The sequence below is a fragment of the Pseudovibrio sp. SCP20 genome, assembly GCF_057774105.1.
The window spans coordinates 572690-630360 of sequence record NZ_JBYMDH010000001.1; the positions used below are offsets into that span (position 1 = coordinate 572690).

At 53.6% G+C, this 57671-nt stretch carries 55 protein-coding genes and 1 pseudogene (2 of these 56 running past the window's edge); 48 read left to right on the forward strand and 8 right to left on the reverse strand.

What is annotated here, in order from left to right; genetic code table 11:
• The 8 genes from AC3CB2_RS02645 to AC3CB2_RS02680 all read left to right on the forward strand — a co-directional run.
• Positions 1-7 carry the 3' portion of a Na+/H+ antiporter subunit C gene (locus AC3CB2_RS02645; protein ID WP_008549842.1) on the forward strand. It extends 371 nt beyond the left edge of the window, so only the last 7 of its 378 coding nucleotides appear in the window; its start codon lies off the left edge, out of view; it ends in the stop codon at positions 5-7.
• A gap of 4 nt (positions 8-11) precedes the next feature.
• A complete protein-coding gene (locus AC3CB2_RS02650) occupies positions 12-1598 on the forward strand; it encodes a Na+/H+ antiporter subunit D (RefSeq protein ID WP_352931061.1) in 1587 nt (528 codons plus the stop codon).
• Positions 1595-2074, forward strand: coding sequence for a Na+/H+ antiporter subunit E (locus AC3CB2_RS02655; RefSeq protein WP_014285096.1), 480 nt, complete (start codon positions 1595-1597; stop codon positions 2072-2074). The genes AC3CB2_RS02650 and AC3CB2_RS02655 overlap by 4 nt, the downstream gene beginning before the upstream one ends.
• Positions 2071-2424 carry a cation:proton antiporter gene (locus AC3CB2_RS02660; RefSeq protein WP_008549505.1) on the forward strand — a complete coding sequence of 118 codons (354 nt, stop codon included), beginning with the start codon at positions 2071-2073 and terminating at the stop codon, positions 2422-2424. The genes AC3CB2_RS02655 and AC3CB2_RS02660 overlap by 4 nt, the downstream gene beginning before the upstream one ends.
• On the forward strand, positions 2421-2783 hold the full coding sequence (gene mnhG, locus AC3CB2_RS02665) for a monovalent cation/H(+) antiporter subunit G (RefSeq protein WP_014285097.1): 363 nt from the start codon (positions 2421-2423) through the stop codon (positions 2781-2783). Before AC3CB2_RS02660 ends, mnhG begins: the two co-directional genes overlap by 4 nt.
• Positions 2784-3246: 463 nt before the next feature.
• Positions 3247-3663, forward strand: coding sequence for a Ros/MucR family transcriptional regulator (locus AC3CB2_RS02670; RefSeq protein ID WP_008549808.1), 417 nt, complete (start codon positions 3247-3249; stop codon positions 3661-3663).
• Between the two features lie 456 nt (positions 3664-4119).
• Positions 4120-4563: a helix-turn-helix domain-containing protein gene (locus AC3CB2_RS02675; RefSeq protein ID WP_014285098.1), complete on the forward strand. Its 444-nt coding sequence runs from the start codon at positions 4120-4122 to the stop codon at positions 4561-4563.
• Entirely contained in the window at positions 4547-5281 is a 735-nt protein-coding gene (locus AC3CB2_RS02680) for a DUF6456 domain-containing protein (protein WP_352931057.1), read from the forward strand. The genes AC3CB2_RS02675 and AC3CB2_RS02680 overlap by 17 nt, the downstream gene beginning before the upstream one ends.
• On the opposite strand, the gene AC3CB2_RS02685 is transcribed toward AC3CB2_RS02680, so the two are convergent.
• Entirely contained in the window at positions 5244-5675 is a 432-nt protein-coding gene (locus tag AC3CB2_RS02685; RefSeq protein ID WP_014285099.1) for a SufE family protein, read from the reverse strand. The two genes, AC3CB2_RS02680 and AC3CB2_RS02685, sit on opposite strands and share 38 nt — an antisense overlap.
• A gap of 146 nt (positions 5676-5821) precedes the next feature.
• Positions 5822-6406, reverse strand: coding sequence for a DUF5330 domain-containing protein (locus AC3CB2_RS02690; RefSeq protein WP_352931055.1), 585 nt, complete (start codon positions 6404-6406; stop codon positions 5822-5824).
• Between the two features lie 527 nt (positions 6407-6933).
• On the opposite strand from AC3CB2_RS02690, the gene AC3CB2_RS02695 reads away from it, so the two are divergent.
• The gene (locus AC3CB2_RS02695; RefSeq protein ID WP_352931053.1) at positions 6934-7812 is read left to right on the forward strand and encodes a peptidoglycan-binding domain-containing protein; all 879 of its coding nucleotides are present in this window, start codon (positions 6934-6936) and stop codon (positions 7810-7812) included.
• 29 nt (positions 7813-7841) lie between these two features.
• Entirely contained in the window at positions 7842-8213 is a 372-nt protein-coding gene (locus tag AC3CB2_RS02700; protein ID WP_352931051.1) for a DUF1491 family protein, read from the forward strand.
• Here AC3CB2_RS02700 and AC3CB2_RS02705 read toward each other — a convergent pair.
• The gene (locus AC3CB2_RS02705) at positions 8202-8858 is read right to left on the reverse strand and encodes a hypothetical protein (RefSeq protein WP_352931049.1); all 657 of its coding nucleotides are present in this window, start codon (positions 8856-8858) and stop codon (positions 8202-8204) included. The two genes, AC3CB2_RS02700 and AC3CB2_RS02705, sit on opposite strands and share 12 nt — an antisense overlap.
• 389 nt (positions 8859-9247) lie before the next feature.
• On the opposite strand from AC3CB2_RS02705, the gene AC3CB2_RS02710 reads away from it, so the two are divergent.
• Both AC3CB2_RS02710 and AC3CB2_RS02715 read left to right on the forward strand, forming a co-directional pair.
• A complete protein-coding gene (locus tag AC3CB2_RS02710; protein WP_128647346.1) occupies positions 9248-9448 on the forward strand; it encodes a hypothetical protein in 201 nt (66 codons plus the stop codon).
• Between the two features lie 54 nt (positions 9449-9502).
• Positions 9503-10405 carry a hypothetical protein gene (locus AC3CB2_RS02715; protein ID WP_352931047.1) on the forward strand — a complete coding sequence of 301 codons (903 nt, stop codon included), beginning with the start codon at positions 9503-9505 and terminating at the stop codon, positions 10403-10405.
• 8 nt (positions 10406-10413) lie between these two features.
• On the opposite strand, the gene AC3CB2_RS02720 is transcribed toward AC3CB2_RS02715, so the two are convergent.
• The 3 genes from AC3CB2_RS02720 to AC3CB2_RS02730 are packed head-to-tail and all read right to left on the reverse strand — an operon-like array spanning position 10414 to position 13936.
• Entirely contained in the window at positions 10414-11004 is a 591-nt protein-coding gene (locus tag AC3CB2_RS02720; RefSeq protein ID WP_352931045.1) for a DUF1254 domain-containing protein, read from the reverse strand.
• Positions 11001-11702, reverse strand: a complete 702-nt coding sequence (locus AC3CB2_RS02725; RefSeq protein ID WP_352931043.1) for a DUF1214 domain-containing protein — start codon at positions 11700-11702, stop codon at positions 11001-11003. Before AC3CB2_RS02725 ends, AC3CB2_RS02720 begins: the two co-directional genes overlap by 4 nt.
• Entirely contained in the window at positions 11699-13936 is a 2238-nt protein-coding gene (locus tag AC3CB2_RS02730) for a transglycosylase domain-containing protein (protein WP_352931041.1), read from the reverse strand. Before AC3CB2_RS02730 ends, AC3CB2_RS02725 begins: the two co-directional genes overlap by 4 nt.
• Before the next feature lie 165 nt (positions 13937-14101).
• Here AC3CB2_RS02730 and AC3CB2_RS02735 point away from each other — a divergent pair, with 165 nt between their 5' ends.
• The 33 genes and pseudogenes from AC3CB2_RS02735 to AC3CB2_RS02895 all read left to right on the forward strand — a co-directional run bounded on the left by AC3CB2_RS02735 (position 14102) and on the right by AC3CB2_RS02895 (position 47135).
• A complete protein-coding gene (locus tag AC3CB2_RS02735; protein WP_008549935.1) occupies positions 14102-14581 on the forward strand; it encodes a YcgN family cysteine cluster protein in 480 nt (159 codons plus the stop codon).
• A gap of 400 nt (positions 14582-14981) precedes the next feature.
• Positions 14982-15494, forward strand: a complete 513-nt coding sequence (locus AC3CB2_RS02740) for a hypothetical protein (RefSeq protein WP_352931040.1) — start codon at positions 14982-14984, stop codon at positions 15492-15494.
• The gene (locus tag AC3CB2_RS02745) at positions 15472-16758 is read left to right on the forward strand and encodes a DNA-packaging protein (RefSeq protein WP_352931761.1); all 1287 of its coding nucleotides are present in this window, start codon (positions 15472-15474) and stop codon (positions 16756-16758) included. The genes AC3CB2_RS02740 and AC3CB2_RS02745 overlap by 23 nt, the downstream gene beginning before the upstream one ends.
• A 219-nt stretch (positions 16759-16977) precedes the next feature.
• The gene (locus tag AC3CB2_RS02750) at positions 16978-18156 is read left to right on the forward strand and encodes a phage portal protein (RefSeq protein WP_352931038.1); all 1179 of its coding nucleotides are present in this window, start codon (positions 16978-16980) and stop codon (positions 18154-18156) included.
• A complete protein-coding gene (locus AC3CB2_RS02755; protein WP_352931036.1) occupies positions 18149-18337 on the forward strand; it encodes a hypothetical protein in 189 nt (62 codons plus the stop codon). The genes AC3CB2_RS02750 and AC3CB2_RS02755 overlap by 8 nt, the downstream gene beginning before the upstream one ends.
• 51 nt (positions 18338-18388) lie before the next feature.
• Complete coding sequence (locus tag AC3CB2_RS02760) at positions 18389-18571, forward strand: hypothetical protein (protein WP_352931035.1); 183 nt, start codon at positions 18389-18391, stop codon at positions 18569-18571.
• A gap of 25 nt (positions 18572-18596) precedes the next feature.
• On the forward strand, positions 18597-19022 hold the full coding sequence (locus AC3CB2_RS02765; protein ID WP_352931033.1) for an HK97 family phage prohead protease: 426 nt from the start codon (positions 18597-18599) through the stop codon (positions 19020-19022).
• A gap of 84 nt (positions 19023-19106) precedes the next feature.
• Entirely contained in the window at positions 19107-20438 is a 1332-nt protein-coding gene (locus AC3CB2_RS02770; RefSeq protein ID WP_352931031.1) for a phage major capsid protein, read from the forward strand.
• Positions 20439-20470: 32 nt separating this feature from the next.
• Positions 20471-21043 carry a head-tail connector protein gene (locus tag AC3CB2_RS02775; protein WP_352931029.1) on the forward strand — a complete coding sequence of 191 codons (573 nt, stop codon included), beginning with the start codon at positions 20471-20473 and terminating at the stop codon, positions 21041-21043.
• Complete coding sequence (locus tag AC3CB2_RS02780; protein WP_352931027.1) at positions 21040-21378, forward strand: phage head closure protein; 339 nt, start codon at positions 21040-21042, stop codon at positions 21376-21378. The genes AC3CB2_RS02775 and AC3CB2_RS02780 overlap by 4 nt, the downstream gene beginning before the upstream one ends.
• The gene (gene gp17, locus AC3CB2_RS02785) at positions 21362-21772 is read left to right on the forward strand and encodes a tail completion protein gp17 (protein ID WP_352931025.1); all 411 of its coding nucleotides are present in this window, start codon (positions 21362-21364) and stop codon (positions 21770-21772) included. The genes AC3CB2_RS02780 and gp17 overlap by 17 nt, the downstream gene beginning before the upstream one ends.
• A 24-nt stretch (positions 21773-21796) precedes the next feature.
• Positions 21797-22213 (forward strand): phage major tail protein, TP901-1 family, encoded by a 417-nt coding sequence (locus AC3CB2_RS02790; protein WP_352931023.1) that lies wholly within the window; start codon positions 21797-21799, stop codon positions 22211-22213.
• A gap of 8 nt (positions 22214-22221) precedes the next feature.
• Entirely contained in the window at positions 22222-22590 is a 369-nt protein-coding gene (locus tag AC3CB2_RS02795; protein ID WP_352931021.1) for a gene transfer agent family protein, read from the forward strand.
• Positions 22587-22817 carry a phage tail assembly chaperone gene (locus AC3CB2_RS02800; RefSeq protein WP_352931019.1) on the forward strand — a complete coding sequence of 77 codons (231 nt, stop codon included), beginning with the start codon at positions 22587-22589 and terminating at the stop codon, positions 22815-22817. The genes AC3CB2_RS02795 and AC3CB2_RS02800 overlap by 4 nt, the downstream gene beginning before the upstream one ends.
• Positions 22810-23346 (forward strand): phage tail tape measure protein, encoded by a 537-nt coding sequence (locus AC3CB2_RS02805; RefSeq protein WP_352931017.1) that lies wholly within the window; start codon positions 22810-22812, stop codon positions 23344-23346. Before AC3CB2_RS02800 ends, AC3CB2_RS02805 begins: the two co-directional genes overlap by 8 nt.
• Positions 23347-23556: 210 nt before the next feature.
• Complete coding sequence (locus tag AC3CB2_RS02810) at positions 23557-24201, forward strand: phage distal tail protein, Rcc01695 family (protein WP_352931016.1); 645 nt, start codon at positions 23557-23559, stop codon at positions 24199-24201.
• Between the two features lie 21 nt (positions 24202-24222).
• Entirely contained in the window at positions 24223-25110 is an 888-nt protein-coding gene (locus AC3CB2_RS02815) for a DUF2163 domain-containing protein (protein ID WP_352931014.1), read from the forward strand.
• 2 nt (positions 25111-25112) lie between these two features.
• Positions 25113-25553, forward strand: a complete 441-nt coding sequence (locus AC3CB2_RS02820; RefSeq protein WP_352931012.1) for an NlpC/P60 family protein — start codon at positions 25113-25115, stop codon at positions 25551-25553.
• A gap of 18 nt (positions 25554-25571) precedes the next feature.
• Complete coding sequence (locus AC3CB2_RS02825) at positions 25572-29456, forward strand: baseplate multidomain protein megatron (RefSeq protein ID WP_352931010.1); 3885 nt, start codon at positions 25572-25574, stop codon at positions 29454-29456.
• Positions 29457-29593: 137 nt separating this feature from the next.
• Positions 29594-29887 carry a PepSY domain-containing protein gene (locus AC3CB2_RS02830; protein WP_208608714.1) on the forward strand — a complete coding sequence of 98 codons (294 nt, stop codon included), beginning with the start codon at positions 29594-29596 and terminating at the stop codon, positions 29885-29887.
• A 97-nt stretch (positions 29888-29984) separates the two neighbouring features.
• Positions 29985-30650 (forward strand): response regulator transcription factor, encoded by a 666-nt coding sequence (locus tag AC3CB2_RS02835; RefSeq protein ID WP_037036840.1) that lies wholly within the window; start codon positions 29985-29987, stop codon positions 30648-30650.
• Entirely contained in the window at positions 30643-32064 is a 1422-nt protein-coding gene (locus AC3CB2_RS02840; RefSeq protein ID WP_352931008.1) for an ATP-binding protein, read from the forward strand. The genes AC3CB2_RS02835 and AC3CB2_RS02840 overlap by 8 nt, the downstream gene beginning before the upstream one ends.
• A 225-nt stretch (positions 32065-32289) precedes the next feature.
• Complete coding sequence (locus tag AC3CB2_RS02845; protein ID WP_352931006.1) at positions 32290-32721, forward strand: RT0821/Lpp0805 family surface protein; 432 nt, start codon at positions 32290-32292, stop codon at positions 32719-32721.
• Between the two features lie 294 nt (positions 32722-33015).
• Positions 33016-34482: a hypothetical protein gene (locus AC3CB2_RS02850; protein ID WP_352931004.1), complete on the forward strand. Its 1467-nt coding sequence runs from the start codon at positions 33016-33018 to the stop codon at positions 34480-34482.
• 138 nt (positions 34483-34620) lie between these two features.
• Entirely contained in the window at positions 34621-35781 is a 1161-nt protein-coding gene (gene ccmI, locus AC3CB2_RS02855) for a c-type cytochrome biogenesis protein CcmI (RefSeq protein ID WP_352931002.1), read from the forward strand.
• 208 nt (positions 35782-35989) lie between these two features.
• Positions 35990-36460 carry a cytochrome c maturation protein CcmE gene (gene ccmE, locus AC3CB2_RS02860; RefSeq protein WP_352931000.1) on the forward strand — a complete coding sequence of 157 codons (471 nt, stop codon included), beginning with the start codon at positions 35990-35992 and terminating at the stop codon, positions 36458-36460.
• Between the two features lie 70 nt (positions 36461-36530).
• On the forward strand, positions 36531-38543 hold the full coding sequence (locus AC3CB2_RS02865) for a heme lyase CcmF/NrfE family subunit (RefSeq protein WP_352930998.1): 2013 nt from the start codon (positions 36531-36533) through the stop codon (positions 38541-38543).
• 5 nt (positions 38544-38548) lie between these two features.
• Positions 38549-39031, forward strand: a complete 483-nt coding sequence (locus AC3CB2_RS02870; protein ID WP_373282339.1) for a cytochrome c-type biogenesis protein — start codon at positions 38549-38551, stop codon at positions 39029-39031.
• 168 nt (positions 39032-39199) lie between these two features.
• A pseudogene (locus AC3CB2_RS02875) lies at positions 39200-39958 on the forward strand (alpha/beta hydrolase family protein); the annotation flags it as partial.
• 173 nt (positions 39959-40131) lie between these two features.
• A complete protein-coding gene (locus AC3CB2_RS02880; protein ID WP_352930996.1) occupies positions 40132-41682 on the forward strand; it encodes a Do family serine endopeptidase in 1551 nt (516 codons plus the stop codon).
• A 299-nt stretch (positions 41683-41981) separates the two neighbouring features.
• Positions 41982-42662 carry a response regulator transcription factor gene (locus AC3CB2_RS02885; protein WP_050773914.1) on the forward strand — a complete coding sequence of 227 codons (681 nt, stop codon included), beginning with the start codon at positions 41982-41984 and terminating at the stop codon, positions 42660-42662.
• On the forward strand, positions 42646-44142 hold the full coding sequence (locus AC3CB2_RS02890) for a sensor histidine kinase (protein ID WP_352930993.1): 1497 nt from the start codon (positions 42646-42648) through the stop codon (positions 44140-44142). Before AC3CB2_RS02885 ends, AC3CB2_RS02890 begins: the two co-directional genes overlap by 17 nt.
• The gene (locus tag AC3CB2_RS02895) at positions 44106-47135 is read left to right on the forward strand and encodes a bifunctional [glutamine synthetase] adenylyltransferase/[glutamine synthetase]-adenylyl-L-tyrosine phosphorylase (protein WP_352930992.1); all 3030 of its coding nucleotides are present in this window, start codon (positions 44106-44108) and stop codon (positions 47133-47135) included. The genes AC3CB2_RS02890 and AC3CB2_RS02895 overlap by 37 nt, the downstream gene beginning before the upstream one ends.
• Positions 47136-47205: 70 nt before the next feature.
• On the opposite strand, the gene AC3CB2_RS02900 is transcribed toward AC3CB2_RS02895, so the two are convergent.
• Positions 47206-49581 (reverse strand): PAS domain-containing sensor histidine kinase, encoded by a 2376-nt coding sequence (locus tag AC3CB2_RS02900; RefSeq protein ID WP_352930990.1) that lies wholly within the window; start codon positions 49579-49581, stop codon positions 47206-47208.
• 192 nt (positions 49582-49773) lie between these two features.
• Positions 49774-52410, reverse strand: a complete 2637-nt coding sequence (pepN, locus tag AC3CB2_RS02905; RefSeq protein ID WP_352930988.1) for an aminopeptidase N — start codon at positions 52408-52410, stop codon at positions 49774-49776.
• A gap of 271 nt (positions 52411-52681) precedes the next feature.
• On the opposite strand from pepN, the gene AC3CB2_RS02910 reads away from it, so the two are divergent.
• The 3 genes from AC3CB2_RS02910 to AC3CB2_RS02920 all read left to right on the forward strand — a co-directional run.
• Entirely contained in the window at positions 52682-53857 is a 1176-nt protein-coding gene (locus tag AC3CB2_RS02910) for a CaiB/BaiF CoA transferase family protein (protein ID WP_352930986.1), read from the forward strand.
• Positions 53858-54016: 159 nt separating this feature from the next.
• Entirely contained in the window at positions 54017-55819 is a 1803-nt protein-coding gene (locus tag AC3CB2_RS02915; RefSeq protein ID WP_352930984.1) for an adenylate/guanylate cyclase domain-containing protein, read from the forward strand.
• Positions 55820-55956: 137 nt separating this feature from the next.
• Positions 55957-57671: the 5' portion of an ABC transporter ATP-binding protein gene (locus AC3CB2_RS02920; protein WP_352930983.1), read on the forward strand. 187 nt of this gene lie beyond the right edge of the window; the window shows 1715 of its 1902 coding nt (coding positions 1-1715); the start codon lies at positions 55957-55959; the stop codon falls past the right edge of the window.

Consider the following 57671-nt stretch of genomic DNA (forward strand, 5'->3'; position numbering starts at 1 on the left):
GTACTAAGTAGATGGCTGCAACGAAAACTACAGTTGATATTACAGCGGCGATGGTGACCGAGGCGGTGCCGCTTGCAGATTGGCTTCTGGTTGCACCAGTCCTGCTGACCATGGCAGGCGGTGCGATCTCCATCATCTTCCGCAAGAAACCTCAGACCCAGCCCTGGATCGCGATCTCGATCATTTCGCTGGTTATTCTCTCGAATATTGGCCTGCTGACTCACGTCCTTAACAATGGTGTTGTCACCATGGTCATGGGCAGCTGGTTGCCACCATTTGGCATCGCATTCACGGCTGACCCGCTCGGAGCGCTGCTTGCTCTGACGGCATCTATCGCAACGCTGTGTGTTGCCGTCTTCGCGATGAATTCCATTGCTGAGAGTGAGCGTCGATACGGTTTCTATCCGTTTTTGATGATGCTTCTGTGTGGTGTCACCGGTTCATTCCTGACAGGTGATATCTTCAACCTCTACGTCTGGTTTGAAGTGCTACTGATCTCATCTTTCGGTATGCAGATCCTCGGCAATGAAAAAGTCCAGATCGACGGTGCTGTTAAATATGCTGTCCTGAACCTGATCGCCACCACATTGTTCCTTGCTGCAACTGGCCTGCTGTATGGCCTGGTCGGCACGCTGAACATGGCGGACATTGCCGGCAAGTTGAAGGCCTTTGACGGCTCAGGACCCGTTCTTGGCCTTGCAGCTCTCTACTTCCTTGCATTCGCAATGAAGGCAGCAGCATTCCCGGTCAACTTCTGGCTTCCTGCGTCTTACCACACGCCACGTCTGGTCGTGGCAGCGATCTTCGCTGGCCTTCTCACAAAGGTCGGTGTTTACGCACTGCTCAGAGTGATGGTGCTCCTGATGCCAGAAGGCCGCGATTGGCTTGCAACCCTGATCGGTCTGGTCGCAATCGCAACCATGCTGACAGGCTCTCTTGGTGCACTGGCTCAGACAGATATCCGCCGCTTGATGGCATACCTCGTGATCGCAGGCATCGGCGCTATGCTGGCTGGTATCGCAGTTGGTAACGAAGTCGCTGTATCTGGTGCGATCTTCTATTCCATGCACTCCGTGCTGATCATGACTGCGCTGTATCTTCTGGTCGCATTTATGTTCCAGATGAGTGGTACGTTCTCCCTGCGCGAAATCGGAGGGCTCTATGTCCGCACGCCATTGGGGGCCGTTATTGGTCTGATCCTTCTGCTGGCTGTTGCAGGCCTGCCGCCGTTCTCAGGGTTCTGGGCAAAACTGCTGCTCGTAGCAGGTGCTTTGGAAGCAGATCGCGGCTGGGTCGCAGCCGGTATCCTAGTGTCTGGCTTGCTCACAACAATCGCCGTTGGTCGCCTCTGGATCTTCGCTTTCTGGCGGGGAGGAAATGAGCATACCGTTGACGGTATTCAGGCTCTTCCAATCGCAGGCAGTGCAGAAGCCTCAGAAATCTCCTGGAGCATCTGGCTACCGTTGATCCTTCTGACAACACTTATTGTTCTGATTGGAGTACTTCCGGAAAGCATGATGTCTGTAGCTGACTATGGAGCAAAAACGCTGATTGATCCGACAGCCTATATCGGTTCCGTGTTTGGAGGTTCTCGATGAACAACAGGGTCTTTCTAATGAACCTGCTGCTCGCTGCAGCATGGGGTGCCGTTACAGGCTCATTTACACCGCTCAACCTGATCTTCGGTTTTGTGCTCTCAAGCATTGCCCTGTTCCTGATCCGGGAGCAGATCGCATTTCGGGATTATTTCCAGCGCGGTGGTAAGGTTGTCATTCTCGCCGGCAGCTTCTTTAAGGAACTGGTGCTGTCTTCTTGGCGCGTACTGATGATCGTCATCCGCCCGAAGATAAAACTGCATCCGGGTATCATTGCTGTACCGCTGTCAGTCACAGAGGACTTTGAGATTACTCTGCTGGCAAATATGGTCACGTTGACCCCGGGCACACTCTCGGTTGATGTCTCAGAGGATCGTAAAGTCCTGTTTGTACATTGCCTGAATGTGCCGGATCCGGAAGAAACGATTGATGGCATTAAGAACGGTTTTGAACGTCAGATTCTGGAGGCGTTTCGATGAGCGGATTTGAAGCTTTTGCAGCAGACTTTCTGTACGCCTGTGTGAGCATCGCGCTCTTTATACTGGGCCTGACATTTTTGCTGATCGTGTATCGTATTATCAAAGGTCCGACGCTGCCTGACCGCATCGTGGGACTGGATCTGCTGGTCGTCGTTGCCATCGGCCTGATTGCGACTGTGGGCGTAGGGTCCACCTACACACTGTACATCGATATCTCACTGGCTCTTGGCCTTGTTGGCTTCCTGGCAACTGTCGCTTTCGCGCGCTTCATTCTGAACCGCGGACAAGCCAAGGACTTCATCATTATGCAAGAGATCAAAGATTCTGAAAGGCTGGAGGAGCAGGAATGATGTCAGCAGTTATCTCCATCCTGACAGGGATCATGTTGATCATTGGTGCAATCTTTGCAGCAGGTGCAGCACTTGGCATAAACCGTTTGCCGGATGTCTATACGCGCATGCACGCAGCGTCTAAGGCAGGTACGCTTGGCTCAGGCCTGATGGTTCTGGCGCTGGGGTTATACTCTCAGCAATGGGATGACTTCATGCGCGCTGTGGCAACGGTCTGCTTCTTCCTGCTCACAGCACCAGTGTCTGCGCACCTCATCGCGCGGGCAGCTTATGTGGTTGGCTATAAGCCGTGTAAAGAGACCACAATTGATGAGCTGAGTGTGACGAAGAAGACAGCAGAGCCAGATGCTCCGCAATAATGTATCAGCCTCAGCCAAGCTTTTTGCGTTTTAGTGCTGAGCAAAGATACAATATAATCGACAATGACCATGAGGAAGGCGAAAAACTAGGAGTTGAAGTTTCAACTGCTTCGCCTTTCTAAAAGCCGATTACACAGTACAGTCACATTCTTTTGTCTGTACATTAGAGCCCGCAGTTTATCTAGCTCACTTCTATAATTTCTCAAGTTTGTTAGAAGTCTGTAAGGTCCTTCTAAATCACAATGCACAAAAAACCATAGTAAATCTGATTTTTTTGACCGGATTTAACTTGTTATCCTTATTTCCTGTCTCTATAACAGCCCCCTATGGTTTTTGCTTGTTTAGAGTCGAATTTCGACTGTGATAAGTATGGATCTTAACTTTGATCTTCGGGTCGAAGTATTGGTTCAGTAGTAAACAAGCACACGTATGAAATTTAGATCCACAAGATGACAGGTTTGAGATGAGCGAGATCCCTGCAGATAACAATTTGATGGAACTGACTGCTGATATCGTGTCAGCCTATGTTGGTAATAACACTGTGGCCTCCGCTGATTTGCCTGTGCTGATCAACGACGTTTACGTCGCTCTGCAGAAAACCAGCGGTGATCTTTCTGAGCCTGAGCCAGAGCCACTGAAGCCAGCTGTGCCGGTTAAGAAGTCTGTCACGAACGACTACATCATCTGCCTTGAAGATGGTAAGAAGTTTAAATCCCTGAAGCGCCACCTGCGCACTCATTACGATATGACCCCTGAGGAATATCGTGAGAAATGGGGTCTTCCTTCTGACTACCCAATGGTTGCTCCTCATTACGCAGCAGCTCGTTCTGAGCTTGCTAAGAAAATGGGTCTCGGCCAGCAGCGTAAACGCGCTAAGTAATTTCGGGAAATATCCTGAACGAAAACCAGCCTCATTCGGGGCTGGTTTTTTTTATTCCCCTTCCTTCATTTTTTATCCCCCTGTTATCGATGAATTCCACTAAGGGTGCGCGCATTGTGTATATCGCCCTGGATTGGTGAGTGCTGCTTTCCGTAAAGGTAAATTTGGCTCATTGAACACTAGAGCTTAAGTTCTAATTTTACTGCGCTTGCCACAGTTGTGAAATCAAAATACCTGCAAGTCTCAAGAGTTAATTCAAAAATATAATTTGATAAGGTTTTGGGCAGCACGATTACTGCGCCTGAGCAGTGCGATGAACCCGCCTGATTTTACCAGTTGTTTAGAAAAATTTATGTTTTGAGGGCGCTCAGTCTCAATCTTATCCCCCCCGAGTATCGCTAGGGCAACAATCAATTGTTCTTTGACGATAACCAATCAGTTCATTGGAGTAATTAAATGCCAAGAATTTCTGAGGGGGAGAAAGACGAAATGTCCAGAAGTCCGCGTTTGGGATCTCCGGTTCATTCCGCCCTGCTGAACAAACCTTTGTCAGCCGTGGACTGGATGGCAACAGGACGTGTCGCGCTCGCATTTGGATTAAAGCCCGAAGAACTCCATTCCGCATCTCGTGGTTATGCAAAAGCAGCAAGAGCTCGGCAAGTCTCCATGTACATCCTCCATGTCTGTATGGGCATGACGTTGTCTCAGGCTGCAGCAGCCTTTGGCCGGGACAGAACAACAGCAGCCCACGCCTGCAAGGTTGTTGAGGATTTGCGCGAAGATCCCAGATTCGACGCGGTTCTCTCTGAAATTGAAGGGCAGCTCTCTGCATCTGTTGCCAGTGCTCGCATGCACCCGGCCATAAACGCTGGAGGCCCGTCTGATGTCTTCACAGCCTGAAACTGAAATCCCTGAGAAAGAGCTGATCAACCTATGCAGACGACTCTCTGGGCCAAATAGAAGCTCACTAAAGGCGGCCGTTGCCAGAAAAACGCTAAATCATGCAATCGCCCTGAAACTTGTAATCAATCACGAAGACGGGCCAAGGCTAACCAAACACGGGAAGCAATGGCTCAAAAAGACTCTCAGCAATGGTGGGCTCGAGACGCAACCTGCTCCTGTGCAAGCAGTATGTGCTGATAGCCCTCTCGCCTGGCTTAAAAGCCGAAGGGACAAAGCGGGGAGGGCCTACATCACAGAACTGCAATATGAGGCTGGTGAGCGGCTGAGAGAAGATTTCACTTATGCTCAGTACTGGGGAACAGTTAAGTCCAATTGGCGAAGCGAACGAGCGCCCAAATCAGCCTGCAAAGTCGATGACGTCAGCGACAGGGTTTATGACGCCAGAGAACGTGTCCAGAAAGCACTGGCTGCGGTAGGGCCAGAGCTGTCAGGCATTCTCATGGATGTTTGTTGTTTTCTCAAAGCCCTCAAGCACGTCGAAAGCGAACGGCAATGGCCACAACGTACAGCAAAGGTGGTGCTGGGATTAGCACTGGACCGACTATCTAAGCACTATGGCTCTTCACGCCAACGCGCGGTCGGTCCTGAAACCTCACAAATTGTAAGTTGGACAGCTCTCAGTTCAGAGCAAGCGCAGCAGACGCATCATCCTTGATGCGCTGGACCATGGAGCTCAGTCCATTTGAGCGCTGTGGTGTAAGATGCTCTTTGAGGCCGATCTTGCTGAAGACATTCTCAATGTCGGTCTCAAGGATCTCTTTGGCGGGTACACCAGAGTACTGCGCAAGAACGATGGCAACCAAACCACGCACGATATGCGCATCGCTATCGCCTTTGTAAAACAGGATCGGGCCGTTATCTCCGTCTTCCTGAATGCGCTTGGAAAGCCACACCTGAGAGACACAACCATGAACGCGGTTTTCCTCACTGCGTTCATCATCGCTCAATGGCTCAAGTTCACGGCCAAGTTCGATGACATAGCGATAGCGGTCTTCCCAGTCTTCGAGGAATTCAAAGCCTTCTAGAATCTCAGCAATCGCAGTGGTCATAGTACTATTCTTTCACTCAGGGTTTTGCAGGGGTTTCTACCGCGCCAGTCTCTCTTGGGCAATACGATTAGATTCAAAATATAAAACAGCCCACACTCCAAACCAGAGTATGGGCCTCAATTTTCTCAAGAAAATGGCAGGAATCTCTAATTCCGACCGTAATAAAGCGGATTTGGCCTCGGTAGTGGCACCGCATGTGCAGGTGTCGCATAAGTTGGCTGACTGCCTGCAAATAAACTTTGCTCTTCAGTATTTAGCTGTGGTGTTGCATTGCCTGCCTGTCCTTGGCTCAGCTGCCAGGGAATATCAAGATCCTCAGAGGTGAGCGCACCAGAGTGGACAGGCTCATCTGCAGCACTGTTCAGGCTTGGCAGAAGCTGACCAGCAGCAACTTCATCAAACGGAATCGCTTCAATGGCGTCCTGAGCGGAAGGCAGGGCTGCATATTGAGTTGGCTGCAGTCCTTCAGCATCACTGTCGCTGAGATAGTTATAGGTCAGCCGAGCTGCCTCCTTGGCTTTCAATCCAACGAGGGTGATGACTGAACTTCCCATCTCACAAGCGTTCGGGTTGCGATCACAAAAGCCGCCTAGATCCTGCACAGTAGACTGCGCAGCTAGGTAGACCTGAACGATCCCGATGGAAGGCGCATCCTCGTCACTTCCGGTCCCGATAGGGAGCAGAAGGAGAACAAGTCCAATCCAAAATGTAGTTCTAAGCAAAAAGAACATTGGCTTCGCCCAAAGGTTTCAATCACGCCGAAAAGGCCGGCAACTTTTACATAGTCGCTTAACTTATTGAAACCATAGGGTTTACTCTCAAATATAACATATATTGTTCTCGATAAAATTAAATCAAATTTTATTTAAATTGAGAACCTGCTGAGTTTTATGCGTATTTCTCGTCTACACAGACTTCGGGGAAGCTGAGATATAATTAACAGGCAGTAAATAAAATTTCCCGCTGGGGCAATTTAGTTCAACCAAAGACAGCGGGATATGTCATTTGAAATTCAACTTGCGCGGCTAATAAGCGTTTCTTTAAGCAAAACTTGATAGGAACAGAAGGACTGGAAAACCGAAACTCAGCCTAATTTAACCCAAGGTTTTATGATGGTTCTCGGTGGGCAGCGGCCTATTCAAAGTGGACTTGTAAAGAGGAGGGCGATATCTCTAACTCCTCAGGAATACACCAGCTAGAATTGGTAGTTGCTGACAACTCGGGTGACACAAAAAAGCGTTGAAAGAGGTAGTGCTTAATGGTGGGGCGAAAGCCAAACGGCAAAAAAGCGAGAAAAGCTGCGGTTCCTGCGGGTGCAGCACAAGCTCAGCCAGATGGTGAGTACCAGATGCACGTGCACTACGATGAAGACGGCGTTTTTTATGAGAATGGCGAAGTTGACCATGCTGCCGTCGCAAATGCTGCCTCGAAAAAGTCGGCAGGCATGAGCAAGCTATCGACACTTGTCCTAATGGCGTTTGTTGGTATGGCATCACTTATTGCAGTCAATGCTGCCTTCCTGCAAGACACCAAGCATCCGTCTCCAATCATGGCAACGCGCGTCTCCGAAAGTCAGCTGGACAGTTCAGAGCTGGTCAGAGCGACGCAAAGGTTGAAGCAACAGGAGCTTGTGGCTGAAGTTCAAAAAGAACTCCGTCGTCTCGGTGTGTATCCCGGTAGTCTGGATGGTCAGTTCGGTCCGGCGACAGAACGCGCCGTGCGTGCCTACCAAAGACAACGCGCCATGAGCGAAACCGGTCAAGTAACGGAAGCTCTGCTGGCCCGGCTAACCATGGACTTCGATGCCTTCACGCCGTCACCCAATTTGTCCGCTGCTGAAGGTGCTGAAATCCCTATTCCGCGTGCAAGTCCCGAGCAGATCCAGGCATTAACGCAAGGCGGCTCTAATCTGACTCAAGTGTCAGGCCAGACCGATGTGATGACAGAGCGCATCAAGAAGCTTCAGCAAACTCTGGCTGACTTAGGATATGGTCCGCTCACGATTGACGGTATTCCTGGCGGACAGACCTCCTCCGCAATCGCCGCTTTTCAGCGTGATAATGCGTTGAAAGTGGATGGCCAGATGAGTGAAGCCTTGTTCTCCAAGCTCGCCGCAGTCAGTGGCACGCGGATTTAAGCCGCAGTTTCAAGAAGAAAGACAATCTGATGCGAGTAACCTCTGAGTTCTGGGTCGCAGCCTACACGCGCCGTTGTTTTGCAGAAGGTGCGTTCGCTGGTATTCGCCGCAAAGGGGCGCAGGAAGCTGGGGCCATCTTTATCATTGTCGATCGCTTGGATTCCACATATGACATCTACGGCCCTGCGCCACAATCTTTCTTTGAGGAAGAAAAGCCTTTGGATCGGGAGTTTGAATGCCTGATGGAGAAGGCATCCCGAGAGGATATTGAAGCAAAGCTCACACGCGAAGAACGTATGGATCCTGACTTCTGGGTCGTTGAAGTGGAAGATAAGGAAGCGCGCAGCTTCCTGTCGCTGCCAAAAGAGCCGGGGCCTGAGGATCTGTTCTCAGGCTTTTAGCGTTGCAAGCTCAGCATGATAATGGGAAGGCCGCGTCAAGGATGTGCCTTGCGCTTTAAGCTCGCGAACAACCGTCTCAGTTGCTTCGAAGATGCTGTGATAGCGCGGCTGACCAACGGCTCCACTCCAACTGCTGATCAGCTGTCGTGCAAGCCTCTTGTTCACGCCAATGGCGGCTTTCTGCAGATCTCTCATGCGATCAGTGTCAACGAGTGTTCCCCAAAAACGCACAAGCAGCTGATCCAGCATACGGGAAGAAAACCCAAGGCCGACGAGCATAACTATAAATCCGTCAGGGTTCGTATGCGTACAGCACTGGTGCACCTGATCCGGTGTGAGCCGGCAAGCATGGGCAAGTTGGCCAACCATGCTGGTGTGCCCGTACTTCAAACCGCGCAGACACAACTCAAAGCATTCTTCTTCTGAGAGGGGCTCAAGAGCGTCTGCTGAAGCGTCAGGATCTGTCAGGCTCTCTTTCAGATCCGCGAAGGAGGAAATCGGTGCCCTTTCCAGAAAGAGGTCTACCAGATCATCCTGAGCTTCATCTGCAGGTGCTGCAGGGTGCAGAGGAGTAACTTTGTGCTTGGAATTGAGAGCAACGTACTCTCCGATCATCTGGTCATGGTCATTTGCAAGTGCTTTCATCACGGCCTCCGGAGCATGAGAGATCGGGCACAACAGGTGCGCTACCTTCAATCGACTGGCCGCAGAGACCGATGACAGGTGCTGCAGCGCTAACTCTTCATACATATGAGAGCTTGCATGAGAATGGCCGGTTTGAGCAAAAGCCTCTGTTGCTGCAATTAAGAGTTGAGACCTGTCTTCCATGAGTGAAGGGACCTGTATACGCAAAACAATTGATTCATCGATGTTTTTCGCTTCCGCCAGAAATACGGGGCGGCGTATATGACATCGAACAGAATTACTAGCTAAATTTAGGGGCAAATGCTTTACAGCTCATTAACTGAAACTCCGCTTAACTGGAGGCTGGAAGAACCAAGAGATTGACCGGTAAATGTGCCAGAGGACAAACGATGGGTACACTTCATGATCTAGTCACCGAGCGCTCGCGAAGGCAGCCTTTGCAGATACGCCGCGCTTATGACCGACAGGCTTCATCTGCTCAGATCCATATCTTTCCCGGTGTCTATCAGATGCCGTCCGGACTGGCCTGCCGCAAGCGGGTGGGCACTATTCGTGTTGTTGAAGAGCACTCGGAATACGAGAGGGACTAGCGTCTCACGTTTTTTGCCTGTATCTCCATTGCTGTTGGCAGTGGGAAATGAGTCATGGGCGAAATTGGGAAAACAGAATTGATGGGCAAGGGGGATAACTTTGCATATCTAATTCGTGATGCTGTTCGCTATGCAACACCAATGCGCCCCAAACGTGCCCTGGCAACCACTCTTCTGGTTCTGTCCTCAACCAGCCTGCTGCTGGGCGCATGTGCCAAACCTACTGGCGATTTTGGCCGGGCCAAACCCAACATCCTGCATGATCGTGTTGCTGAAGATTTGGGGATGCTCTACCGCTACTCCCAAAAGCAGGACGTCTCCAACCTCAATCTGACCGATCAGGAAAAAGAGCTGCGGGACCGTGGTTGGACACTCGTGGTACCACCGGCCTCAGAGGATTGGATCGGAGCCAATAAAGCGCAATTGCAGCGGCAAGGGTTTCTGAATGATCCGTATGCTGCAGTCAATCCGGCTAACTATTACGTCTACCTGCGTTCAGATAAATACCGCTCCAGTGAAACACGTTATACCCGCTTGATCGATGACATGAAGTCCGATCAAAAGCTGCTGCTACCGTTCTGCCAGATCGCGCGGCAGGTTCTTGTCAGCGACCATGAACGTCTGGAAGCTCTGAACCGCCAGCAGGACGTCAATCCAGAGTTTACAACGGGCGTAAAAGCGCGGGTACGCGAGAATAAGTCATTCGTGGACTGGGTTCTGCGCGCCACCGGACGACGCCTGCAAGCCTACCAGATCGCCATCAACGCGCTGGAAGTGGAAACCCCGTCAGCTCAGCAGATCTGGGACGCCAGCAAAGGCTACGAGCAGCTCCGCCGTACTTACGAAGAACTGCCGTCCAAATGCTACGCGGAAGTCAAAAGAAAGCAGGAGAAGGTCGAGCGTCCATCCCGCATCTTCTCCGGCTGGGGACTGGAACGAGCCGCACCGCAGAAATAACCTCGCGGTTAAACTCTCGGCAAGTCTGAACAGGTCGCAGAGCGCAATGCCTCTGAGATCTGGGGCGAATACGCGTTGGATGGCACAAACACGCGGAACAGCGCAAAACCCTTCAGCTCATTCGTTTCAACCACAATCATCTCCTCAAGATCCTCAGGCGGGTTCTCACGCAGGATAGAGAGCTGTTGCGGTGTCAGCACCAGCATGCGCACAGCCTCGCCCTCAGAGGTCTTGTCGTTTAGGCTGTAGGTTACCTGTCCCTTTTCGTTGAACAGGCCAAGAGACCAGAACGGAGAGGGGGCGTAGGTCCGGATGATCAACGGGCCATTTTCAAGGGAGTAACGGCAGATCGCATGGCGCATAGATGGATCAAGATCCGGCAGCGGCTCACTGCGCGGCAGGATTGGCGGCAACATCTGGAAGCTGCGATCTGCGCCAAAATCACCGACGCGTTCGTAAGGTGAATGAGGAACGTAAGCGGGCACGCTCAGAACAATCGCAACATGGATTATCCCCGCAACCAGCAACCCACCAAAGCCCCACAAAATCCAGCGTGGGGAGATGTAAAGGTCCTGCAGTTTTTTCAGGAGGTCATTCATTTGCAGCTCACCAGTTCAACAGCAGGCATCACAGGAGCGCTCAATCCGGCACCCGTTGTATAGGGGATATCGTAGAGCCGCATGGCAAACACCAGTCCGTTACTCCCCCCCGTCGGCAACCAGTTGCCCGGACGTGCCTCAGGAGAAACCTGAATAGCAAACGCACCGGTATGATCCGTCAGGATGCCATGACTGTGCAGGGATGCACGCCCCGCATCTGTCGCAAGCAGCTCCAGAGCATTGTTCAGCGCGGTGATGGTCCAGAGCCGCGTGGCAGGCACTCTGCCGACAATTCTGTAATTACACTGCGGGTCTAGCGCTCGACCGCTGTCATCAAAAGCGGCGTAAAACGCAATGCCTTCACCACTACCAAGCGGAACACGACCGGTCCGCGCAAAGATCGCCGTACTGTAAGGATCGCTGTCCACCGTGCCCGCATGCGGATGAGCAACCCATACACCGCTCTCCAACGCGCTGAACGGAGAGCCACGGTTTAGAGAAAGATACGCGCTGCCTATCCCCACAACCAGTGCGATGAGGATCGAGAATAAAAACGGCCCAAACGAGAAAAACGGTGCTTTGTAAAGCAATGGCGAAATGTGAGGCCAAGGCTTTTGCCAGGAGGTTTCAGCATCATAAATCTGGGTGGTTTCCGGTTCAGGAACCGCCACCAAAGGCATGTGAGGGGTGTGTGTCATCGGGTATAAGTCACATCCGCCTGAGCGCCAGACCCCAGCTGAGCCTGCACGTTTGACTGAGAAATGCTATTGAATGGAAGCGTCCGCAGCCGTTCACCCAGCGCTTCCAGAACCTGCTGTGAGGTTCTGTTGAGCAGCTCTGGCGGGCCGGTCACTTCCACATCACTAAGACCATTGGCGGCAATAACGTCCTTGCCTTCAGGCGGCTCCACACCGGGCATAGCTTTCAGCTCCAGCCCCTGGTGCGCATACTTCATAAAGTTGCCCCAGGTCATGGCCGGAAGGCTACCACCGGTCATACGGCGGGTGGAGGAGAAGTCGTCGTTGCCAAACCAGACAGCGGCGGCCAGATTGCCCGTGTACCCCACAAACCACGCATCACGGTAAGCCTGCGTGGTACCGGTCTTACCCGCTGCCGTAATCCCCTCCAGCTGTGCACGGCGACCTGTGCCGCGCTCCACCACGTTGACCAGCACATCATTCATCATGGCCACCTTCTCAAATGGCAGAATTCTAAGCGCGGGGCCTGCATCGCGGTCATGGTTGTAAAGCAACTCACCCTTGGAATTGCGTAGCTCCAACACAGCGTATGGGTCAACCTTCTTCCCGCCTGCACCGAAGGAAGCATAAGAGCTCGCCATGTCCAGAACCGTCACTTCAGAAACACCAAGCGGCATCGCACGGGTGATTTTCAACTCGCTGTTGATGCCCATCATGTAGGCAGTAGTCGCGATTTTATCGCGTCCGATGGCCTGTGCCAGACGAACTGGAATGGTGTTGATTGACTTGGTCAGCGCCGTTTTCAGCGTCACTGGACCAGCGTAACCGCGGGTATAATTGCGTGGACTCCAGCCGCCAATACTGATTGGACGATCGGGGACAACACTCTCGCTTTCATAGCCATTCAGGAACGCAGCCATGTAAACGAACGGCTTGAATGAGGAGCCCGGCTGGCGCAGTGCATCTGTTGCACGGTTGAACTGGCTTTCATCATAATCACGACCACCCACCATGGCGCGAACAGCACCTTCAGTGGTGATAGCTGCCAGTGCCGCTTCTTCTACGCCGTAACGATCGCTGTATTGGCGCAAAATGCTCTCGATCTGGCTGACTGCTTCGCGCTGGAAGCCCGGGTCAAGAGTGGTGCGAACGGAAATAACCCTGTCATTACTGAGCTCTGGGTACTGTGCAGCAAGGTCTTTCACCTCTTCAAACGCCCAGTCGAGAAAATGGTCCGGTGCCTGGCTCTTTGTCCGGTCAACAGGTTCTGCCGGGTTGCGGCGAGCGCCGATAACCTGTCCCTCGGTCATGAAGCCAGCCTGCACGATATTCGTCAGCACCTCATTGGCACGGGCACGGGCAGATGGTAGGTTTTTATGCGGAGCGTATTTGGACGGTGCCTTGTAAAGCCCTGCAAGCATTGCAGCTTCTGCCAGAGAAATCTCGCGCACGTCCTTGCCGAAATAAAATTCGGAGGCCGCTGCCACACCAAATGTCCCCGCGCCCATGTAAGCGCGGTCCAGATAAAGTTTGAGGATTTCTCGCTTCGTCAGGTTCATCTCAAGCCACAGGGCGAGATAAGCCTCTTTGATTTTGCGTTGTAATGTGCGTTCGTTTGAAAGGAACAGGTTTTTTGCGAGTTGCTGTGTAATTGACGATCCACCCTGCACAACAGAGCGGGCTTTCACGTTGGCAACCATGGCTCGGAAGGTACCAACGAAGTCAATTCCCAAGTGATCAAAAAACCGTCTGTCCTCGGTAGCAAGGGTGGCCTGGATCACGTGGTCGGGAATTTCGTCCAGCGGAATTTTATCGTTCAGCAAGATGCCGCGTTTGCCGAGCGGGTTTCCGAACCGATCAAAAAAGCTCACGGAGAAATCGGAGGTGGTTCTCCAGTCAGAGCGCTCGGTTGCCTTGAAGGCCGGTTGAGCGAAGGTGAGTACAATGAGGAAACCAAAGGCGCAGTAGGTCAGGCCCTCAGAAGCAAGGCCGGCAATGTATTTGGCAGGCCCGCGCAGCGAAAAGCGGCGCATGAAAGCGGAGTACTCGCGAAAGAAAACACCCAGAAACTGGGAGGTGTGCCACAAAGCAGAATCCAGCCAGGCATCGGTTGCAAGCATGCGCTGGGATAGATCCTGAAGGGTAAAAGAGCGCTCCTTACCCTTTTTTTTCACCTTTTCAGCAGAATTTTCCGTGACATTCTGCTTTTCGCTGTTATCAGAGTTCTCTTCCAAACTGATTACCCGTAGTACCGGTCACACCCCTGAATACGCAAGGGGGACAATGAACCAAACCGAAGAACTAAGCGCAGCGTATTTCCGAAATTTCGGAAAAGAAGACGCTTCAAAAAGACCTACTCGCGATATTCCCATCGGAATTTTGCAATGAGAACGACATAAATGGTATCCGTAAACTCTGAGAGTCACCGCCCTTTCTGGCAGACCAAAACCCTTGATGAGATGACCCATGAAGAGTGGGAAAGCCTCTGTGATGGATGTGGACGCTGCTGCTTGAACAAGCTGGAAGATTGGGACACTGGCGCAATCTACTGGACAAACGTCGCGTGCACTCTGCTTGATGGAACCACATGTAGGTGCAAAAACTATGAACGGCGCTTCGACACCGTGCCCGACTGCGTTCAGCTTTCGCCGGAAACTGTAAGAACTTTGAAATGGTTACCGCCAACATGCGCGTATCGTCTAATCCGTGAGGGCAGGGACCTGTACTGGTGGCATCCGCTTGTCTCCAAAGATCCGCAGAGCGTGCATGACGCCGGAATCTCCGTAAAAGACAAAACCATCAGCGAAGATGGAATGGAGCCAGAAGAGTTCGAAAATTATCTCGTCGACTGGCCTGATGAGGAATATACCAGAGACTGATCCTGCAAAATACGTTTATTTTCAATTACTTCTCCACAGGGGGGGAAGCGGGAATAAGTCGAAATTCAAAAACTGTAAAGCCAACGCAGGGCCACATTGCTCTGCGCTTTTTTAAGTGTCCCATCAAAGCCTTACAGCTTTCTTTATTCAAAGTTGAACAAATTCGATCCTAACGTGAAACGGGGATAAGTGTCCATGCCTCTTTGGGTGGCTTATCTTAGGAATATAATCTTGACAGCGCACCGCTGTTTTGATAGTGTTTTGGCATGCTAGAGAAAGTGTGAGTGATGCCGAGGAGGCTTCCTAAGCTTTCTGATCGCACGACATTTTAAAGTTCTGACCAGCTGCTCCTTGTTTCAACGGGCGGCTTTTTTTGTGCCTGACTTTTATAGGAGGGGAGATGGCCAACGAACAGGAGCCCCAAGAGGATGAAGAACAGTCAGCGCGGCTGCGCGTGCCTCTGGAGGTCTGGCAGGTGGTCCGCCGCATGGTGGAAGAGGAGGCGATTTCCATCGCTGACATCGCCCGCAAGACCGGCCTGCCAAGCAGCACCATCACCACCAAGATCAGACGGGAAGGTTGGCTACGCAAGTGGGAGCTGGCCCAGCAACTGGCCAGCTCAGGAACTGAAGAGCGCAAACGCCTGATCGCCCGTCTCTATGCTGCCTTTGAAAAACAGGTGAGCGCACTGGAAGCCAAACTGAAAAAGCTCAGCGGTGATCCGCAATCCGCAGCGGGTGAGATGGATGCCACCGCAAAGGCAATCACCAGCCTCGCCAAAACGCTGGATATGCTGATTGATCTGCAAGAGGCCCATGGTGCGGACAACACAGAAGAGGTGAGTGATGACCAGATGCGACAACAGCTTTCGCAGCGCATTGCAAGCTTGTGTGGCGCAGGGCAAACTTCATGAGTTCATCGCCTCGCTAAGCAAAGATGAACTGAGCTTTCTTCAATATAACTGGCAGGTCTTTGCCCACGCCCACCAACGCCCGCCAGAAGGCCACTGGGCTACATGGCTACTCATGGGAGGGCGCGGCGCAGGCAAAACCAGAGCCGGGGCAGAGTGGGTGCGAGGCAAAGCAGCGGGAGAGGCATGGGCAGGTCCGCCTGCTGGCAACATCGCACTTGTGGGGCAAACCTATGCAGATGTGCGGGAGGTGATGATCGAAGGTGTTTCCGGTCTGCTCGCCGTGCATACACCCAACCAAAAGCCTCAGTGGAACCCATCGCGCCGTCGTCTGGAGTGGCCCAATGGGGCAATCGCAAGGGCCTTCTCCTCTGAGGATCCGGAGGCTCTACGTGGTCCGCAGTTTGATGCGGCCTGGTGTGATGAAGCGGGTAAATGGAGCAATGCAACGGAGACGTTCGACATGCTCCAGTTCGGCCTGCGCCTTGGCATGCAGCCACAACAACTGGTGACCACAACGCCCAAGTCTACCCCGCTGCTGAAAATGCTGCTGCAGGATCAGCGAGTAGTTGTGACAAAAGCGAGCACCAAGACCAACGCCGCCTTTCTGGCCGAAGCCTTCCTGCAGCAAATGGCAGAGCGCTACGGTGGAACTCGGCTCGGCAGGCAGGAGCTGGATGGTGAACTGATCGAAGATCGCGAAGACGCCTTGTTCGCCCGCAAATGGTTCGAGATGAACCGCGTACGCCATGTGCCCGAGCTAAAGCGCATCGTCGTTGCTATCGACCCGCCCGCCACATCAGGCAAGTCGGCAGATGCCTGTGGCATCATCGCGGCCGGCATAACGGAAGCAGCTGAGTTGTTCGTCCTGCGAGACAGAACCGCCCAGGGCCTGCGCCCCGCTGCGTGGGCCGACCAGGCCATCCGGCTCTATCATGAACTGGAGGCGGACTGCCTTCTGGCAGAGGTCAATCAGGGCGGGGAAATGGTACGCGAGGTGATCGAAGGCGTGGATGCCAGCGTGCCCGTCAAATCCGCCCACGCCACAAGAAGCAAACGCCGCAGAGCGGAACCGGTTGCGCTGCTGTATGAGCAGGGCCGCGTCCACCACTGCGGCATGTTTCCGGAACTGGAAGATGAACTCGCAGACTTTGGGGCTGGTGGGTTGAGCAACGGGAAATCACCGGACAGGCTCGATGCGCTGGTCTGGGCGATCACGGAATTGAACCGCCGCCCTACAGGCAAACCACGCCTGCGCAATCTTTAAAAACATCAACAGCATCAAAGGTTAGCTCGCAAACTTGAATCTGTTTGTGAGGATTAATCTCGCGCGTGCTGCTGAAATGCGGGCGCCGATTTTCGGGACAGAGATCCACGAGACGAAAAGCTAAAGCAATTTCTCAAGACAGGCTGAACAGTCAGGTGCTTAAGCAATCTGATTACTTGAATCAAAACATTAAGTTAGAGCAAAAAGGACTCTGATCTCATGGGGTTACGCAGACTTCTTGAATCAGTTTTTTCACCAGCAATGGAGCAGAAAGCCTCCCGGGCAAAATCCGTGGCTTTGATGCGCTTTGGTGAAGGGGCCGTCTGGACCCCGCGCAACTATGAATCACTTATAAATCAAGGATATTTACGAAATACTATCGCCTACAGATGTGTCCGCCTCATTTCAGAAAGTGCAGCAAACATCTCCCTGACCATCAAGGTCGGCGATGCAGAGCTGGAAACGCACCCTTTGATGGACCTGCTGAACCAGCCCACCCCCACACAAACGCGGCGCTCGTTCCTGGAGGAGCTCTACGGCTTCCTGCTGGTCTCCGGCAATGCCTATGTGGAGGCTGTATCGCTGGAAGGCGAACCACGAGAGCTGCACGCGCTAAGGCCTGATCGCATGAAAGTGCTGGTGGATGATGCGGGCTGGGTGGAAGCCTATGAGTATCAGGTGGCCGGTCGCAAAGTGGAACTGCGCAAGGGGGCGGGCGATAAGATCGAGCCCGTTCTGCACATCAAGCTCTTCAACCCACTCAACGATCACTATGGCTTTGCCCCCATCGAAGCGGCGCAGGTTGCGCTGGATATCCATAATGCCGCCGGAGACTGGAATAAATCCCTGCTGGACAATGCGGCGTGCCCAACAGGCGCGCTGGTCTATGGTGCAGGTGATGCCATGAACATGACGGACGATCAGTTCCACCGCCTCAAGGAAGAGTTGGAAAACTCCTATCAGGGTGCCCGCAATGCAGGCCGTCCCATGCTGCTGGAAGGCGGGCTGGATTGGAAGCAGATGGGCATGTCACCAAAGGACATGGACTTCATCGAGCTGAAGAATGTTGCTGCCCGCGAAATCGCGCTGGCTTTCGGCGTGCCACCCATGTTGCTCGGCATTCCGGGAGACAACACCTACGCCAACTATCAGGAGGCCAACCGGGCTTTCTGGCGGCTGACTGTGGTGCCTCTGGCCGCTCGGGTTCTCTCAGAACTCTCCAACTGGCTTTCCGGTGCTTACGGCGAGCAGATCACTCTGGAGTTGGATCTGGATGCCGTTGAAGCGTTGGCACAGGAACGCAAAGCCCTGTGGGATCGTATCACCACTGCTGATTTCCTCAGCCGCGATGAAAAGCGCATGGCCGTGGGTTACGGCGCGGAGGGCGCGGATGGGTGAGTTGATGACAGCGCTCGCCGCAAAAGGAGATCTAGCCCATGTGGTGCTCGGCGCCTGGGCAGGCACGTCCACCTCCATGCTTTTATGGGCACTGAAACAGGTCATCCGGTTCAACCGTCGCTTTGAAGAGTTTATGTGCGAACTGGAAAAACTCAATCAACTGCTGCGCATGGATGTCTGAATCATACGCACAGAAAATGTTGAGCTGACATAAATGGTTTGAGGAGGGCTCTTGACTCAAAAACACAAAGCCGCCGCAGCACCGGAGGAGCGAAAACAACAGCTCACCGAGCGGCGTACAGAATCGGCAGCACAAACCTTCGCCACCTTCACGCAGGCCCTTGCCGGTGTACTGGCAGAGCGTCGTGCGGCGAAGGCAGACGGCATCAACAGGACCAACAAAAACAACAACTGATAGTGCACTAAAGGAGGCAAGCAATTTGAACACAGATCACCCCATCGCCATTGAGGGTTATGCCAGTCGGTTTGAGCTGAGCGATCAGGGCGGGGATGTTATGCGCAAAGGTGCATTTCACACCACCTTGCAAAAACAAAAGCTCTCGGATGTGAAAATGCTCTGGCAGCATGACCCGGCGCACCCCATCGGCAAGTGGCTGCACATTCAGGAAGACAGCAGCGGCCTCTTTGTCAAAGGACTGCTCTATCCTGGTATCGCGCAAGGGCGGCAAGCCATCGCCATGGTGCAGGCAGGTATTCTGGATGGGCTGTCCATTGGCTTCAAAACCCGCCGCGCCCAGCGCAACATCAAAACCGGCAGACGGGATGTGCTCGCAGTCGATCTCTGGGAGATCTCGCTGGTCACGTTCCCTCTGCTGCCATCTGCCCGGCTGACCGTCGTCTCCTGACGATCCTTTTGTTCTGAACCGACGAGCTGTGGTGTCCGTTTGGCACTACAGTTTTTTATTGTCTAATTCAAGGAAAATAATCCTATGAAAAACACATGCAATCCAGCATTGGAAACCAAAGACTTCGCCAGAGAAGCTGCAGGAAAATCAGCTGAGCCCATAATTTCAGGCTCGGCAACCGGCCATTTCGCTTCTGCTATGGAGCGTTCTGACAGCTTCGATCAGCTCAATCATGCCTATTCTGAGTACACCCAGACAAATGATATGCGTCTGGCCGAGTTAGAGCAGAAGTCTGGCACAGACGTCCTGCTGGATGAAAAACTGGCCCGACTGGACGAGATCATCGATGGCCAGCTGCGCCATCTCAACGAACTTCAGCTCAAATCCCAGCGCCTGCCGCGATCTGCGCCGGATGCCGGTAATAGTCCAACGGCAGAAGTGGAACACAAGTCCGCCTTTGAAACCTATATGCGCGAGGGGCAGGAAAGCCGCCTGAAAACGCTGGAACAGAAAGCCATGTCCTCTGGCACAGCCGCTGATGGCGGGTATCTGGTGCCGGAGCAGCTGGAAACAGACATCCTGCGCCGCATAACAGCGCTGTCGCCCATCCGCTCAATCGCGTCCAACCGCAAAATCTCCGGCTCCTCCTATCGCCGCCCCATCGTCTCCGCCAATCCGGATGCTGACTGGGAAGGCGAAACCGATGCCCGCAGCACGCCAACCAACGCTATGAAGTTTGAGATGCGGGAAGTGAAGATCTTCGAGCTGTCGGCCCTTCCTGCTGTTACCCAGACCTTGCTGGATGATGCCGCCGTCAACATCGGCGAAATTCTGGCGGAAGAGGTGGAAACGGTCTTTGCCGAAAAAGAGTCTGGCGCCTTCATCAACGGCAATGGCACCAGCCAGCCGCAAGGCCTGCTCAAAGGCACCATCCATGGCTCATTGGATGATACAGGCCTTTCGATCGGGTCCATCAAAACCGGTGAGGCAGGCGCGTTTCCCTCTTCCAATGGTGGAGACTTGCTGATCTCGCTGATCTATGGCGTCAAAACCGCCATCCGCCGCAACGCTCGTTTCCTCTTCAACCGCAGAACGCAGGCCGCCATCCGCAAGCTGAAAGACGGACAGGGCAATTACCTCTGGCAGCCACCTGCATCTGCCGGTGCAGACCCAAGCCTCATGGGGTTTCCAGTCACAGAGGCAGAACACATGCCAGATATGACGGCTGGCTCTGACCCTTACGCCATCGCTTTTGGTGACTTCCATCGCGGCTACATGGTGGTGGATCGCGTCGGCATCTCCGTTCTGCGCGACCCGTACACCAGCAAGCCGAACGTGCTGTTTTACATCACCAAACGCGTCGGCGGCGGCATCATGGACTTCGATGCCTACAAACTGCTGAACTTCAGCGCTTAAACAGCTTCTAATACAAAAGAGGAGGGGCCGCCGTGACGGCTATACTCACAGTGCCACCGGCTCTGGAGCCGGTTTCGCTCGCCCAGGCGCATGCGCAGCTCAGGGTGTCTTATACCCACGAGGATGATCTGATCGGACGCCTGATCAAAGCCGCGCGGGAACAGGTGGAAACACTCACACGGCGGGCTCTCATAGAACAGGAATGGCGGCTGCTGCTGGATGACTTGCCACCAGACCGCCTGATCCGCCTGCCTGTCGCACCGGTCGCGCAAATATTGCAGGTCTACGCCTATGATAAGGAAGGCAACCAACATCAGGTGCCCGCCTCAGACTATCAGGTGGACCTGGCCGGTAACCCAGCTCGGCTGCGCTTCAAGGCGGGGGCGGTCGGGCCACTTCGAGATCTCAACGGCATCGAGATCGACTTCAAAGCAGGCTACGGCTCTGCAGCAACCTCTGTTCCCGCAGGCCTGCAAACCGCCATTCTGATGCTGGTTGGCTTCTGGTATGAGCGCCGCTCCATGCTGGAAGAAACCCGCCTCACAGGCCTCATGCCCCACGGTTTCGAGGCTGCTCTGTCTCCCTACAAGGTCCTCAGAATATGAGAGCGGCAGGTACACTCAACGAACCCTTGCTGTTGCTCCGTCCTGAAACCACCCATGGCACAGACGGCTCCGTCACCCGAAGCTATCAGCAAGTCGCCATGGTCTGGGGGCAGGTGGAGGGTTCCACCGGCTCAGAGGCCACAACAGCAGGCCGCACCGCCAGCTCTTATCCGCTCACCATCACCTTCCGCCGCCGCACTGATGTGGCGGAGGGCTGGTGCATCGAGCGAGATGGGCAGAGCCTGAGGGTCAAAGCGATCCTTCCAAACTCAGAGCAAGATGCCTTCATGCAGATCCTCTGCGAGCAGGAGGAGGGCGATGATGGGGGAGCTTGAGTTCCGAAAAGCCCTGTTTCAGGCCATCCACGCCAAAGCATCGCTCAAACCTTATCTGGGTGACCCTCTACGCGTGTTCGACGGCGTGCCACGAGGCGCAACGTTGCCCTATGCAACGTTAGAGGCTGTCACCACACAACTACTGACAGGCCACCTGGAAGAGGGCGGCAGGCTCAACGGTTCCATCGGCATCTACTCCCGCCATCCGGACCGTGCCCAGACTCAGGAAATCCTGCAGATCTTCAATGAGTTGCTGGAAACGGGTGTCACACCAGCAGCGGGCACCGAAGCCGCAGGCCTGACCATGACCGAAACCAGCTGCCGCCACTTGAGCGATGGCCGCACTTGGTACGGACGCATCAAGTTCTCCGTCCTGCTGCAGCACTCCGATTAAAGCCAACATCCGAAAGGAAATCAGATGGTCGCACAGGCCGGAAAAGACCTGCTGTTGAAACTGGACACAGCAGGCACAGGCACCTTTGAAAGCGTGGCGGGCCTGCGCTCGCAGCGCCTCGCACTCAACGCAAACCCTATCGATATCACCGATGCGGAAAGCACAGGCCGTTGGCGGGAGCTTCTGGCAGGTGCTTCCACCCGTCATGCGTCACTCTCTGGCAGCGGGTTGTTTCGAGACAAAGCCTCGGCAGAAAAAGTCCGCACCGCCTTCTTCGCTGGAGAGCTGCGGAACTGGCAGCTTATTCTGCCCAGTTTCGGCACTCTGGAAGGCCCATTCCATCTCTCCGCACTGGAGTATTCCGGCGATTATCGCTCCGAAGTCACCTTCGAGATCTCGCTGGAATCTGCCGGTGAGCTCACCTTCACACCGCTGACCTGAGGAACATAATGTCATCGAAAATCTATAACCGGGGCGTTAATCGCAGCCGCGGCGAAATCCTTGCAGAGTTTAGCGGCCAAAAGCACATTCTCGTGCTCACCCTTGGCGCACTGGCAGAACTGGAAGACACACTCAACTGCACCTCCCTGCAACAGCTGACCGAGCGTTTTTCAGAAGGACACTTGAGCGCTGCCGATATCATCAAAGTGCTGGGAGCAGGTCTACGTGGTGGTGGGCTCATCATAGAGAATGAGGAAGTCGCCGAACTCTCCCATGAAGGCGGCGTAGCGGCTCTTGCCAAACTGGCAGGTGAGCTGCTCGTCGCCACGTTTTCTCCGCAGCAAACGTCTGCTCCATCAAAGCACGGTCAGTCGTGAAACAGAACCGTATCACCGACGTACTGCTGCCCTGGCATGAGCTGCTGCACAAAGCCTGCCGTGAGCTGGGCTGGTCACCACACACATTCTGGCAGGCGACCCCAAAAGAGCTTGAGATGGCTCTGAACCCGCCGGGTCATCAGGATCCGCACAGTCTCTCTCGCAGTGCTCTGGATGATCTGCTCCGCCAGTTCCCTGACCAACAGGAACCGCACCACCATGACTGATAGTTTCAACGAACCGCTGAACGTGGAAGATGCCCGTGAGCTGGAGGTGACCATGCAGGAGGTCAACTCACTGGCCAAAGAGTTTTCCTCCGAACTCAGCAAAGGCCTTCAAAGCGCTGTCACCTCCGGCAAGGACTTGCAATCCATCCTCTCGCAAGTCGCGCTGAACCTTTCCAGCTCTGCTCTCAACAACGCCCTTAAACCGCTGGAAGGCTTGCTGTCTGCGGGCATCTCCTCCGCAATTGGTAGCGTCACACCTTTCGCAAAAGGCGGCGTGGTATCCAGCCCCACAATGTTTGCAGCAAACGGTACAGGTCTGGGGCTGATGGGGGAGGCCGGTGCAGAAGCAATCCTGCCTTTGCAGCGCGGCAGTGATGGCCGTCTTGGCGTTGCCATGAATGCAGGCAGCAACCAGCCCAGCGTCACCATAAACGTGGCAACACAGGATGTGCGCAGCTTTGAAAGATCTCAGGGACAGATTGCGATGATAATGGCCCGCGCCACCGGACGGGGGCGACGCGGGCTATGACGTCGGCATTGAAGAGGAGGGACTCAAGGACCGACGTTGTTTTGCTACCGGACGGTGGTAGCAAACTTTTTGGAAAAAACCGTTGCTTTGCAAAGAGGGAGGAGCATGAGCAACGGGCCTGCGCAAATCACGCAAACAACTTTCCCATGTCAAACCTATTAGATGCTTCGTTGGGGGGCAGCCTTGAGCCAAGTCAAACAGGAGGGGGAAATGCTACCAAGTTTTGTTGATGAATCATTCCCACTTGGAATTTCCCTAGGGGCTTCTGTCAGAGTAGAAAAACGCAGTCAGGTCACACGGTTACTCAATGGTTCCGAAACGCGGAACGCCATCTGGAAGGGAACGCGACGGCATTTTGATGTAGGCACCGGCTTGCGAAGCGCAGCAGACCTGCACCGCGTCCTCTCCTTCTTCGAAAAAGTAGGCGGCCGTTTGTGTGGATTCAGATTCCGTGACCCCATGGACCACAAATCCTGTGCATTTGATGGAACACCCTCCGCAACCGACGTCACCCTCGGCACCGGCGATGGTACCACTACATCCTTCCAGTTGATCAAACAGGTCGGTGCAGCTGGTGTGGAATGGCAGCGCAAGATCACGAAGCCTGTGGCCGGAACCCTCTCAGTCGCCGTCGATGGCCAACTGAAAACTGTCGGCAGTGACGTCCTGCTCAATCCGCTGACAGGCATTCTTCAGTTTCAGGCGGGCCACATTCCCACCAACCATCAGGTGGTCACCGCTGGTTTCCTGTTCGACACACCCGCCCGCTTCGAAAATGATCAGCTGGAAATCAACCTCTTGCATTTTGAGGCCGGACAGGTGCCGTCCATCCCGCTTGTCGAACTCCTCAGCTAACCGAACCTCGCGAGTATCCTCATGTTCAACGCTGCTTTGAAAGAACATCTGAACGGTGAACGCACCACTGTGGCCTATTGCTGGCGACTAACAGCACCTTCCGGCCTCAGTCTTGGCTTCACCACGCATGATCAACCCATCATGCTACTTGGTAAAACATATGAGCCAGGATTTGGGCTGGATGGGTCGCAGGCCATGGCCCAGTCAGATTTTCAGGCCGGACAGGAAGAAGCGCTGGGCTTTCTTTCCTCAGAGAGCCTGAGTGAAAAAGACCTACGCGCAGGCCTCTGGGACAATGCAGAGGTCGAGGTCTATCTGGCCAATTGGCAGAACCCGGAGCAACACGAGCTTCTGAGGCGAGGCACGCTGGGCGAAGTTACACGAGACGCCAATGTCTTCCGCGCCGAGTTCCGCTCACTGGCCGCCAAACTCTCTGAACCCAAAGGCCGACAACTCTCTCACCAGTGTCACGCAGATCTGGGAGATCCCAAATGCGGGATTGATCTGAACGCTGCCACCTATACGAGACAAGTGAGTATCATCGGCAAAGACACCGCCAATCGGCTGATCATCGAAGGCAATGCCGACATCGCCACAAGCTGGTGGTCTTTCGGCAAACTCGTGTTCCAAACCGGCGCATATGCCAATCATCCTTTACGCATAGCCAGCCACACCATTGAGCAGAGCAAACACAAGCTGACACTTTGGGCACCGCTGGTGCTTGAACAGACCTATCCGGTGACGGCAAACATTTCTGCTGGTTGTGACAAAGGCTGGGGCACGTGTCAGGCAAAGTTCCAAAATGCCAACAACTTCCGCGGTTTCCCACACATGCCCGGCAATGACTTCATCCTCAAAGGCCCAGAACCCCAATCCGCCGCCAACAACGGCGAAAAACTGGTGGGGTGAACATGCTGCAAAACCCGCAAGCACTCCTGCGAGAGGCCCGTAGCTGGATCGGCACCCCCTACCAACATCAGGCCTCCCGGAAAGGGGCCGGTTGTGATTGCCTCGGCTTCATTCGCGGCCTCTACCGCCTCCTGCAAGGCTCCGAGCCATCTGTTCCGGCTGACTATGCCCCTGAATGGGCTGAGCTAAAGGGTGAAGACTTGCTGCTGAAAGCTGCGCACCGATACCTCCATAAGGTGAAAGGCCCGCTGCATCAGCCAAAACCCGCAGAGGTCATCGTGTTCCGCTGGGCGCCACAAAGCCCATGCAAACACCTCGGCCTCATGAGCGACAAAGACCACTTCCTCCACGCCTATGAAGCGGTTGGCGTGGTGGAAAGCCCTCTGGTGCCCATGTGGCGCAATAAGATTGCAGGGCGTTTTTCATTTTTCTCAACTGATTGATCCGGAAAGGACAAAGCCATGGCAACAATGGTGCTCTCAAATGTTGGCGCAGCCGTTGGCAGTGCAATCGGAGGCCCCATCGGAGCCATAGCCGGACAAGCACTGGGCGCGCTGGGCGGTGCATGGATCGACCAGCAGATCTTCGGGCAAGACCGGGAGGTCTCCGTCGGCAAACTGGGCGATCTGCAACTGCAAACCGCCGCCGAAGGCGCCTCGCTGCCCTTTGTCTATGGCCGCGTCCGTGTAACCGGAAACATCATCTGGGCAACGCGTCTGGAAGAAGTGGTCTCAGAAGAAAAGCAGGGCGGCAAGTCAACAGGCTCTTCCACCACCGTGACCAGCCACAGCTACTTTGCCAACTTCGCCGTTGCCCTGTGCGAAGGCCCCATCACCACTGTTCGCCGCGTGTGGGCCAATGGCAAGCAGCTGGACACCTCTTCAATCAACATGCGCGTTTATCTGGGAGCTGAAGACCAACAGCCCGATCCGCTCATTGAGGCCAAGCAGGGCACAGCACCAGCTTATAAAGGAACCGCCTATGTTGTGTTTGAGCGCTTGCCGCTGGCAGAGTTTGGCAACCGCATCCCGCAACTTTCCTTCGAGGTGCTCCGTTCCATCGAACCACTGGAGCAGCAGATCAAAGCCGTCACGCTCATCCCCGGCGCTGGCGAGTTCGCCTATCATCCGCAGGAGATCATTGAAGACATCTCCCCCGGCAATACCCGCAGTGTGAACCGACACGGCAAGGGTGAGGAAACCGATCTGGTCCGCTCACTGGATGAGCTGCAGGCCCTGTGTCCCAATCTAAAAAGCGTGGCGCTGGTTGTTTCTTGGTTCGGCGATGACCTGCGCGCCTCTCACTGCACCATTCAGCCCAAAGTGACCTACCAGACCACACAGCACCTGCCCGAAAACTGGAGCGTTGCTGGCCTGAGCCGCTCCGAGGTGCCAGAGGTCTCCCGCATCAACGACAGGCCAGCGTACGGCGGAACGCCTTCTGATGCCTCTGTCACAGAAGCTATCAAGGAACTGAAGCGCCGGGGTCTTAAAGTCATGTTCTACCCGTTCATCATGATGGACATCCCCGAAGACAACCAGCTGCCTGACCCTTACGGTGCCGCCAGGCAATCCAGCTATCCATGGCGCGGACGTATCACCTCAGATATCGCAGCAGACCAGTCTGGAACGCCACAGGGCACGAGCGCTGTCACTCCGCAGATAGATGCCTTCGTCGGCACCAGCAACGACTGGCGCTTTTGTCGCTTCATCCTTCACTATGCCAATCTGGTGAAATCCGCAGGCGGTGTGGAAGCCTTCCTGATCGGCTCGGAACTGCGCAGCCTCACCCAATGTTGGGCAGGGGGCGGCTCATTCCCCTTCGTGGATCACCTGCAAACACTGACAACTGAAGTCCGGCAGGTCATAGGTACTGAAACCAAACTCTCCTATGCCGCAGACTGGAGCGAGTACGCTGGCTACAGCCCTCAATCCGGCGACCTGCGTTTCCCTCTCGATCCTTTGTGGGGACATGCAGATGTTGATCTCGTCGGCATCGACAACTACCTGCCACTCACGGACTTACGAGAGGAAGATAGTACTCAGTCCAGCTACGACCTGAATGAGCTGAGAGCAAGAGTGGCTTCAGGCGAGTACTACGATTGGTACTACGCAAGCGATGAAGACCGTGCTTCCAAAACCCGTAGTTCCATCACGGACGGTGCCCACAACAAACCGTGGGTGTTCCGGCAGAAGGACCTGAAAAACTGGTGGCAAAACCAGCACTTCGAACGTGTTGGGAACATCGAGCAAACCACGCCAACCCCATGGACACCGCAGTCCAAACCGATCTGGTTCACAGAGCTCGGCTTTCCTGCCGTCGACAAAGGCGCCAATCAGCCCAACGTCTTCGTTGATCCCAAGTCCACAGAAAGTGCTTTGCCGCATTTCTCCAACGGACAGCAGGACGACCTTGTCCAGCGCCGCGCTCTGGAAGCAAGCCTCAGCTATTGGGGCACGGATCACCCCGACTGGCCTCAGGGCGACAACCCAACTTCAAGCCATTATGCGGGGAACATGGTGGAGGCCGACAACACCTTCCTCTGGACGTGGGACGCTCGCCCATATCCCGAGTTCCCAACCTATGCCGATATCTGGGCAGATGGACAAAACTGGCAACTCGGCCACTGGCTCACAGGGCGACTGGGAGCAATGTCTGCCTCCGGCCTCATCCGCGCCATGCGCGACGACTTCGGCCATACACAAGACCTCACTGAAATTGCAGAGCTGGGAGAAACCATCGAGGGTCTGACCGTCGCCGGTCCCACTTCATTGCGATCCGCGCTCACCCCCATCCTGCAGCTGATCGGCGGCATCGCCGTTGATCGTGGCACCCATCTGGCAGTTCTCCCAAAATACGCGGCAACAGTACAAAACGGCAAACTGGGCCTTGGTGATCTTTTGGAGGCTGACGAAGGTGAGGAGGGCTACATCTCCATAAACCGCAACGATGGCAGCGACTTGCCCGCAGAGCTGCGCTTGCGGGGGATGGATCCCAACAACGATTTCGAAGCCCTTGTGGTGGCATCCCGCCGACTGGAAGGCATGGACCGCCGCACCTCAATCCTTCAGCTCCCCATCACCACATCTTTGCCGATGGCCCGAAAACTCGTCGAAAAAATGCACCAGTCACTCTGGCTGGATCGCGAAACCCTCCAGTTCAAACTCGCCTTGAACAACATAGACCTGAAACCGGGCGATATTATTGAACTGCCTGGTGAGCTATTGAAGGAAGACAACACGACAATCCAATGCCGCATCACGGAAGTCTCCTTAGGTGCTCATATGGATGTGCAAGCCACCCGGCTCCTCGGAGAACCGAAAGTCACCATCTCTTCCAGCTCGGACAACACCGCACAGCCCTCCTTTAACGACACCACCTCAGGCCCTCCGATTGTCAGCATTCTGGACCTGCCCCGGTTCCACAGCGAAGGCCCTGATGATGGCAGCCCTGTCGTTGCTATTTACAACGGCAACTGGCCGAGTGCTTATCAAGTCTATGCCTCCAGTTCAGGAGAAGAGTTCACGCCCCTGACGCAAGTCTCAGAACCAGCCGTTATGGGCACGTTGCAGGCACCACTTGAAAGCGGCCCGTGCTGGCGTTGGGATACCGCCTCAGAAATCAGCGTGAAACTCTATGGCGGGCAGATGCAAAGCCGCAAACTGCTGGATGTACTAGCTGGTGCAAATGCTTGTGCGGTTCGCAAAGGTGATCAATGGGAGGTGATACAGTTCTGTAATGCAGAGCTGATCGCACCCATGACCTACAAACTCAGTAAGCTGCTCAGAGGCCAGCTAGGAACCGAGCACTTTGTTGGGATCACAGCTCCCACCAATGCCGAGTTCATCCTACTCAATCAATCCCTGCCCAAGCTGCCATGGACCAGTGATAAGGCAGGCGTGGCGCTCTCATATCGTATAGTCCCAGCCGGGAAGCCATTGGGCTTCAAATGGGCGGTGAACCTGAGCCACGAAGGCAGTCAAACCGCACTGAAGCCCTTCGCACCAGTCCACCTCAAAGCAACCGCTCAGGAGAACGGCGACCTCGCCCTCAACTGGATTCGCAGAACAAGATGGGAAGGGGACAGCTGGGCCGCACCAGATATTCCGGTGCAGGAAGATAAACTGTCGTTTTCCCTCAAGATCTCTCACACACCCGCAGGTGAAACAGACTCTGTTCTTTTGCAAACCTACGAAACCTCGACGGAACAGCTCGTTATTCCGAAAGCAGATCTGTTGCAGATGCTGGGGGCTGGAACGCATGCTTTGACCTGCGAAGTTGCTCAAAAGTCGACTAAATTCGGATTGGGGACAACTGCAGATTGTTTGGCAAGCGTAACACTTTAACAAGTGCTTTTACCGGATTATTTGCAAAGCAAGCCAAGAAACATCACAGACCCCAGAGAATCTGCTAGGTCTTTGTTTTGAAATAAATAACACCTCGTTCATGTGAGGTTCAGCCAGTGCCGGTTAGAAGACGCCTTATGAGACACCAACTCCACAACCTCTTATCTCGCTCATTGATGGCACTGGCTTTGGCGACAGCGGTCTTCACCTGGTCTGCACCTGCGCAGGCAGCGTGTTTGTCCTCCAGCCAGACCCGGCAAGCCGTCGCCAGCGGTCAGGCGCGCCCGCTCGGCTCCTTGCGGGTCAACGGGCAGATCCTTTCAGCCAAGCTCTGTGAGCGAGGCGGTGGGTTGGTCTATGTGCTCTCCGTGCTCAACAACGGCAATGTCTCGCAAGTGACATTGGATGCACGAACAGGGCGCCGGTTGTAACTGTGCCGCGAAGAACTCTGGATAGAGATTTTTCTGCCCGAATTTGAACGAATTTAAACGGCGATATAAGCCTGAATGCTGGTGCGGGGTACCTCTTATGCGAATGTTGATCGTTGAAGATGATCGCGATTTGAACAGACAGCTGTGTGAAGCACTGGAAGATGCTGGCTACGTTGTCGACAAAGCATATGACGGCGAGGAAGGTCATTTCCTCGGCGATACCGAACCTTATGATGCTGTCATTCTGGATCTTGGTCTGCCTCAGATGGATGGTCTCAGCGTACTGGAACGCTGGCGCCGGGACGGTCACTCCATGCCGGTCCTCATCCTCACAGCCCGCGATCGCTGGAGTGATAAGGTCGCTGGCATTGACGCAGGTGCAGATGATTACGTCGCCAAGCCGTTCCATATGGAAGAAGTGCTGGCGCGGGTGCGGGCACTGGTCCGCCGTGCTGCCGGTCTGGCTTCCAACGAGATCTCAATCGGTGACATTGTTCTGGACACCAAAGCAGGCAAGGTGACGAAAAACGGCATGTCCGTGAAGCTCACTTCTCACGAGTTCCGTCTGCTGTCCTACCTCATGCACCACAAAGGCAGAGTGATCTCCAGAACTGAATTGGTCGAGCACCTCTATGATCAGGACTTCGATCGCGACTCCAACACCATCGAAGTGTTTGTAGGCCGCCTGCGCAAGAAGTTCGGCAGCTCATTGATCGAGACCGTGCGCGGTTTGGGCTACAGGTTACAGGAAGAAGATGCCTGATAAGCCCAGCCCAGACAGCAACCAGCCGCAAGCTTCCTTAAGTTGGAATGTGATCGGTTACATCCGCAAGAAGCAGCAGGCGTCATTGGCATGGCGTCTGATTTTTGTTGCTGGCTTGTGGGCGCTGGTCAGTCTGGTTGTTGCCGGTGCCATCCTCGTTGCTCTGTTCCGTGAAGCTGGTGAAAAGGCGCTGGATGAACGCCTTGAAGTACATATGACAGCAATTGTCAGTGCGCTTGCTGCCGACGAAGCACAGAAGTACTCCGCTCTGCGCCGCATCGGTGACCCACGCTTCTCTATGCCACTTTCCGGTTGGTACTGGACGGTCCAGCGCAATGGCAAAGTCCTTTACGAAAGCGACTCGCTCTTTGGTGACACGCTCAGCTTAAAGCCCATGAACGGTGAGCTGGCGTTGACACGTAACATCACTGGTCCTGCTGGCCGTGAGCTCCGCGTGCTGCAAAAACGCATCCAGTTTGGTGGGCTTCAACCCGTCACAATCGCTGTGGCAGGCAGCACGAAAGAGCTGGGTGAGAGCACAGCGTCCTTTGCTTGGCAGGCTGCCATCACCCTTGGCGTTCTGGGCCTTGGTCTTGTTGCAGCTATCTTCCTTCAGGTCCGTTTCGGTCTGCGTCCTTTAACAGAACTTCAGGAAAGTCTGGGTCGTGTACGTCAGGGAAAAGAAGAGGAAGTTCAGGAAGACCTACCAAAAGAGCTGAAGCCGCTTGCCGTTGAACTCAACGCTTTGATCCATTCCAACCGGGAAGTCGTGGAACATTCCAGAACTCAGGTTGGAAATCTTGCTCATGCCCTGAAAACGCCTCTGTCTGTCATTACCAACGAAGCCCGAAGCTCAGATGAACCACTCGCTCTGAAGGTTTCCGAGCAGGCAGATATAATGAGGGGCCAAGTTCAGCACTATCTGGAAAAGGCACGTATGGCGGCACAGCGCCGTGTGATTGGTGTGTCCTGTGAAGCCGCTCCTGTGGTGACACGCATGGCACGGGCGATGGAGAAAATCCATCGTGACAAACAGCCAGAAATCACGGTCGATATGGATGAGACTCTGTTGTTCCGTGGTGAGCAGCAAGATCTGGAAGAAATCCTTGGGAATTTGTTGGATAACGCCTGCAAGTGGTGTGATAAAAAAGTGTCAGTGACGCTGAAAAACAACAATTCCTCTGCGTCACTTATCAGTCTGATCGTAGAAGACGACGGGCCGGGACTGGGTGCGGACGAGAAAAAACGTGCGCTTCGCAGAGGTCAAAGATTGGATGAGACCGTACCGGGAACAGGATTGGGTTTGTCCATAATTGTTGACATTGCAGGGATTTACGGTGGTTCATTTGAACTGGGCGATAGTGAGTTGGGCGGTTTGAAAGCAACTGTGATCTTACCGTCTCTGACAATCTGAACTGATTTGGGGCAGGGGTTGCATCTGTTTCAAACAGTACTGATAGTAAGTGTAACTGTGTTTTAAGGGGTTGCTCCACGGAAGTGTTTTCAAGCTAATGGCGCTGCTTTGGTTTGAGGCCTCCGCTGAGAGACCTTGGAAAGGACAAAAGTTCCTTTCTGCAAAACTGATAAGTCGCAGAAGCGACAATGAGGATGCATGTTGGTGCGAAACTGGAAAAAACTGATGGTCTTGCCTGTAGTCGTTGGCGGTTTAGCTGGCTGCGCTACATCTGACCATGTCACCAGCGCGAGTACCGATGATTCCTCCTCATCTATCTTCGGCTTCTGGTCTTCTGACAGTGAGCAGAACGCTGCGGCCCATGCTGCAATTGACAGTGCCACGGAAGGTCAGCTGAAACAGCTGCTCAGAAGTGGTGATCTGGACACCGTTTACAAAGCACAAAGCAAAGCCCTCAACGCATCTGATGCAGGCAACAAGGTTGTCTGGCGCAACCGATTCTCTGGTGCGCAGGGCACCGTGAAGTCTGGGCCCGTTTATTACGTCAATGATCGTCGCTGTCGCGATTTCCAGCACACCATCGCTTACGATGAAAAAACGCAGGTAATCAAAGGCGCTGCGTGTAAAGATGGCGAACGCTGGGCTGCGCTGAACTAATACAACTTCCCAAACCACATGCTTTTTAGCTGAAGGAAACGCATCTTTCGCATGCGGAAAGTCGCGCTTATCAAGATTTGATTAAGCAATTCCGCCGATAGTTTTGATCAACTAATACAATTTTAGCGGTTGTTGTCTGTTAGAGCGCGTTTCCGAACAGCATGTTCGTTTGGGAAAAAAGGGCGCTTAAACAAGAAACCAGAGCTCGTTAAGCGGATCTAGTGAGCTTTGAAGGATTGAGAGCCGGGCGTGTGTTTGCCGGTCAGAGTAAAGCTGAGTACCAGAGAGATTTGGATGCACGAGGTCAACCATAAAGCATTGCAAATGGAGAAGGTGTTGAGCGCCTTGTCTCAGCCTGCTCTGCGGATGTTGGAACGGTCTGTCGAAGACTCGCTTCAGTGCGGTAAATCTGTTCCCAACTCCGATCTCATGCTGCTCACCATTCGCCGCTTGCTGGGTGAAGCCTCTTATATCCCTGAGCAAAAGCTGTCTCTTGATACGCCGCTCAAGCGCGCAATCCTGAGCCCATTGCAGCCTTTCCTGATCGTAACACCGCTTACCACGCCTCAGCCGGGCCGCATTGATGCCTCTGTGATGGATACGCTCTGGGCTTACATGAGGCAGGAACTGCTCTCCAGTGAGTTCAGTGAAGCCGTCTCCGCTCTGGAAGAACTGTGTCAGCATCAGGATCTTCCAGCCACGCACGAGACCATCCAAAAGGCAATCTCCACTTGCGCAGAAGGTTTGCGCTTAAGGCTGGTAGCAGCAGCTAAGAAAGAGCTGGAAGCAGCGGATCAGGACATCCAGATAAAAACCAAGCTGCGCCGGAAGGTCGGTGGCCACGTCAACTTTGACTTCTTCCGTGATGCGCTGGTGATCCTTGAACGTGCGCCTGCCTGGGAAAAGGTGATGGTCCGCACGCCGCCATTTGCTGAAGATATCCTGACCATGTCTTCGGGAAGCGACCTGAAGAACATGCGCACCCATATCGAAGAGAACCGCAGCGAGGTGAACTACCTTGCCGCATTGGCGTTTCTTCGTCTTGATGAAGCCCCTGTTGAGCTTATGAAGCTTGCGCAGGCACTGGCCGCAGTACCAACACTGCGAGACGTCACGGGCACGCCCTACGCAGCCTTTGTCGAGTTTGCGCTCTCATCGCTGGAGCAGAGCGTGTCAGTTGTTGAGGGTTGGCGATTGGAAGAAGAGGCCATCGTTGGCCTGCCTGAGGCCGCCAATGCCTGTCTGCTGCACTTTGAAGAGCTGGAAGAATTGAAAGGCTTCGATGCTTGCGACCAGTGGCAACAGCGCGCGGTTCAGCTAAAGAATCGTTTATGCCGATTGCTGCGTGATGAAATCCGTAACTTGCCGGCTCTTTTGGAAGAAGCAATTGCGTCCGAAACCAAGCCTGATCTAGCCGATTTGCAAGGTGGTTTCCGTTTTGAGCAGATTCAGCGCTCCTATCACAAATGTTTGAGGGGATTAAAACTCGCCAAATTAGCCTCACAATATGCAGGTGTGCTTGGGTTGAACGAGTTACAGAGCTCAACCAGAGATCATGTCGAACGCTTCATTGATCGCAACTCCGAGAAGCTATTGGCAGCTCCTAAAGAAGAGCAAAACGAGACCGAAAACCCTCCGAATTATGGCGAAATTTCGAGAAAATTGAGCCGTTTGATATCGATGAGCGAGATCTCATTGGAGCCGGAAGACACTGCGAACCTCATTCGCAGGCAGCGGACATATATGAAAGATGCGGCCTAACCCCTTAGTAGCGCCTGCGTCTTTTGGAAAATAAGTGCAACTTCATAGGTATTTTGTGGGTATATGGCTTGTGCGACTGCCCGTCGCAGGGGGGGAACTGTTGCCTTTCACATTTAGAACCTGTCTATTTAAGCCACTATGACATTCTGGTTAGTTCTCGCAATTTTGACGGCGGCGGTCGCATTGACCGTACTCGTTCCATTGGCTCGCTCTCCTAAGGTTCATCCTGATGAGCGCAATGATGAAGCTGTGTTTCGCGCCCAGCTCGAAGAAATACAAAAAGATCTCGAGCGCGGTGTCATCGCGCCGGACATGGCCGAAGCCGCCAAAATTGAAGTGTCGCGGCGCCTGTTGGCCGCACACAAGCAAAACGAGGGTGACGACCAGGAGGCTCCCTCCAAAATGCGCCTGCGCACCGTGCAGCTGACAGCCGTTGTTCTGCTGCCGCTGGCTGCGCTAGGAATGTATTTACAATACGGTTCTCCGGAAATCCCAGACCAGCCACGGGCTGAGCGTTTGGCCGCGACAACCGGCGAGGCAGACCTTGAAGTTCTGATCGCAAGAACAGAAGATCACCTCAAAGAAAACCCAACAGACGGACAGGGCTGGGCAGTTATCGCACCTGTTTACATGCGCACCGGTCAGTTTGATAAAGCACGCCGCGCCTTTGCGCAGGCGCTGAGCCAGTTCCCTGAGAACCTCGACCTGATGGTAGGTTGGGCTGAAGCAAGCATCTTTGCAAATGAAGGCCAGGTTTCAGAAGAAGTTGAAAAGGTTTTGCGCCGGATCAATCTCGCCAAGCCTGAAATGTTGCAACCCTACTACTATCTGGCAATGGCTATGGGCCAGAAGGGTCAGATAAACGAAGCGCTGGCCGCCTGGAATGCACTGCTGAAGACAGCGGATTCAAATGCTCCTTGGGTGGATGCTGCAAAGGCACAGCGTGACGAACTGATCGCAAGAGGCGCCGTGGTATCTGGTGAAGCAGAAACGATCCCGGCACTTGAGCAGCCAGCAGGACCTTCTGCTGAAGAAGTTGAAGCGGCTGCGCAGATGAGTGCAGAAGATCGCAATGAGATGATCAGCCAGATGGTTATACAGCTGGACGAACGCCTGAACGAAGAGGGCGGTTCTGTCTCCGAATGGGGACGGCTGATACAGGCCCGCATTATTTTGGGTGAACAGGCTGAAGCTACAAAAGCGGTAGCTCGTGCCAAAGAGAACCTCAAGGATGATGCGAAAGCTCTGGAACAGATCGACCAGTTGGCCGCGAGCCTGAACTTGAGCCCTGCCGAGTAAGGCAGGCAGCTACAGCATATCGCCGAAAATTGGCTACCGGTTTTTGGAAAATGATATGCTGAAACAAATAGTCAGCGCATCGAAAGACGCTCTGACGAGCTGCAAAACATGAACTGCCGAAAGGCACTACAGCGTATTCCCGAAAAGTGGGAACCGGTTTTCGGAAAAGAATACGTATCGTTGGCAACGTATCTACGGAACTGCGAGTATGACACGTAAACAAAAAAGACTCGGGCTTATTGGTCTTGCAGGATTGGTGCTGGGGTCGGCAGTCGGCTTGGTTCTTTATGGACTTTCCAGCAGCGTGACCTATTTCCAGAGTCCAAGTGACATCGCTGAACAGCAAGTTGCAGTTGGGCAGCGCATCCGTCTTGGCGGTCTGGTGGAAGATGACTCCGTTGATAAAAGCCGGGGTTCAGTCGTCCATTTCCGCGTAACTGACCAGGCCGAAGCTATTCCGGTTGCTTACAAGGGCATCCTGCCAGACCTGTTCCGCGAAGGGCAGGGCATCATCGCTGAAGGCCACATGGACGAGAAAGGTGTCTTTATTGCTGATACAGTTCTGGCCAAGCACGATGAAAGCTACATGCCGAAAGAGGTCTACGAGACCTTGAAGGAAGACGGCCACTGGATGGAAGAAGAGCAGGCTGCGGCAGAACAGACTTCCAAAGTAAACTAAAAAACTACGAGAAACCGGCTCTGCCGAAAGAGCCGGTTATCCAGCGCCAAATGGATACTAGGATAACCTAATGATAATTGAACTTGGCCACTATGCGCTCATCCTGGCATTGGTCGTCGCGGCTGTTCAGTCGGTCTTTCCGGTGTGGGGTGCAGTTAAATCAGACCACCGTCTGATGGGTATGGCACCCGGCCTAGCCGTAATTATGTTCCTTTTGACTTGCGTTTCCTTTGGCGCATTGACTTGGGCGTACCTGACCTCTGACTTCTCGCTTCTGAACACCTATCAGAACTCCCACAGCGACAAGCCGCTGATCTATAAGATCTCGGGTGTATGGGGCAACCACGAAGGCTCCATCCTTCTCTGGGTGCTTATTCTGGTGCTGTTCGGCGCATTGGTTGCGGTGTTCTCTAGCAACATCCCGCAGCGCCTGCGAGCAGCAACGCTCGGCGCGCAGGGCTGGGTATCCTTCGCATTCCTGCTATTCGTTATCGTCGCCTCCAACCCGTTCCAGCGCATCAGCCCGGCCCCGATGCAGGGCTCCGGCCTGAACCCAATGCTGCAGGACGTTGGTTTGGCGATCCACCCGCCAATCCTGTACGTGGGTTACGTGGGCTTCTCCATCGTCTTTGCGTTCGCTGCAGCTGCCCTCATCCTCGGCAAGCTTGATGCCGCTTGGGCGCGCTGGGTTCGTCCTTGGATCCTCGTAAGCTGGATCTTCCTGACCCTCGGCATCGCCATGGGCTCCTACTGGGCTTATTACGAACTCGGCTGGGGTGGCTGGTGGTTCTGGGATCCGGTCGAAAACGCATCCTTTATGCCATGGCTCACCGGCACCGCACTTCTGCACTCCGCAATCGTGATGGAACGTCGTGACGCGTTGAAGGTCTGGACTGTGTTCCTCGCACTGCTGACATTCTCTTTGTCGCTGCTCGGCACCTTCCTCGTTCGTTCCGGTGTTCTCACCTCAGTACACGCATTCGCAGTTGATCCGGCGCGTGGCCTGTTCATCCTCGCGATCCTGCTGATCTTTGTGGGGGGGTCTCTCACTCTGTTCGCATGGCGCGCACCTCTGCTGCGTCAGGGCGGCCTGTTTGCGCCAATCAGCCGTGAAGGTTCTCTGGTTCTGAACAACCTGTTCCTCACCACAGCATGTGCAGCCGTCTTTGTGGGCACGCTCTACCCACTCGTTCTGGAAGCGTTCTCCGGCGATAAGATCTCCGTAGGTGCGCCATTCTTCAACCTGACATTCGGCCCAATCATGATCCCGGTCCTGATCCTGATGCCATTCGGGCAGCTTCTAGCTTGGAAGCGCGGTGACGCATGGGGTGTAACCCAGCGCCTGACCTCCGCTTTTGTGCTCTCCATGATCGCAACAGTTGGTCTGGTCTGGTTCATGGGTGTCAGCACCACAAGCATCATGACTGCATTCGGCTTCGGTCTGGCCTTCTGGGCAATCTTCGGCTCCCTTTGGGAAATCGTTGATCGCTCTCAGCTGTTCAAAATCGGCTTTGGTCGTGCCATGTCCCGTATCAAAGGTTTCACACCAACCGTCTGGTCGACTGTTCTTGGCCACGCCGGTCTGGGTGTAACTGTGCTGGGTATCGTTTCCACTCTGGCATTTGAAACTGAGCGCGTTGAAGTGATGCGCCCAGGTGAAACGCTGGAGCAGAACGGCTACCATATCACCTATGAAAAGAGCTGGACGCAGGACGGTCCAAACTATCAGGAACTCGTGTCCCGCTACACACTCCGTAATGGTGATACTGTTGTTGGCGTGATGGAACCATCCAAACGCGCCTATGTGGCCAGCGGCATGCCAATGAGTGAAACCTCCATCGCAACTTTTGGCTTCTCTCAGGTATACTTCGCAACAGGTGACTCTGACGAGAACGGTGGTATTGTGACACGTATCTACTTCAAGCCTCTGATCACGCTGATCTGGATCGGCACTCTGATCATGTCGCTTGGTGGCTGTATCGCACTCTTTGACCGTCGCTTGCGTGTTGGTGCTCCGGTTTCTGCTCGCAAACGCAAGGGCAAAGCTGGCGGCGTTGCAACAGCTGCAACACCGGCGGAGTAATGACCATGAAGATGAAGTTCGTACTGGTATTAATCTCGTCCATTCTTTTGGGCACTCCGGCTGCTTTTGCAGTGAACCCGGATGAGGTCCTCAAGGATCCCGTTCTGGAAGAACGTGCACGCGAGATCTCCAAGGAAGTGCGTTGTGTGGTCTGTCAGAACCAGTCCATCGACGACTCCAACGCCCAGCTCGCAAAAGACCTGCGCCTGTTGGTGCGTGAGCGTCTGGTGGAAGGTGATACCAATAAGGAAGTCATGGACTACCTCGTTGCGCGCTACGGTGAGTTCGTACTCCTCAAGCCACGCTTTGCATTCCACACTATTTTCCTGTGGGGTGGTGGACCTCTTGCACTTCTGATTGGCGGCTTCTTCCTTTGGCGTGCAGCCAAAAAGAAAAAGTACGCACCACTCAAAACAGAGACAGCCGGCGTCAAGCCGTTGTCGGACGAAGAGCAGGCAGAGCTTGATAAGCTCATGTCCTCCAAATAAGTCATTTCAGGCAGAGCCCCGCAAACCCAGTTTGCGGGGCTCACGCTTAATCACATCTTCTTGCAACCAGTTGAATTGTAAAGACGCGTGTAAGCGCGCACTAGATACCTGTCTTTTAATATATATTCTGAATGTGCCAGCTGCGCAGAAACGACAGGAACAGTTCAAATGGCAAACGATCCCATTAAATTGGAATTTGAAGGCTCTCAGGGAGCGTATCTCGCTGCGCGTCTGGATAAACCAGAGGGAGAGCCTAAGGCATATGCTCTGTTTGCTCACTGCTTCACGTGTTCCAAAGATCTCTCAGCAGCCCGCCGCATCGCATCTGCTCTGACTAAAGACGGCATCGCTGTCCTGCGCTTCGATTTCACTGGTCTCGGCAACAGTGGCGGCGATTTTGCCTCCACCAACTTCTCCTCCAACCTCCAGGACCTCATCCTAGCAGCTAATTATCTGCGTGATCACTTCGAAGCTCCGAAGCTGCTTGTTGGTCACTCTCTGGGCGGTGCCGCTGTTCTGGCCGCTGCCTCTGAAGTTCCTGAGGTCAAGGCCGTTGCGACCATCGGTGCTCCAGCTTCCGCAGATCACGTCATTCATAACTTCGGCGCGTCTCTTGATGAGATTAAAGAGAAGGGCGAAGCAACCGTACAGCTTGGTGAACGCCCGTTTAAAATTAAACGCCAGTTTATCGAAGATCTTGAAGCTCAGGATGTCCGCTCGCGCGTTGCTGTCCTGAAGAAAGCGGTGCTTGTTCTCCATTCTCCAATCGACGCGACTGTCGGCATTGAAAACGCCGCGCAGATCTTTGAGGCGGCTAAGCACCCCAAATCATTCATCTCTTTGGATGATGCAGACCATCTGCTCTTCAAATACAAAGACGCTGATTATGCTGCGCGCGTGATTGCGGCCTGGGCCAGCCGTTACATGAAGGACTAAGAATGTCCTGATGGGAAGGCCTATGAAGTTTTCCCATCATTACAGAAGATTAATGTAGCAGATAGGTGTTTGTAAGGTTCGCTCTGTCATAGTCATCCTCAACGAAATGCAAAAGCCCCGTTTCCCCCAGTTGGGCTGAGATTGACTAAATGGAGTTGAGCCAAATGAAGTTGACCAAGAACGCAAGTTCCAACGTTGTTTCCCTGTCTGCTGCAAAAACTACTTCCAAACGTCGTTCCCGTCTTCTCAATGGTACAATGGCACTCGCAATCGCTGGTGCAATGGTTGCTCCCCTGACATTCGTCCCGGCAACCTCTCAGGCTGAACCTGTACGTGTGGATGTGCCTGCCATGCCAAACTTTGTTGGTCTGGTAGAAGCAGTGCAGCCAACCGTTGTATCTGTTCGGGTTCGCTCTGAAGTAAAAGAACACGACCGCCTGAGCGGCATTCCTCCAATGTTCCGCGATATGCCGGATGACCACCCACTGCAGAAATTCTTCCGTGAGTTCGGCGGCAAGGGTGGTGAGCAAAAGAAAAAAGCTCCACCACGCAAGCGCTTCGACCAGTCTCAGGGCTCTGGCTTCTTCATCTCTGATGACGGCTATGTTGTAACTAACGAGCACGTGGTTGAAGGTGGTACTGAGTTCACTATCGTCACCAGTGAAGGTGATGAGTTGGAAGCAACTCTGGTCGGTGCTGACAAACGCTCAGACTTGGCTCTCCTGAAAGTGGAAAGCGAAGAAAAATTCGAATATGTCGCTTTTGCTGACGATGCGCCATTGGTCGGCTCCTGGGTCGTAGCAGTTGGTAACCCGTTCGGTCTCGGCGGCACTGTGACTGCCGGTATCGTTTCTGCTCGTGGTCGTGACATCGGCGCAGGCATCTACGATGACTTCCTTCAGATTGATGCTTCTGTGAACCGTGGTAACTCCGGTGGCCCTGCATTCAACGTGAAGGGTGAAGTCGTTGGCGTAAACTCAGCGATCGTCTCTCCAAGTGGTGGTAACGTAGGTATCGCATTTGCGATCCCGGCACAGACTGCTAAAAAGATCATTTCTGATCTGAAGGAAGATGGTGCAGTGACCCGCGGTTGGCTTGGTGTTCAGATCCAGCCAGTCACCAAGGACATTGCTGAATCTCTCGGCCTCGACAACGAAAACGGCACGCTGGTCGCTGAAGTACAAGGTGATACACCTGCAAAAGCAGCAGGCTTCCAGGCTGGCGATATCATCCTGAAAGTGGATGGTGAAGAAGTAAACGGTCCACGTGAACTGGCAAAAGTTATCGCAGGTTACTCACCAAACACCGAAGTTGAGATTGAGTACTGGCGCGACGGTGAAATCAACACCGCAACCGTAAAACTCGGCACCATTCCGGAAGAAAAACAGCAAGCTTCTGCCAAGCAGAGCGAAGATGCCAATACCGCGCTGGTAGACAGCCTTGGTCTGGAACTCGCAACAGCTGAAGAAGCCGGTGTTGATGAAGAAGGTGTGGTCGTCACTAAGGTTGATCCGGATGGACCAGCTGCTGACAAAGGCCTCGCACCAGGTGCAATCATCACCGAAGTTGCCAACGTAAAAGTTCAGAGTCCAGCGGATGTTGCAGAGCAGGTTGAAAAAGCTCGTGAGCAAGGACGCAAAGCAGTCCTGCTTCGTGTGACCCGCGGCGAGAACACTCTGTTCGTTGCGATCCCACTGGAAAAGGGTGACGAGTAAGTCACCGACAAGAATGTGGATCACGGGAAACGCCCCCTCTCGTGATCCCTTATCGAAGCACTGAAAACTCTCACACGTGCCTCGATTGTTTGAGGGGCTGATAGCAAGAGAAGCCCTCAACTTGATGTCAGCCCCCAAAACCAATGCTGGAAGAAAAGGCAGAGACCTGACCATCTGCCAACTTCACCTATAAAACTTATGCAAATGCTGATGGTTGCCCCCAACAGCATTTGCATTTTTTTATCGTTTCCCTTCATTGTGAGGAAAACGACCAATGCCTTGCTCTGGGAAATGAAAAAATGAGAATCTTGATTATTGAAGATGATCGGGAAGCAGCAGATTATCTGCTCAAAGCACTGAAAGAAGCAGGGCACTCACCTGATCACGCAGACAATGGCGAAGATGGACTTGAGTTGGCAATCTCCAATACATGGGATGTGCTCGTCGTCGACCGCATGCTGCCAAAACGCGATGGCCTGTCCATCATCGAAACACTTCGCGCCTCTGGTGATGAAACCCCGGTTTTGATCCTCTCAGCACTGTCACAGGTAGACGACCGCGTCACCGGACTGCGTGCCGGAGGGGACGATTACCTTCCAAAACCCTACGCTTTTTCTGAGCTGCTCGCCCGTGTTGAAGTGCTGAGCCGCCGCAAAGCTGGTCCACAGGTGGAAACCAAATTGCAGGTCTCCGATCTGGTGCTGGACCGTCTCGCGCACTCTGTGACCCGCGCAGGGCAAGAGATCGTGTTGCAACCTCGCGAGTTCCGTCTGCTCGAATACCTTATGAAGCATGCCGGACAAGTGGTGACCCGCACCATGCTGCTCGAAAACGTTTGGGATTACCATTTTGATCCGCAGACCAATGTAATTGACGTTCACATCTCCAGACTGCGGTCCAAGATCGACAAAGGCTTCGACTTCCCGTTGCTTCATACTGTTCGTGGTGCAGGATATTCCATCCGTGACAGCTCTAACTAGGATCCTCTCAACCACAGCCTTCAAGCTGGCGGCCATTTATCTGACGTCGTTCACGGCGCTCTCTGTGTTCCTGTTCATCTTTATCTCGCAGAACACAGATGATCTGATGAATAAGCAGGTCGTGCAAACAGTTGATGCTGAGATTCAGGGCCTTGCTGAGCAATACGCGCAAAACGGAATCAATGGTCTCGTGGTTGGCGTTGAGCGTCGTGTCAGAAGCCCCAACTCCAATCTTTACCTCATTCTGGATTACTCTGGGAATGTCATCACCGGAAACATCGCCTACCTGCCTGAAAAAGTACTGTCGGAGTCCGACGGCAGAATTCAGTTTGTCAGCTATACGCCACTTGGCCTTCCTGAAACGGATGAAAACAAAGCCAAGGCAATCGTGCGCATCTTTGAGTTGCCGGGTAACTTCAAGCTTTTGGTTGGGCGGGATCTTGAGGATCAGGTCCACCTAAAAAGTCTGCTCGGAGACGCTTTGACCCTCTGGCTCGTCGGGATGGTGGTGCTGGCTGGTATCACGTGGTTCTTCCTCAACCGCCGTATCCTGAAGCGTATCGACAACCTGTCCATGAGCTCCCGTCAGATCATGGAGGGTGACCTCGCTGGTCGTCTGGATGTGACGGGCAATGGCGATGAGTTCGACCGTCTGGCAAGCAACCTCAATGTGATGCTGGACCGCATTGAAGAGCTCATGAAGGGCCTGAAAGAAGTTTCCGATAACATCGCCCATGACCTCAAAACCCCTCTCACACGCATGCGTGGCCGCGTTGAGGCTGCCTTGCGTCGCGACCTCAACGCAAAAGAGGGGCGCGAGTGTCTCGAGGATACACTTGTTGAGACTGACGAGCTGATCAACACCTTCAACGCCCTTTTGCGTATCGCTCGTGTTGAAGCTGGGTCTACTGGTGCCCAACTGGAACCATTGCAGCTGAACACCATCGTCAATGATGTCTGTGAGCTGTATGAGCCTGTTGCTGAAGATGATGGTGTTACCTTTTCTGTTTCAACAGAAGCTGAGCCAACCATCGAAGGTGACCGCGAGCTTTTAGCTCAGGCTTTGGCCAACCTGATTGAAAATGCCCTCAAATACGGTCGTCCAACCGAAGAGAATGTTAAACCCGCAATCAAAGTCGTACTGTCTGCAAACGATGAGCAAGCTATACTCAGCGTGGAAGACAACGGTGCAGGGATCGCAGAAGCTGATCGCGAGCGGGTGTGTAATCGGTTCGTCCGGCTCGACAGCTCTCGTCATGCACTGGGATCTGGACTTGGATTGTCACTTATCAAGGCGGTGGTAACTCTCCATCATGGAGAATTGCAGTTAACATCGGCTGGTTCAGTAGACGATTCTGGAAGTGATGAGCAATCAGGCCTGTGCGCCCGGATTGTTCTGCCTCTGACAAAGGGGCAAAGAGGTGAGGGAGAGGGCAACGAAGCATGGGACAAGGCTCAGAAGAAGAACGCCACCAGCTAAAAAGCAGCATTCTGAAGCGCGAACACAGAGAAGGTGCACTGGCCCCTCTATTTGAGCGCTTAGAACGTCAGCCCATTTGCGCAGATGATGATCTGGGCAACCGGCATCTGAAAGATTTGATTGAGAAGCTGGAACGCAAGGATCTCATTTCTGAGTTTGAGCAGCTCTGTCAGGGAACTCCGCATCTGCGCAGTTTTATCAAGGGCTTCATGGTCAATGCGCCTTTCCTGCGCGAAACCATGCTGCGAGATGTGCAGCGCTTCCTGCGCATACTCAATACGCCACCGGAAGAAACCATCGCCATCCTCCTGCAGGATTGCTTGAACGCAAGACCTGAGAGCGAAGCTGAGCTTATGCAGTCCTTGCGGCTGGCTAAGCAGGAACTGGCTCTGACTGTGGCACTCGCCGATATCGCAGGCGCCTGGCCGCTGGAAAATGTCACCGGCGCTCTCACCAAGTTCGCAGATGCATCCCTCACAGCCTGCTTGCGCTTCTGCCTGCGGGAGCTGGAAACGCGCGGAAAGTTCATCCCGGTCGACCACGAAGAGCCGGAAAAAGACGCTGGCTACTTCATCCTTGCTATGGGCAAGCACGGTGCCGGGGAGCTGAACTACTCCTCTGACATCGACCTGATCGTTTTGTATGACCCAGAGCGCAGTCGCTTAATCGGTGGAGCAGAAGCCCCTGTCGAATTCGTGCGCATCACCCGCCGCATCGTAAAGCTCATGAATGAGCGCACTGGCGATGGTTATGTCTTCCGCACCGATCTCCGCCTGCGTCCCGATCCGGGTGCCACACCGCTGGCGATTTCTGTCCCAGCTGCACTGGTCTATTACGAAAGCCTCGGTCAAAACTGGGAACGCGCAGCGCTCATCAAAGCACGGCCATGTGCGGGTGATATTGATGCTGGTGAAATCTTCCTTGAAGAAATCCGCCCATTCGTCTGGCGCAAATATCTGGACTATGCGGCTATTTCAGACGTGCATTCCATCAAACGCCAAATCCACGCCCACAAAGGGTTCAGCAAGATCACCGTCGCCGGTCACAACGTGAAACTGGGCCGTGGTGGTATCCGCGAGGTCGAGTTCTTCGCCCAGACCCAGCAGCTCATTGCAGGTGGTCGAAACCCACAGCTCCGGGATCGCCGTACGCTCATCACGCTAGAGCGTTTGGCCGATTGTGGCTGGATTGATCAGTCTGCAGCTGAAGATATGGAAGCGGCCTATCGATATCTGCGCGAAGTTGAGCACCGCATTCAGATGATCAACGACGAGCAAACCCATATCTTGCCGAAAGATGATGAGGCTCTGGCACGCGTCTATCATCTTATGGGTATACGTGGCCGCTCAGAGTTCGCAGATGAGATACGCGGTAAGTTCGAGCTGGTACAGAAGCATTATTCAGGTCTGTTTGAGCATGAGCCTGATCTCGCACTCAACCTCGGCAATCTGGTCTTTACTGGAGATGACGAAGACCCGAACACCCTTGAAACGCTGATGCAACTGGGCTTCCAGCGTCCGGTCGATGCAATCCGGACTATTCGTCAATGGCACTACGGCAGATATCCGGCAGTGCGAGCGCCAAAGGCTCGGGAACGCTTGACTGAGTTCACGCCCATCCTGCTGGATGCGTTGGCACGTACAGAGAATGCAGATCAGGCCTTGCTCACGTTTGATGCCTTCCTTTCTAAGCTGCCCATGGGTGTGCAGCTCTTTGGTTTGCTCAAGTCCAATCCGCATCTGTTCAACCTGCTCACCATGGTCATGGGCAACGCACCCCGCATGGCGGAGATCGTCTCCAAACGCGTCCACGTTCTGGACGCACTTCTGGATCCGGCCTTCTTTGGAGGGGCGCCAACGGCTGAACAGATTGAAAGCGCATTGGCCGTTACACTTGATCAGGCTGGCTACTATGAAGAGGCACTGGATCGTGCCCGTATATTCGTGCAGGAGCAGCAGTTCCTGCTCGGTCTGCGTCTGATTACAGGCACAATCACAGCTGCAGAATTGGGGCAGGGGCTGTCAACACTCGCAGATGCAGTTTTGTGTCAGCTGCTGCCACGTGTCCAACAAGAACTGGAAGAGGCACACGGCAAAATTCCGGGTGCAGAACTGGCTCTGGTCGCTATGGGTAAGCTGGGCGGTCAGGAGATCACCTGCGCATCTGATCTCGACCTGATCCTGCTCTACGACTTCCCTGAGGATGTGGTGCAAAGCGATGGCAAACGCCCACTGGCACCAAGCCAATACTACAGCCGCCTTACACAGCGACTCGTATCCGCTCTGACGGCACCAACGGCAGAAGGCGTCCTCTATGAGGTTGACTTCCGCTTGCGCCCATCAGGCAACTCAGGGCCGCTTGCAACGCGTTTTGTGTCCTTCAAGGACTATCAGTCCAACGATGCCTGGACGTGGGAACACATGGCGCTCACACGCGCACGTGTGATCATCAGCTCCAGCCTTGAGTTTGCGATGCAGATCGACTGTGCTGTTTCTCAACTGTTGCAAGAGAAGCGAGATCTGAAAAAGTTGGCTACCGATGTTTGTGATATGCGTGCGCGGATCCAAAAGGAAAAGCCTGCCAAGAGCCCTTGGCAGATTAAAGGCATTCCAGGTGGTCTTATTGACATTGAGTTCATTGCCCAGTTCCTGCAGCTGGCTCATGGTGTAGACCATCCAGAGATCCTTCAGACGCGAACAGAAGATGCTCTGCTTAAAGCGCGCGACTTTGGAGTGCTTCATGAAGAAGATGCCGACACGCTCATTCCAGCACTGCGCAACTATGAGGATCTGACACAAATCCTCAAGTTGGCGCAGACAGGTCACTTCGACCCCAAAACAGCGCCGGGCGGATTGCTTGATCTTCTGGTGAATGCGGGAGGCGAACCGGACTTCGAACGCCTGACGATCTACATGCAGGAGCAACAGATCATGGTCCGCAGAACTTTCGAACACCTGATCGGTAAAGTCGAAGAAGCTGAAAAGACGAGCTGAACCTCAGAAACTAAGCAACAAAAAAGGCCGCTTCATGAGCGGCCTTTTCTTTGATCTGTAGAATGAACTCTTAAGCTGCGTTCAGTTTGCTGATGCCGGAGAGGCGGCCCTTATCACGGCCCTTGGCTTTCAGTGGCAACTTGATGGTGACCTCAGTGCCTTTGCCAACCTCTGAGTCGATTTCCATGTACCCGCCATGCAGCTCGCTGAGAGAGCGGGCGATTGCGAGGCCAAGTCCAGAACCCTTGTGGGTCTTGGTGAACTGGTTCTCAACCTGAACAAATGGCTTGGCGAGGCGATCGATATCCTTCTTCGCAATGCCGATACCGTTGTCAGTGATTTTGAGTTCAGCGAATGCGCCTACTTTGCGGGCAGAGACGCGAACCTCGCCGTTCTCAGGCGTAAACTTCACAGAGTTCGCAAGCAGGTTGAGGAGGATCTGCTTCACAGCGCGGCGATCAGCCTGTAGGTGCATGTGCGGCAGGTTCTCGCTCACAACCTTGATGTTCTTCTCAGCAGCGGTTGCAGAAATGATCCGTGCTGCATCCTGAACAATCTGCTGGATCTGAACATCTTCAACGGAAAGCTCAATCCGGCCTGCTTCAATCTTAGACATATCCAAAATGTCATTGATCACGTTCAGCAGGTAGTTACCGGAGGAGTGAATGTCTTTGCAGTATTCCTTGTACTTATCAGAGCCCAGATCACCGAACATACCCTGATCCATAATCTCGGAAAAGCCGATGATCGCGTTCAAAGGCGTGCGCAGCTCATGGGAGATGTTTGCAAGGAACTCAGATTTCGCCTGGTTTGCATCTTCCGCGCGGGTCTTCTCGTCTGCATACTTCTCGGTCAGTTCCACAAGCTGCTGAGCCTGAAGTTCAAGCTTCTGACGAGACTGGCGCAGGTCCGCAATCGTCGCCATGTGACCGCGCTCGGACTCAAGCAGTTTTTCTTCCTTGCGTTTCAGCTCGGTAATGTCGGTTCCAACGGAAACAAAGCCACCGTCTTTGGTGCGGCGCTCAGAAACCTGAAGCCAGCGACCGCCTTCCATTTCCACCTTGTAGGAGCTCTCCATATCACTGTCGATGTGGTCGCCTTCCTCAGGCTCGGAAATGATTGGCTGGCTCGCAGAGGACATCACAGTTGCATAAGGCGTGCCTGCCTGAACAACATGATCTGGCAGTTGGTGCAGCTTGCGATAGTTGGAGTTGCACATCACCAGATGATTGTCCGCATCCCACAGAACAAAAGCCTCAGAGATGTTTTCAATCGCATCACGCAGACGCAGATCAGCGGTACGGCTCTGTTCAGCGAGCATCTTCTGCTCGGTCACATCCATGCAAATGCCGATCAGATGTGGTTCATTGGTCCCTGCATCGGTCTGGACTTCAGCACGAACACGCAACCAGACCCAGGAGCCATCGATGTGGCGCATACGCCATTGGCGGTCCACATTGCTCTTACCTGTGTCCAGTAGGCTCTTGGCAAGGTCATAGAGATCCACATCGTCAGGATGCGTCAGAGACTGGATCTCAGCAAAGCCCATGATGTCATTTCGAGGATCCATGCCCAGCATCTCATAGAGCGAGGCGGACCAGAACACACGGCCACGGGAAAGATCCCAGTCGAATAGACCACAACGACCACGGTTCAGCGCAGCATCTATACGGGATCGGGTGGCGGCATAAATGCCATCAGCCTGTTGTGCACGGGTCGCCTGTGCAAAGTAGGCATAGATAATCACCAGCAGCACCATGGAGGTGGCCACAAAGATCGTTACATTGGCTGAAAGCTCTGCGCGCCAGGAAGAGAAAATCGCGTCTTCCGGCTGCATGATCGCAACCATACCAAGCTTGTTCGGCAGATGATGGACAGTCGCGCGGGTGGCGTCCTTGGTGCCTTCGTTGATTGTCAAAACACCGGCGCGCTTGCCGAAGAAGGTCATCGGCTGAGTGTCACCAAGGAAACTGGTGATCTTCAGACCTTCCATGTCCGGACGGGTAGGGGCGCTGGCAACAATGGTGCCGTTCGGATCTGTCAAAAGAATTTGTCGGCTCTGACTGGTGGCCCGAGGGGGCAGGGCTTCAGAAAGGGCACGCTGTAAAGCAGAGGTAAGGCCGACGCTGCCTTTCTCTTGTTCGGAAACGTCAATGCTGGCGGTCAGGGCTGTAGCAATAAGGGTGAGATCGTCCTGAGCCTTCTGACTCACGCTCTCATAATTGTATGCAATCTCAAGTCCGCGGAAAATGGCGGTACAGGCAATAAACACGATACAGAGCGCTGGAATAATTCTGCGCATCATCGGTTCAGTTGTCAGGAGACGTTGGTAGGCCGGTTGGGCAAGCAACTTGATATGCCCGGTCAGAGCATCTTTTTTGCCAGTCCGTTTGGTCGAATTCAAGAGTCGTCGAGCGGTCGCGCCCCCCGCAAAGGCTCGTGCCATGAATGCCCCCATGTGTCAGATTCCGCCGCAAATAATCCGGGTTGCAATTCACCCGAATCACATTCATTTGAATCTATCCGAATCAACTTGTCCAGAGTCTCGACACAAAAAAATGGTTAACGGCAGCACTTTTTGCTGCCGTTAATTTTCATAGGGCTCTCAGAGACTTCGAGAGATGCAAAGTAGACTGTTTTAGTCTAGGCAAAGCTCAACTATTTCTTTCACATCAGTAGAGAGTTGCTGGTCTGTTGCAAGAATTCGCTTCAATGCGGCTTCTGCTTTTACTCTGCGTTCTGCATTCATATTCTTCCACGTGCCAAAGCTTTTGGCCATTCTGGAAGCAACCTGAGGGTTAGTCTTATCCAATTGCAACGTGATTTCAGCAAGATAGTCATATCCTGAACCATCCGCTGCGTGGAAACCTCTGGTATTACCACCCAGGAAGCCACCAATAAGCGCGTAGATGCGGTTTGGATTATCCCAAGAAAATGCAGGGTGTTCGGTAAGAGTACGTATCGCCGCAATCGCGTCTTCGCTTGGCGCACGAGCAGCTATAGACAGCCATTTATCCATTGCCAGCGCAGTGTCTTTGTGGCGTGCTTCAAATGCCTTCAACGCGTCCTGAGCCCCGGCAAGCTGCCAGATGACGAGAACAGTCAACGCACCCATGCGGTCTGTCATGTTATCTGCGTTGTCGAAATGAGCTTTCGTCAGTACCGCACTTTCCTCAGTCTGCGCTGCTCCAAGATAAGACAGGCAACGCAGCTTCAGGGCACGCTTACCAGCAGAGAGGGCATCCGGGCTGAATGTGGCAGGCATCTCCATTGCATCGTAGATGCGTTTGAAGGTGTCGTAGAGCGTCACACCAATCTCCGTGGAGAAGGCATCACGTGCTTTACCAATCGCGTCAGTATCGACTTCTTTGCCAATTTCTAGCGCAATATCCTGCTCACTTGGCAGCATCAGGCCAAAGCCACGGAAGGCGTAATCGAGGTTTTCATCCTCAGCCATGTGGCCCAGGGCTTCAATGAAGGCATCTTTGCCCACTGGCTCTTCACCGTTAGTCAGCTCAATCAGCAGCTCTGTCATCAGCGTCTGAGTAGCCTGCCAGCGGTTGAATGGATCAATGTCGTGACGCATCAGGAAGATCTGATCTTCGCGGGAAAGGGTGCTTTCCAGCTTCACAGGCGCTGAAAACTCACGCAGCAATGATGGAACAGGCTTGCTGCCGATGCCATGGAAAACAACGGTTTGCTTGTCTTCCGTCAGGTGCAACAGATCACCATCAATGTGCGCACCTTCAACACTGGTGTAAGCAAGGTCATCACCGTTTGGCCCAACAAGACCAAAACGGATCGGAATGAAGTATGGTTTCTTCTCATCCTGACCCGGAGTAGCTGCGGTGTTCTGTTCCAAATCCAGAGTAAAGGTCTTTGCAGCTTCATCATAAGAGCCGCTGGCCTTCACAAATGGGGTGCCGGACTGGTGATACCACAGGCTGAAGTGAGACAGATCCAGCTGGTTTGCATCTTCAAAGCACTTGAGGAAGTCTTCGATGGTGGACGCATCCCCATCATGGCGCTCGAAGTAAAGATCCATACCTTTCCGGAAGCCATCCGCACCAAGAATAGTCTTGATCATACGAACCAATTCAGCGCCCTTGTCATAAACGGTCGCTGTGTAGAAGTTGTTGATCTCTTTATACTCTGTCGGGCGAACAGGGTGTGAAAGAGGGCCCTGATCTTCTGGGAACTGACGGGATTTCAAGCGGATCACATCAGCAATACGCTTCACCGGACGAGAGCGCTCATCAGAAGAAAACTCCTGATCACGGAAAACAGTCAGACCTTCTTTCAGGCACAGCTGGAACCATTCACGGCAGGTGATGCGATTGCCGGTCCAGTTATGGAAGTACTCGTGCGCAACAACAGTTTCGATGCCTTCGTAATCCACGTCGGTCGCAGTGTCGCTGTCCGCCAGAATGTACTTGTCGTTGAAGATATTGAGGCCCTTGTTCTCCATCGCGCCCATGTTGAACGCAGAAACGGCTACGATGTTGAACACATCCAGATCGTACTCGCGGCCAAACACCTTCTCGTCCCAGCGCATGGAGCGGATCAGGCTGTCCATAGACCAGTCCGTGCGATCCTCATTGCCTTTCTCAACATAGATGTTCAGATCAACAGGCGTGCCGGATGCTGTCGTGTACTTTTCTGAAGTACAGGCCAGATCACCTGCGACCAGAGCAAACAGATAGGCTGGCTTTGGATGCGGATCATGCCAAACAGCAAAGTGACGATCTGTCCCTTCAATATCTCCAGCGTCCTGCGGATTGCCGTTACCCAACAGAATTGGGTTGGTCGCCTTGTCAGCTTCAATGCGTGTGGTGAACACGGAAAGAACGTCTGGGCGATCATAGTAATAGGTGATCCGGCGGAAGCCTTCGGCCTCACACTGGGTGCAGTAGATGCCCTGAGAAAGATAAAGACCTTCCAGCTTGGTGTTCGTTGTTGGATTGACCTTGGTCACCACTTCCAGCTTGAAGGTGTTTGCTGGAGGGGCGTGAACCACTAGCTTCGCCGGAGAAGCTTCATAAGTCTCCTCTGCCAGAACCGCTCCGTCAATCGCGACAGAAACAAGTGTGAGATCATCACCATCCAGCTCAAGTGGTGCGCCGACCTTAGTGCCTTCGCGTCTGGAAAGGGTCAGTGTGGAGATAACTTCAGTCGCTTCTGGCTGAAGCTTGAAGACCAGAGAAACATTCTCAATGACGTAGGGTGTCTCTTTGTAGTCTTCCAGTTTGATGAGCTGAGCAGTCTCAGATCGCATGCCTGTTCTCCCAAGAAGTGTTGAAGCAGCTTCTTCGCCTCTTGGCGCAGCGCTTCCAAATTTTTATGTAGATCGGCGGTACCTTTGAAAACGGTTCCGGTCAAATGCAGGAAATGAAAACCACATCACTTTTGCACCCAAAAATCAAATAGGCAAGCAAGTGGAAGGACTGGAACGAGTTCATGACAGATCCTCGTAAGCACTATTCCAAAAAAACAGGTAGCACTGTGCTCCAGAAACAGATCTGCACAAAAAGACTGAGGTTGCTTCCGTGACAGCTCCCCTGGAAAACATAAGAGTATTGGAACTGGCGCGCATCTTGGCAGGCCCATGGATAGGGCAGACGCTCTCTGATCTGGGCGCAGATGTCATCAAGGTGGAAAGCCCGCGCGGCGACGATACCCGCACATGGGGCCCTCCGTTTATTGAAGAAGAGGGTGGCACGAAGAGCGCAGCCTACTTCCACGCTTGCAACCGCGGTAAACGCTCCATCACGGCAGACTTCTCCAAATCAGAAGATCTTGAGCTGATTTATGATCTGGTGCGCCAGAGCGATGTGCTGATCGAAAACTTCAAGGTCGGAGGCCTCGCCAAATATGGTCTCGATTATGCCAGCCTGAAAAAGATCAACCCGAAACTGATCTATTGCTCTGTGACTGGCTTTGGTCAGGATGGTCCCTATGCTCATCGTGCAGGATATGACTTCATGATCCAGGGCATGGGCGGCATTATGGATCTGACTGGTTCAAAAGGCGGCGAGCCTCAAAAAGTTGGCGTGGCTTTTGCCGATATCTTCACCGGTCTTTATGGCGTCATCGGCATTCAGGCCGCCTTGCGCCGCCGGGACCTGACCGGAGAAGGCGAATGGATCGACATGGCTCTGCTGGATGCGCAGGTCGGTGTTTTGGCAAATCAGGCCATGAACTTCTTGAGCAGTGGTAACATCCCGACGCGCATGGGCAATGCCCATCCAAACATCGTTCCTTATCAGGTTTTTGAAGTGAAGGATGGTCACCTTATCGTGGCTGTCGGCAACGACTCTCAGTTTGCTAATTTCTGTAAGATTCTCGGAGACCCTGCTCTGGCGGAGGATGAGCGTTACGCCACAAACCCGTCTCGCGTAAAGCATCGTGAAGAATTAACAGAAAAGCTTCAGGCACTGGTGCTGACCTTCAACCGAGATGATCTCCTGTCTAAAATGGAAGAACGCGGCGTTCCGGCTGGCCCGATTAATACAGTTGCTGATGTTTTACAGGATCAGCAAATTGAACACCGCCAGATGAAGGTCAATTTACCAACATCATCTAAGGATCAGGGCGAGCAAATCTATGTGCGCACACCAATTCAGTTTACTAATTCTAAGCTGAAACTGGAGAAGGGCGCACCAGCTCTCGATGAGCATAGAAATGAGATATTGAGAGAATTAGGCAAAGAAGCAGTAGAATAAAGACTAGCTACACCATGTGTAGGAAGGCAGTTTGACCCTCGGTCCGGGGAGTGGTTTAACGGGCTGACATTCCTCACACAGGTGGGTCACGGTTTGAAGCTTTGGAATAGGATCAGGCGTAAGGCAATCGGCATTCGGCGATGCTATTACAAGCTGTCATTGACGTGGTTGGTAAGCCTCACATTTGTGACCGTGGTAACGCTGTGTGGCGGTATCGTGCTGTACATGTCCGTTCTCACCAACCTCAAGAACACCCGAAGCCTCATCGAAAAAGCGTCGATCATGTCGACCGAGTCGATCAACAACGCACTGGCTGCTTACATGACGCCTGCGTTCTCCTCGGTTTATGCAATCAAGACATATGCTGAAGAGCAACCGACGGCGCAGAGTGCGATTTTTCGCGCCCGCCAAACCTTTCGGGGAGTGCTGTTCGGGGTAAAGAGTGTTGAAGGCTTGGTGCTTTCGCTTCCAAATGAGACTGTTTGGGGCTTGAAGCACGCCAAAAACCGACAAGACCTGGTTTCGTTTCATCCAGAACAGTCTCTCTTTGAATTTTCCAGAATGCAGGCCATCGATGCGGAAACCGATGAAGATCCGTTCTGGGGGGATTTTTATGCATCGGGAGAAGACCCATTTGCGACTGCGACAAGTGCAATTAGGTTTAATGGCGAGACTATTGGGTATGTTTCGGCGATCATAACGATGAAAGGGGTTGGCTCTGTTCTTGCTTCGCGCGATGAAGATGGCGTGGGCAATGATATAGATGAGGAAGACGTCACCCGGTTTATTCTGACAGACAAGAACCGCGTACTGGCTTACTCCTCTCCGACCAACGAGCTACAACAACATAATTTGTTGGCTTCGATCTCAGAGTTTGGTGATCCGGTGCTTGCAAAACTGGAAACTAGTAAAAAACAGCCGTTCAGTCAGCGCGCACGTCAACGTGGTGTGGAGCTCCACCTCATCTACGATGGTGAGGATATGTACGTCCTCGTCATGCAGAAACTGATCTCTCCTGATGGCGAAGTCTATTATGTGGGTGAGTACCAGCTGGCCAACTCTCGTTATGACGAGTTCACTCGCTTGATCAACTCCGTCTTTGCAGGCGTTGCAGTTGTGTTTTTATCTGCGCTCGTTGCAATCTTCTTTGCCCGCCGCCTTGCATCTCCACTGAAAGGCATTGCAGCACGTGCGCAAAAGTTTGGAGCTCTGGAGTTCGAGCATCTGGACCCGCTGCCACGCAGCCACATCCGCGAAGTGGACCAGATCACCTCTGCTATGAATGCAAGCACCAGTGGCTTGCAGGCTATGAGCCGGTACATACCCAAGTCCCTCTACGCAAAGCTGATGGCGCTTGGCATTGACCGCGCTGCCAAGGCAAAAGAAGCTGAACTGACAATCCTGTTCACGGATATTGAGGGCTTCACCTCCATTTCCGAACACAGAAGCGCAGGTGAAGTGGCAAGCTTGCTGAACAACCACTTCAAACTGCTCGTTTCTGCCGTCGAAGCTCATCAGGGCACCGTCGATAAGTTTGTCGGCGACGGCATGCTTGCGTTCTGGGGTGCTCCTGATGAGATGGAAGATCATGCTCAGCGCGCGATTGCAGCAGCTGAAGACATGGCCCGCGCCATCCAGCAAGCCAATGAAGCTGCTCCGGAAAACGAAGTCCACGTCCGCATTGCGATACACACAGGCCCGGTTATCGTTGGCAATGTGGGTGCTGTTGAACGCTGGAACTACACAATCGTTGGCGATGCAGTGAACGTCTGCAGCCGTCTACAGAGCCTTGGCGGCACCATCTCTACCGTGAAGGGGGCATGTGTCGTTCTGAGCGGAGAGACCGTTGAAAAGGCGGGATATCCGGACAATGTGACCTATCGCGGCAGCCACGAAGTGCGGGGCCGTAAGGGCAAAGTAGAAGTCTGGCAGCTCAACTCCACCATATGCGACGAACAATAATTCCGGCATTGTCTTCTACTTTAATTTAAGTGTGCTCCGAAACCCAACCTCATTGAAAGAAAGCCCTGTTCTAGTGTGAGAGCCGGGAAAGATCTTTCTCGCGCGCGCAGCAGCTGGTCAATGAGGAAGGGACGCCCGTGAACCTGCTTGACGTCAAAGGGTTGTCGGTAGAGTTTCGTGGAGACGAGGGGCGTCACGATGTTGTCCGCGATGTATCCTTCAGCGTTCCGGAAAACAAATGCGTGGCTCTTGTCGGCGAGTCTGGTTCTGGTAAGACCGTTATCTCCAGAGCCGTTATGGGCATCCTCCCAGCTAAGTCTCGCATCACCGCAGGCCAGATCCTCTTTCGTGACAATCGCAAAAATGGCGACTTCGTAGATATTGCCAAGCTGACACCAGCTGGGCCTGCCATGCGCGCCATCCGCGGCGACCAGATCGCAATGATCTTTCAGGAGCCCATGGTCTCACTCTCCCCGCTGCACACCATTGGAGATCAGATTGCAGAAGCAGCCAAACTGCATCGCTTTGTGGGCAGCAAAGAGGCGCTTGAACTGACCAAAGATATGCTGCGACTGGTGCATTTCCCTGAGCCAGAACGTGCAATCCGTACATATCCATTCGAACTGTCCGGCGGTTTGCGGCAACGCGCCTTGATCGCCATGGCCCTCATATGCCGCCCATCACTTCTCATCGCTGACGAACCAACCACAGCTCTGGACGTCACCATTCAGGCAGAGATCCTGAAACTGATCAAAGAGGTGCAGGCCGAGCTGAACATGACGCTGCTCATGATCACCCATGACTTTGGTGTGGTCACCAACATGGCCGACGAAGTGGTCGTAGTTTACAACGGCGAGATCATGGAAAAGGGCAGTGTTGAAGACCTCTTTCTTACTCCCCAACACCCATACCTGAAAGCGCTCCTGAACGCCGTTCCGTCTCTTTCCATGGAGCCTGAAGAACGCCTGGTCCCAATCCGACCAATCAAACCAAGAACACACACCTCGGACCTGCATCCACATCCCGTCGGCAAAGCGCATGCTTTTCGTGGAACCTCTCTGATCGAACTGGAAGGCGTCAGCAAAACCTTCACTTTCAAGAACCTGCGCGGCAAAAAACGCAGAGGTATGACCACCGCGCTCGACAATGTTTCGCTGACAGTGCGCAGAGGCGAATGCCTTGGCATAGTGGGAGAGTCGGGCTCAGGAAAAACAACTGCATCGCTGGCTATGCTGCGTGCGTTTCCACTGACGCGCGGCAAGATCACCTACACAACGGAAGAGGGCCCGCGTGACATTCAGGGGTTTAATGAGAAAGAACTCTTCCAATACCGAAAACGCGCGCAGATCATCTTTCAGGATCCGTTCTCTTCTCTCAACCCAAGACGCACCCTCAACGAAATTCTGCAGGAGCCTCTCGTCATCCACCGAATGGGCGATAGCCTCAGTCAAGCTGCCCGTATTCGGGAACTGATTGATCTGGTCGGCCTGTCTCCCAGATACTTGCGCCGCTACCCGCATTCTTTCTCCGGTGGTCAGCGCCAACGCATTGGCATCGCAAGAGCATTGGCTCTGAACCCGGAGTTCCTGATCTGTGATGAACCAACCTCCGCACTCGACGTGTCCGTTCAGGCGCAAATCCTGAATCTCCTCAAAGATCTGAAGGACGAACTTGGCCTTACTTACGTCTTCGTGAGCCATAACCTCGCGGTGGTTGATTACATCTCGGATCGTGTAGCCGTTATGTGTAAGGGCAAGGTAGTGGAAGTTGGCCCAACACGACAAATCATAGACAACCCAATCCACCCCTATACAAAAGCGCTTCTCAAGGCGGTGCCGGAACCATCACTGGA

Bases quoted from the DNA above. Each gene is read 5' to 3' on its own strand.
- AC3CB2_RS02700 (WP_352931051.1), top strand. From the start codon at position 7,842: ATGCGAGTAACCTCTGAGTTCTGGGTCGCAGCCTACACGCGCCGTTGT.
- AC3CB2_RS02695 (WP_352931053.1), top strand. From the start codon at position 6,934: ATGGTGGGGCGAAAGCCAAACGGCAAAAAAGCGAGAAAAGCTGCGGTT.
- AC3CB2_RS02805 (WP_352931017.1), top strand. From the start codon at position 22,810: ATGACTGATAGTTTCAACGAACCGCTGAACGTGGAAGATGCCCGTGAG.
- AC3CB2_RS02725 (WP_352931043.1), bottom strand. From the start codon at position 11,702: ATGACACACACCCCTCACATGCCTTTGGTGGCGGTTCCTGAACCGGAA.
- AC3CB2_RS02830 (WP_208608714.1), top strand. From the start codon at position 29,594: ATGAGACACCAACTCCACAACCTCTTATCTCGCTCATTGATGGCACTG.
- AC3CB2_RS02810 (WP_352931016.1), top strand. From the start codon at position 23,557: ATGCTACCAAGTTTTGTTGATGAATCATTCCCACTTGGAATTTCCCTA.
- AC3CB2_RS02870 (WP_373282339.1), top strand. From the start codon at position 38,549: ATGAAGATGAAGTTCGTACTGGTATTAATCTCGTCCATTCTTTTGGGC.
- AC3CB2_RS02815 (WP_352931014.1), top strand. From the start codon at position 24,223: ATGTTCAACGCTGCTTTGAAAGAACATCTGAACGGTGAACGCACCACT.
- AC3CB2_RS02755 (WP_352931036.1), top strand. From the start codon at position 18,149: ATGGGTGAGTTGATGACAGCGCTCGCCGCAAAAGGAGATCTAGCCCAT.
- ccmE (WP_352931000.1), top strand. From the start codon at position 35,990: ATGACACGTAAACAAAAAAGACTCGGGCTTATTGGTCTTGCAGGATTG.
- AC3CB2_RS02690 (WP_352931055.1), bottom strand. From the start codon at position 6,406: ATGTTCTTTTTGCTTAGAACTACATTTTGGATTGGACTTGTTCTCCTT.
- AC3CB2_RS02820 (WP_352931012.1), top strand. From the start codon at position 25,113: ATGCTGCAAAACCCGCAAGCACTCCTGCGAGAGGCCCGTAGCTGGATC.
- AC3CB2_RS02780 (WP_352931027.1), top strand. From the start codon at position 21,040: ATGAGAGCGGCAGGTACACTCAACGAACCCTTGCTGTTGCTCCGTCCT.
- AC3CB2_RS02750 (WP_352931038.1), top strand. From the start codon at position 16,978: ATGGGGTTACGCAGACTTCTTGAATCAGTTTTTTCACCAGCAATGGAG.
- AC3CB2_RS02710 (WP_128647346.1), top strand. From the start codon at position 9,248: ATGGGTACACTTCATGATCTAGTCACCGAGCGCTCGCGAAGGCAGCCT.
- AC3CB2_RS02715 (WP_352931047.1), top strand. From the start codon at position 9,503: ATGGGCGAAATTGGGAAAACAGAATTGATGGGCAAGGGGGATAACTTT.
- AC3CB2_RS02845 (WP_352931006.1), top strand. From the start codon at position 32,290: ATGGTCTTGCCTGTAGTCGTTGGCGGTTTAGCTGGCTGCGCTACATCT.
- pepN (WP_352930988.1), bottom strand. From the start codon at position 52,410: ATGCGATCTGAGACTGCTCAGCTCATCAAACTGGAAGACTACAAAGAG.
- AC3CB2_RS02840 (WP_352931008.1), top strand. From the start codon at position 30,643: ATGCCTGATAAGCCCAGCCCAGACAGCAACCAGCCGCAAGCTTCCTTA.
- AC3CB2_RS02885 (WP_050773914.1), top strand. From the start codon at position 41,982: ATGAGAATCTTGATTATTGAAGATGATCGGGAAGCAGCAGATTATCTG.
- AC3CB2_RS02740 (WP_352931040.1), top strand. From the start codon at position 14,982: ATGGCCAACGAACAGGAGCCCCAAGAGGATGAAGAACAGTCAGCGCGG.
- AC3CB2_RS02720 (WP_352931045.1), bottom strand. From the start codon at position 11,004: ATGAATGACCTCCTGAAAAAACTGCAGGACCTTTACATCTCCCCACGC.
- AC3CB2_RS02650 (WP_352931061.1), top strand. From the start codon at position 12: ATGGCTGCAACGAAAACTACAGTTGATATTACAGCGGCGATGGTGACC.
- AC3CB2_RS02670 (WP_008549808.1), top strand. From the start codon at position 3,247: ATGAGCGAGATCCCTGCAGATAACAATTTGATGGAACTGACTGCTGAT.
- mnhG (WP_014285097.1), top strand. From the start codon at position 2,421: ATGATGTCAGCAGTTATCTCCATCCTGACAGGGATCATGTTGATCATT.
- AC3CB2_RS02705 (WP_352931049.1), bottom strand. From the start codon at position 8,858: ATGAAAGCACTTGCAAATGACCATGACCAGATGATCGGAGAGTACGTT.
- gp17 (WP_352931025.1), top strand. From the start codon at position 21,362: ATGATGGGGGAGCTTGAGTTCCGAAAAGCCCTGTTTCAGGCCATCCAC.
- AC3CB2_RS02850 (WP_352931004.1), top strand. From the start codon at position 33,016: ATGCACGAGGTCAACCATAAAGCATTGCAAATGGAGAAGGTGTTGAGC.
- AC3CB2_RS02735 (WP_008549935.1), top strand. From the start codon at position 14,102: ATGGTATCCGTAAACTCTGAGAGTCACCGCCCTTTCTGGCAGACCAAA.
- AC3CB2_RS02795 (WP_352931021.1), top strand. From the start codon at position 22,222: ATGTCATCGAAAATCTATAACCGGGGCGTTAATCGCAGCCGCGGCGAA.
- AC3CB2_RS02825 (WP_352931010.1), top strand. From the start codon at position 25,572: ATGGCAACAATGGTGCTCTCAAATGTTGGCGCAGCCGTTGGCAGTGCA.
- AC3CB2_RS02685 (WP_014285099.1), bottom strand. From the start codon at position 5,675: ATGACCACTGCGATTGCTGAGATTCTAGAAGGCTTTGAATTCCTCGAA.
- AC3CB2_RS02790 (WP_352931023.1), top strand. From the start codon at position 21,797: ATGGTCGCACAGGCCGGAAAAGACCTGCTGTTGAAACTGGACACAGCA.
- AC3CB2_RS02680 (WP_352931057.1), top strand. From the start codon at position 4,547: ATGTCTTCACAGCCTGAAACTGAAATCCCTGAGAAAGAGCTGATCAAC.
- AC3CB2_RS02835 (WP_037036840.1), top strand. From the start codon at position 29,985: ATGCGAATGTTGATCGTTGAAGATGATCGCGATTTGAACAGACAGCTG.
- ccmI (WP_352931002.1), top strand. From the start codon at position 34,621: ATGACATTCTGGTTAGTTCTCGCAATTTTGACGGCGGCGGTCGCATTG.
- AC3CB2_RS02660 (WP_008549505.1), top strand. From the start codon at position 2,071: ATGAGCGGATTTGAAGCTTTTGCAGCAGACTTTCTGTACGCCTGTGTG.
- AC3CB2_RS02895 (WP_352930992.1), top strand. From the start codon at position 44,106: ATGGGACAAGGCTCAGAAGAAGAACGCCACCAGCTAAAAAGCAGCATT.
- AC3CB2_RS02880 (WP_352930996.1), top strand. From the start codon at position 40,132: ATGAAGTTGACCAAGAACGCAAGTTCCAACGTTGTTTCCCTGTCTGCT.
- AC3CB2_RS02900 (WP_352930990.1), bottom strand. From the start codon at position 49,581: ATGGCACGAGCCTTTGCGGGGGGCGCGACCGCTCGACGACTCTTGAAT.
- AC3CB2_RS02655 (WP_014285096.1), top strand. From the start codon at position 1,595: ATGAACAACAGGGTCTTTCTAATGAACCTGCTGCTCGCTGCAGCATGG.
- AC3CB2_RS02675 (WP_014285098.1), top strand. From the start codon at position 4,120: ATGCCAAGAATTTCTGAGGGGGAGAAAGACGAAATGTCCAGAAGTCCG.
- AC3CB2_RS02865 (WP_352930998.1), top strand. From the start codon at position 36,531: ATGATAATTGAACTTGGCCACTATGCGCTCATCCTGGCATTGGTCGTC.
- AC3CB2_RS02770 (WP_352931031.1), top strand. From the start codon at position 19,107: ATGAAAAACACATGCAATCCAGCATTGGAAACCAAAGACTTCGCCAGA.